This window comes from Chelativorans composti, assembly GCF_039541695.1.
Classification (GTDB): domain Bacteria; phylum Pseudomonadota; class Alphaproteobacteria; order Rhizobiales; family Rhizobiaceae; genus Chelativorans; species Chelativorans composti.
In genome coordinates, this window is sequence record NZ_BAABGS010000021.1 from 168,040 (window position 1) to 225,148 (window position 57,109).

Annotated in this window: 51 protein-coding genes (1 of these 51 cut by a window edge); 36 read left to right on the forward strand and 15 right to left on the reverse strand. The window is 63.9% G+C overall.

Annotated elements, in window-relative coordinates; all coding sequences use genetic code 11:
* From murD to ABD906_RS09330, 16 genes are all read left to right on the forward strand, one after another.
* Positions 1-586, forward strand: the final stretch of a protein-coding gene (gene murD, locus ABD906_RS09255; RefSeq protein WP_345099181.1) for a UDP-N-acetylmuramoyl-L-alanine--D-glutamate ligase. The gene continues 818 nt to the left of window position 1, outside the view; only the last 586 of its 1,404 coding nucleotides appear in the window; the start codon falls outside the window, past its left edge; the stop codon is at positions 584-586.
* Entirely contained in the window at positions 586-1,743 is a 1,158-nt protein-coding gene (gene ftsW, locus ABD906_RS09260) for a putative lipid II flippase FtsW (protein WP_165278645.1), read from the forward strand. The genes murD and ftsW overlap by 1 nt, the downstream gene beginning before the upstream one ends.
* Before the next feature lies 1 nt (position 1,744).
* The gene (gene murG, locus ABD906_RS09265) at positions 1,745-2,869 is read left to right on the forward strand and encodes an undecaprenyldiphospho-muramoylpentapeptide beta-N-acetylglucosaminyltransferase (RefSeq protein WP_345099183.1); all 1,125 of its coding nucleotides are present in this window, start codon (positions 1,745-1,747) and stop codon (positions 2,867-2,869) included.
* Positions 2,866-4,263 (forward strand): UDP-N-acetylmuramate--L-alanine ligase, encoded by a 1,398-nt coding sequence (murC, locus tag ABD906_RS09270; protein WP_345099184.1) that lies wholly within the window; start codon positions 2,866-2,868, stop codon positions 4,261-4,263. Before murG ends, murC begins: the two co-directional genes overlap by 4 nt.
* Entirely contained in the window at positions 4,260-5,231 is a 972-nt protein-coding gene (gene murB / locus ABD906_RS09275) for a UDP-N-acetylmuramate dehydrogenase (RefSeq protein WP_345099185.1), read from the forward strand. The genes murC and murB overlap by 4 nt, the downstream gene beginning before the upstream one ends.
* 392 nt (positions 5,232-5,623) lie before the next feature.
* A complete protein-coding gene (locus tag ABD906_RS09280) occupies positions 5,624-6,550 on the forward strand; it encodes a D-alanine--D-alanine ligase (RefSeq protein ID WP_345099186.1) in 927 nt (308 codons plus the stop codon).
* On the forward strand, positions 6,538-7,437 hold the full coding sequence (locus tag ABD906_RS09285) for a cell division protein FtsQ/DivIB (protein ID WP_345099187.1): 900 nt from the start codon (positions 6,538-6,540) through the stop codon (positions 7,435-7,437). The genes ABD906_RS09280 and ABD906_RS09285 overlap by 13 nt, the downstream gene beginning before the upstream one ends.
* Positions 7,434-8,747 (forward strand): cell division protein FtsA, encoded by a 1,314-nt coding sequence (gene ftsA / locus ABD906_RS09290; RefSeq protein ID WP_165278550.1) that lies wholly within the window; start codon positions 7,434-7,436, stop codon positions 8,745-8,747. Before ABD906_RS09285 ends, ftsA begins: the two co-directional genes overlap by 4 nt.
* A gap of 51 nt (positions 8,748-8,798) precedes the next feature.
* Positions 8,799-10,559 (forward strand): cell division protein FtsZ, encoded by a 1,761-nt coding sequence (ftsZ, locus tag ABD906_RS09295; RefSeq protein ID WP_165278549.1) that lies wholly within the window; start codon positions 8,799-8,801, stop codon positions 10,557-10,559.
* Between the two features lie 400 nt (positions 10,560-10,959).
* Positions 10,960-11,877: a UDP-3-O-acyl-N-acetylglucosamine deacetylase gene (gene lpxC / locus ABD906_RS09300; RefSeq protein ID WP_345099188.1), complete on the forward strand. Its 918-nt coding sequence runs from the start codon at positions 10,960-10,962 to the stop codon at positions 11,875-11,877.
* A gap of 307 nt (positions 11,878-12,184) precedes the next feature.
* On the forward strand, positions 12,185-13,051 hold the full coding sequence (locus tag ABD906_RS09305) for an outer membrane protein assembly factor BamD (protein ID WP_165278547.1): 867 nt from the start codon (positions 12,185-12,187) through the stop codon (positions 13,049-13,051).
* A 20-nt stretch (positions 13,052-13,071) separates the two neighbouring features.
* Positions 13,072-14,748, forward strand: coding sequence for a DNA repair protein RecN (recN, locus tag ABD906_RS09310; protein WP_165278546.1), 1,677 nt, complete (start codon positions 13,072-13,074; stop codon positions 14,746-14,748).
* Between the two features lie 177 nt (positions 14,749-14,925).
* A complete protein-coding gene (ligA, locus tag ABD906_RS09315; protein ID WP_345099189.1) occupies positions 14,926-17,091 on the forward strand; it encodes an NAD-dependent DNA ligase LigA in 2,166 nt (721 codons plus the stop codon).
* Positions 17,092-17,093: 2 nt separating this feature from the next.
* Positions 17,094-17,603: a GNAT family N-acetyltransferase gene (locus ABD906_RS09320; RefSeq protein WP_345099190.1), complete on the forward strand. Its 510-nt coding sequence runs from the start codon at positions 17,094-17,096 to the stop codon at positions 17,601-17,603.
* 326 nt (positions 17,604-17,929) lie between these two features.
* The gene (locus tag ABD906_RS09325) at positions 17,930-18,676 is read left to right on the forward strand and encodes an AzlC family ABC transporter permease (protein WP_165278543.1); all 747 of its coding nucleotides are present in this window, start codon (positions 17,930-17,932) and stop codon (positions 18,674-18,676) included.
* The gene (locus tag ABD906_RS09330) at positions 18,673-18,972 is read left to right on the forward strand and encodes an AzlD domain-containing protein (RefSeq protein ID WP_165278542.1); all 300 of its coding nucleotides are present in this window, start codon (positions 18,673-18,675) and stop codon (positions 18,970-18,972) included. Before ABD906_RS09325 ends, ABD906_RS09330 begins: the two co-directional genes overlap by 4 nt.
* 57 nt (positions 18,973-19,029) lie before the next feature.
* Here the strand turns inward: ABD906_RS09330 and ABD906_RS09335 are convergent, their stop codons facing one another.
* On the reverse strand, positions 19,030-20,856 hold the full coding sequence (locus tag ABD906_RS09335; protein WP_345099192.1) for an aminopeptidase P family protein: 1,827 nt from the start codon (positions 20,854-20,856) through the stop codon (positions 19,030-19,032).
* A 325-nt stretch (positions 20,857-21,181) separates the two neighbouring features.
* On the opposite strand from ABD906_RS09335, the gene ABD906_RS09340 reads away from it, so the two are divergent.
* Entirely contained in the window at positions 21,182-21,313 is a 132-nt protein-coding gene (locus ABD906_RS09340; RefSeq protein WP_345099193.1) for a hypothetical protein, read from the forward strand.
* 123 nt (positions 21,314-21,436) lie between these two features.
* Here ABD906_RS09340 and ABD906_RS09345 read toward each other — a convergent pair whose 3' ends face one another.
* From ABD906_RS09345 to ABD906_RS09355, 3 genes are all read right to left on the reverse strand, one after another.
* Complete coding sequence (locus ABD906_RS09345; protein ID WP_165278540.1) at positions 21,437-22,315, reverse strand: 50S ribosomal protein L11 methyltransferase; 879 nt, start codon at positions 22,313-22,315, stop codon at positions 21,437-21,439.
* 20 nt (positions 22,316-22,335) lie between these two features.
* A complete protein-coding gene (locus ABD906_RS09350; RefSeq protein WP_378188592.1) occupies positions 22,336-22,878 on the reverse strand; it encodes an SCO family protein in 543 nt (180 codons plus the stop codon).
* Between the two features lie 168 nt (positions 22,879-23,046).
* On the reverse strand, positions 23,047-23,205 hold the full coding sequence (locus ABD906_RS09355; protein WP_165278539.1) for a hypothetical protein: 159 nt from the start codon (positions 23,203-23,205) through the stop codon (positions 23,047-23,049).
* A 105-nt stretch (positions 23,206-23,310) separates the two neighbouring features.
* On the opposite strand from ABD906_RS09355, the gene ABD906_RS09360 reads away from it, so the two are divergent.
* Positions 23,311-23,949 carry a DapH/DapD/GlmU-related protein gene (locus ABD906_RS09360; protein WP_345099194.1) on the forward strand — a complete coding sequence of 213 codons (639 nt, stop codon included), beginning with the start codon at positions 23,311-23,313 and terminating at the stop codon, positions 23,947-23,949.
* Positions 23,950-24,523: 574 nt separating this feature from the next.
* Entirely contained in the window at positions 24,524-25,012 is a 489-nt protein-coding gene (locus ABD906_RS09365; protein WP_165278538.1) for a hypothetical protein, read from the forward strand.
* Between the two features lie 158 nt (positions 25,013-25,170).
* Here ABD906_RS09365 and ABD906_RS09370 read toward each other — a convergent pair whose 3' ends face one another.
* Positions 25,171-27,675 (reverse strand): ATP-dependent helicase, encoded by a 2,505-nt coding sequence (locus ABD906_RS09370; RefSeq protein WP_345099195.1) that lies wholly within the window; start codon positions 27,673-27,675, stop codon positions 25,171-25,173.
* 258 nt (positions 27,676-27,933) lie between these two features.
* A complete protein-coding gene (locus ABD906_RS09375) occupies positions 27,934-28,449 on the reverse strand; it encodes a hypothetical protein (protein ID WP_345099196.1) in 516 nt (171 codons plus the stop codon).
* A 77-nt stretch (positions 28,450-28,526) separates the two neighbouring features.
* Here ABD906_RS09375 and ABD906_RS09380 point away from each other — a divergent pair, with 77 nt between their 5' ends.
* Entirely contained in the window at positions 28,527-32,360 is a 3,834-nt protein-coding gene (locus ABD906_RS09380) for an AsmA family protein (protein WP_165278536.1), read from the forward strand.
* 36 nt (positions 32,361-32,396) lie between these two features.
* Here the strand turns inward: ABD906_RS09380 and ABD906_RS09385 are convergent, their stop codons facing one another.
* The 6 genes from ABD906_RS09385 to dgcA all read right to left on the reverse strand — a co-directional run bounded on the left by ABD906_RS09385 (position 32,397) and on the right by dgcA (position 38,063).
* Complete coding sequence (locus tag ABD906_RS09385) at positions 32,397-32,636, reverse strand: ribbon-helix-helix domain-containing protein (RefSeq protein ID WP_165278535.1); 240 nt, start codon at positions 32,634-32,636, stop codon at positions 32,397-32,399.
* The gene (locus tag ABD906_RS09390) at positions 32,633-32,833 is read right to left on the reverse strand and encodes a DUF4169 family protein (protein ID WP_345099197.1); all 201 of its coding nucleotides are present in this window, start codon (positions 32,831-32,833) and stop codon (positions 32,633-32,635) included. The genes ABD906_RS09385 and ABD906_RS09390 overlap by 4 nt, the downstream gene beginning before the upstream one ends.
* Before the next feature lie 3 nt (positions 32,834-32,836).
* Complete coding sequence (locus ABD906_RS09395; RefSeq protein ID WP_345099198.1) at positions 32,837-33,382, reverse strand: SspB family protein; 546 nt, start codon at positions 33,380-33,382, stop codon at positions 32,837-32,839.
* Positions 33,383-33,621: 239 nt separating this feature from the next.
* The gene (locus tag ABD906_RS09400) at positions 33,622-35,892 is read right to left on the reverse strand and encodes an NADP-dependent malic enzyme (protein WP_378188558.1); all 2,271 of its coding nucleotides are present in this window, start codon (positions 35,890-35,892) and stop codon (positions 33,622-33,624) included.
* Positions 35,893-35,969: 77 nt separating this feature from the next.
* Entirely contained in the window at positions 35,970-36,812 is an 843-nt protein-coding gene (locus ABD906_RS09405) for a fumarylacetoacetate hydrolase family protein (RefSeq protein ID WP_165278531.1), read from the reverse strand.
* 261 nt (positions 36,813-37,073) lie between these two features.
* On the reverse strand, positions 37,074-38,063 hold the full coding sequence (dgcA, locus tag ABD906_RS09410; protein ID WP_165278530.1) for an N-acetyl-D-Glu racemase DgcA: 990 nt from the start codon (positions 38,061-38,063) through the stop codon (positions 37,074-37,076).
* A gap of 115 nt (positions 38,064-38,178) precedes the next feature.
* Here dgcA and ABD906_RS09415 point away from each other — a divergent pair, with 115 nt between their 5' ends.
* The 4 genes from ABD906_RS09415 to ABD906_RS09430 all read left to right on the forward strand — a co-directional run bounded on the left by ABD906_RS09415 (position 38,179) and on the right by ABD906_RS09430 (position 42,219).
* Complete coding sequence (locus ABD906_RS09415; protein ID WP_345099200.1) at positions 38,179-39,348, forward strand: MlaE family lipid ABC transporter permease subunit; 1,170 nt, start codon at positions 38,179-38,181, stop codon at positions 39,346-39,348.
* Positions 39,349-39,365: 17 nt separating this feature from the next.
* A complete protein-coding gene (locus ABD906_RS09420; protein ID WP_165278528.1) occupies positions 39,366-40,172 on the forward strand; it encodes an ATP-binding cassette domain-containing protein in 807 nt (268 codons plus the stop codon).
* Positions 40,173-41,546, forward strand: a complete 1,374-nt coding sequence (locus ABD906_RS09425) for an MlaD family protein (protein ID WP_345099201.1) — start codon at positions 40,173-40,175, stop codon at positions 41,544-41,546.
* 73 nt (positions 41,547-41,619) lie between these two features.
* Positions 41,620-42,219 carry an ABC-type transport auxiliary lipoprotein family protein gene (locus ABD906_RS09430; RefSeq protein ID WP_165278526.1) on the forward strand — a complete coding sequence of 200 codons (600 nt, stop codon included), beginning with the start codon at positions 41,620-41,622 and terminating at the stop codon, positions 42,217-42,219.
* Between the two features lie 321 nt (positions 42,220-42,540).
* On the opposite strand, the gene glnA is transcribed toward ABD906_RS09430, so the two are convergent.
* Both glnA and ABD906_RS09440 read right to left on the reverse strand, forming a co-directional pair.
* Positions 42,541-43,950 (reverse strand): type I glutamate--ammonia ligase, encoded by a 1,410-nt coding sequence (gene glnA, locus ABD906_RS09435; RefSeq protein WP_165278525.1) that lies wholly within the window; start codon positions 43,948-43,950, stop codon positions 42,541-42,543.
* 43 nt (positions 43,951-43,993) lie between these two features.
* A complete protein-coding gene (locus ABD906_RS09440; RefSeq protein ID WP_345099202.1) occupies positions 43,994-44,332 on the reverse strand; it encodes a P-II family nitrogen regulator in 339 nt (112 codons plus the stop codon).
* A gap of 299 nt (positions 44,333-44,631) precedes the next feature.
* Between ABD906_RS09440 and ABD906_RS09445 the strand changes: the two genes are divergently transcribed.
* Positions 44,632-46,140, forward strand: coding sequence for an NAD(P)H-hydrate dehydratase (locus tag ABD906_RS09445; protein WP_165278523.1), 1,509 nt, complete (start codon positions 44,632-44,634; stop codon positions 46,138-46,140).
* A 58-nt stretch (positions 46,141-46,198) separates the two neighbouring features.
* Here the strand turns inward: ABD906_RS09445 and ABD906_RS09450 are convergent, their stop codons facing one another.
* Complete coding sequence (locus ABD906_RS09450) at positions 46,199-46,450, reverse strand: hypothetical protein (RefSeq protein WP_345099203.1); 252 nt, start codon at positions 46,448-46,450, stop codon at positions 46,199-46,201.
* Positions 46,451-46,796: 346 nt separating this feature from the next.
* Here ABD906_RS09450 and cysP point away from each other — a divergent pair, with 346 nt between their 5' ends.
* From cysP to ABD906_RS09505, 11 genes are all read left to right on the forward strand, one after another.
* Entirely contained in the window at positions 46,797-47,783 is a 987-nt protein-coding gene (gene cysP / locus ABD906_RS09455; protein WP_165278522.1) for a thiosulfate ABC transporter substrate-binding protein CysP, read from the forward strand.
* 119 nt (positions 47,784-47,902) lie between these two features.
* The gene (gene cysT / locus ABD906_RS09460; RefSeq protein ID WP_378188595.1) at positions 47,903-48,688 is read left to right on the forward strand and encodes a sulfate ABC transporter permease subunit CysT; all 786 of its coding nucleotides are present in this window, start codon (positions 47,903-47,905) and stop codon (positions 48,686-48,688) included.
* Positions 48,688-49,575, forward strand: coding sequence for a sulfate ABC transporter permease subunit CysW (gene cysW / locus ABD906_RS09465; RefSeq protein ID WP_345099204.1), 888 nt, complete (start codon positions 48,688-48,690; stop codon positions 49,573-49,575). The genes cysT and cysW overlap by 1 nt, the downstream gene beginning before the upstream one ends.
* Complete coding sequence (locus tag ABD906_RS09470; protein ID WP_345099205.1) at positions 49,572-50,597, forward strand: sulfate/molybdate ABC transporter ATP-binding protein; 1,026 nt, start codon at positions 49,572-49,574, stop codon at positions 50,595-50,597. Before cysW ends, ABD906_RS09470 begins: the two co-directional genes overlap by 4 nt.
* Before the next feature lie 270 nt (positions 50,598-50,867).
* Entirely contained in the window at positions 50,868-51,680 is an 813-nt protein-coding gene (locus tag ABD906_RS09475; RefSeq protein WP_345099206.1) for a methylamine utilization protein MauF, read from the forward strand.
* 84 nt (positions 51,681-51,764) lie between these two features.
* Positions 51,765-52,985, forward strand: a complete 1,221-nt coding sequence (gene mauB / locus ABD906_RS09480; protein ID WP_345099207.1) for a methylamine dehydrogenase (amicyanin) large subunit — start codon at positions 51,765-51,767, stop codon at positions 52,983-52,985.
* Between the two features lies 1 nt (position 52,986).
* A complete protein-coding gene (locus ABD906_RS09485) occupies positions 52,987-53,547 on the forward strand; it encodes a MauE/DoxX family redox-associated membrane protein (RefSeq protein ID WP_165278516.1) in 561 nt (186 codons plus the stop codon).
* Position 53,548: 1 nt separating this feature from the next.
* Positions 53,549-54,148: a methylamine dehydrogenase accessory protein MauD gene (mauD, locus tag ABD906_RS09490; protein WP_165278515.1), complete on the forward strand. Its 600-nt coding sequence runs from the start codon at positions 53,549-53,551 to the stop codon at positions 54,146-54,148.
* A gap of 46 nt (positions 54,149-54,194) precedes the next feature.
* Positions 54,195-54,758: a methylamine dehydrogenase (amicyanin) small subunit gene (gene mauA, locus ABD906_RS09495; RefSeq protein WP_165278514.1), complete on the forward strand. Its 564-nt coding sequence runs from the start codon at positions 54,195-54,197 to the stop codon at positions 54,756-54,758.
* A gap of 256 nt (positions 54,759-55,014) precedes the next feature.
* On the forward strand, positions 55,015-55,884 hold the full coding sequence (gene mauJ / locus ABD906_RS09500; protein WP_165278513.1) for a methylamine utilization protein MauJ: 870 nt from the start codon (positions 55,015-55,017) through the stop codon (positions 55,882-55,884).
* A 3-nt stretch (positions 55,885-55,887) separates the two neighbouring features.
* Positions 55,888-57,105 carry a cytochrome c peroxidase gene (locus tag ABD906_RS09505; protein ID WP_165278512.1) on the forward strand — a complete coding sequence of 406 codons (1,218 nt, stop codon included), beginning with the start codon at positions 55,888-55,890 and terminating at the stop codon, positions 57,103-57,105.
* Positions 57,106-57,109 lie beyond the last annotated feature (4 nt).

Consider the following 57,109-nt stretch of genomic DNA (forward strand, 5'->3'; position numbering starts at 1 on the left):
TTCCCTCGCCGGCACCGGCTCGCTGCGCGGCCGCCACAACGCCCAGAACGCGCTCGCCGCACTCGCTGCATGCCTTGCCTGCGGCCTCTCGCTTGAGGAAATCAAGGCGGGTTTCCGCTCCTTCCCGGGCCTTGCCCACCGCATGGAGCAGGTGGGCCGTCGTGGTCGCGTCCTTTTCGTCAACGACTCCAAGGCCACCAACGCAGAAGCGTCTGCACCGGCGCTCGCGAGCTTCGACCGCATCTACTGGATCGCGGGCGGCCTGCCGAAGGCAGGGGGAATCGAGAGCCTGACGGACTTCTTCCCCCACATCGTCAAGGCCTACCTGATCGGCGAGGCGGCACCCTCTTTCGCCGCGACGCTCGGTGAAAGAGTCCCTTATGAAATATCCGGTACGCTGTCCGCTGCGGTGGCACATGCCAGCCGCGATGCCGCGCAGGATGGGGAAGGCGAGCCCGTCGTTCTCCTGTCTCCCGCCTGCGCGAGCTTCGATCAGTTCAGGAATTTCGAGGTGAGGGGCGAGGCATTTCGTGAGCTGGTGCTCGCCCTTGACGGAGTGGAGCCTCTGGGAGGGACGAAGAAATGATGCTGAGCCGCACGGATCGCAGCCCCGTCGCCACCTGGTGGTGGACCGTTGACCGGTGGTTCCTGTCCGCATTCCTGATGCTGATGGGGCTCGGGGTCGTGTTGTCCTTCGCGGCCAGTCCCGCGGTGGCCGAGCGCATCGGCCTCGACAGCTACCATTTCGTGACGCGCCAGATCATGTTCATGGTTCCGGCCGTGGGCGTGATGATAGGCGTGTCCTTCCTGGATGCCCGCCAGGTGCGCCGCCTGGCGCTCATCATGCTCCTGGCTGCCCTGGTCCTGATGGTGTTGACCCTGTTCGTCGGCGTGGAGGCCAAGGGTGCCAAGCGCTGGGTTCATGTCTTCGGCATGTCCATCCAGCCGTCCGAGTACATGAAGCCCGCCTTCGTTGTTGTCTGCGCCTGGCTCTTCGCGGAGCATGGCCGCGCGCCTGAAATCCCCGGCAACCTGTTCGCGGCGATCCTTCTCTGTCTGGTGGTTGCCCTTCTGGTCGCCCAGCCGGACCTCGGCCAGACGATTCTGATCCTGGGCACCTGGGGCGCGATGTTCTTCATTGCCGGTATGCCGTGGATCTGGATTGTGCTGCTCGCGGGCGCCGCGATGGTTCTTGGCGTCGGCGCCTATTTCGTGTTCCCGCACGTGGCGGGCCGCATCGACCGCTTTCTCACCGGCGAGGGTGACACCTACCAGGTGGACATGAGTCTCGAGGCGCTCACCCGCGGCGGCTGGCTCGGCCAGGGGCCGGGTGAGGGCTCGGTAAAGCGCATCCTGCCCGACAGTCATACCGACTTCGTCTTTGCGGTGGCTGGTGAGGAGTTCGGCCTGATCCTCTGCCTGCTGATCCTGCTCATCTTCGCCTTCGTCGTTCTGCGGGGGCTGGCGCTCGCCCGCCGCGACGACCAGGATGACTTTACCCGTTATGCCCTGTCGGGACTCGTGATCCTGTTTGGCTTCCAGTCCATGATCAACATGGGCGTGAACGTGAATCTTCTGCCTGCAAAGGGAATGACGCTGCCGTTCATCTCCTACGGTGGTTCGTCGCTCATCGCGATGGCCATTTCCATGGGCTTCGTGCTGGCCCTGTCGCGCAAGCGGCCGGAGCGCTGGCGGACGGTTACGCTTTCCACGTTCCCGGACGGTGCTGCATCGGCTCGCTGACATGACCACAAAGACTGCTTTGCTCTGCGCGGGTGGCACGGGTGGCCACCTTTTTCCTGCCGAGGCTCTGGCGCATGAACTGGTGGCCCGCGACTGGTCGGTGCATCTGGCGACGGACGCTCGCGCCGAACGGTTTGCCGGGAATTTTCCCGCCGAGGCCGTCCACCGGATCGACGCCGCTACCTTTGGTTCGAAGAACCCAGTCGCGCTGCTCAAGTCCGTCCTCACCAACTGGCGAGGCGTCCGTCAGTCTTCGGCTCTCATCCGCCGCATCAATGCAAGCGCCGTGGTAGGCTTCGGCGGCTATCCGACCCTGCCGCCCGTCTTTGCCGCGACCCGGCGCAAGGTGCCCACCATGATCCACGAGCAGAACGCCGTCATGGGCCGGGCGAACAAGCTGCTTGCGGGCCGGGTGACGGCCATTGCCGGCGGCTTCCTCCCCGCCGAGGGGCCCCTTGCTGGCAAGATCATTACGACGGGCAACCCGGTCCGCCCAGCCGTGCTGCAGGCGGCCAGCATTCCCTATGTACCGGTGACCGGCAACAATCCTTTCCATCTCCTGGTTTTCGGCGGCAGCCAGGGTGCCCAGTTCTTCTCGCAGGTGGTTCCCGCCGCCGTGAAGCTGTTGCCCGAGGCGGTGCGCGCCCGCCTGCGCGTCGTCCAGCAGGCCCGACCGGAGGACGAGTCCGAGGTGAGGCGGGCCTATGCGGAAGCGGGCGTTCAGGCTGAAGTGGCCACCTTCTTCAATGACATGGCCGACCGCATCGCCCGCGCGAGCTTTGTCATCAGCCGCTCTGGCGCTTCCACGGTCTCGGAACTTGCCGTCATCGGCCGGCCGGCGCTGCTCGTGCCATACCCCCACGCCCTGGACCACGACCAGGCGGCGAATGCTGCCGCGCTCCAGAAGGCGGGCGGGGCGGAGATCATCACCCAGGATCGGCTGACGGCGGATCGCCTGCGAGGGATGCTGGAAATTGCCATGACCATGCCCGAGAAGCTCGCCGACATGGCGGCTGCGGCGAGAAGCGTCGGCCGTCCCGACGCTGCGGCATTGCTTGCGAACGTGGTGGAGGCTATCACCACTGGTGATTCTCTGTCACAGTTCAAGCGGAGCCCGAATCCATGAAGATGCCCCAGACCATAGGCGTGGTTCATTTCATCGGTATTGGCGGGATCGGCATGAGCGGCATCGCGGAAGCGCTGTACACGCTCGGCTATCGTGTCCAGGGCTCCGATCAGGCGGAAAATGCCAATGTCCAGCGCCTGCGTGGAAAGGGCATCAAGGTTTTCGTTGGCCACGACGCGGCCAATCTGGGCGACGCCGAGGTCGTGGTCATTTCATCGGCCATCCGCCGGGACAATCCGGAATACCAGGAGGCGAGGGACCGGCATCTTCCGATCGTGCGCCGTGCCGAGATGCTGGCGGAGCTGATGCGTTTCCGCCAGGCAATCGCCATCGGCGGCACCCACGGCAAGACCACCACCACGTCGCTGGTCGCGACCCTGCTCGACGCGGGCGGGCTTGATCCGACGGTCATCAACGGCGGCATCATCAACGCCTATGGCACCAACGCCCGCATGGGCAAGGGCGACTGGATGGTGGTCGAGGCGGACGAGAGCGACGGCACCTTCCTGAAGCTTCCCGCCGACATCGCTGTCGTCACCAACATCGACCCCGAGCATCTTGATCACTATGGCTCGTTCGAGAAGGTACGCGATGCCTTCAAGCAGTTTGTCGAGAACGTGCCGTTCTACGGCTTCGGCGTGATGTGCATCGATCATCCGGTGGTTCAGGCGGTGGTCGCCCAGATCGAGGACAGGCGAGTCATCACCTACGGCGCGAACCTCCAGGCGGACGTTCGCTTCTCCAATCATCGCATGGAGGGGGGCAAGTCCGTCTTTGACGTCACCATCCGCGGCCGCAAGAACGCGCCGGATGTCGTGCTGGAAGGGCTGGTGCTGCCCATGCCGGGCCGGCACAACGTGTCGAATGCCACCGCTGCGATCGCGGTGGCCTGGGAACTCGGCATCGGCGAGGGGGCCATCCGCAAGGGCCTGGCGAGCTTCGGCGGCGTCAAGCGCCGCTTCACCCACACCGGCACGGTGAACGGCGTCAGCGTCTTTGACGACTACGGCCACCACCCCGTCGAGATCGCCTCGGTGCTGAGTGCGGCCCGCTCGGCTTGCGACGGCAAGATCATCGCCATCGCCCAGCCGCACCGCTACACGCGCCTGCGCGACCTGTTCTCGGAGTTCTGCTCCTGCTTCAATGATGCCGACACGGTGCTCGTCGCGCCGGTCTATTCGGCCGGTGAGCAGCCCATCGAGGGTGTGTCGTCGGAGGCGCTGGTCACGGGACTGCGTGCGGCTGGCCATCGCGACGCGCGTTTCATCTCCGGCCCGGAGGAGATCGCTCCGCTGGTGAAGGAGCTGGCAAGGCCCGGCGACTATGTCGTTTTCCTGGGCGCAGGCAACATTACCCAGTGGGCCTATGCCCTTCCGAAGGAACTTGAGGCATGAGTTCGCAGACCAACCTCATCGAGCGCCTTGGCGAGCGGCTGGCCGGCATCCGCGGCCGCCTGACGCCCAATGTTGGCATGGACACGGTGACCTGGTTCCGGGCTGGCGGCCCGGCCGACACGCTGTTCCAGCCACAGGACGAGGAGGATCTGGCCGAGTTCCTGCGCAATGTGCCGGAGGAAATCCCGCTCACCATCGTCGGCGTCGGCTCGAATCTTCTGGTGCGCGACGGGGGCATCCGCGGTTTTGTCATCCGCCTGTCCGCGAAGGGTTTCGGCTCGGCCGAAGTGATCTCTCCGACGCGCATTCGGGCGGGTGCTGCGATCCCCGACAAGCGCCTTGCGGCTGTCGCGCTCGAGGCGGGTATTGGCGGCTTTCACTTCTATCATGGCATTCCCGGCGCCCTTGGCGGCGCGCTGCGCATGAACGCCGGCGCCAACGGCGTCGAGACGCGCGAGCGCGTGGTTGAGGTCCGTGCACTCGACCGCCAGGGCAATCTTCACGTCCTGTCGAATGCCGACATGGGCTATTCCTATCGCCACTCTTCCGCTCCCGCGGATCTCATCTTCACCTCGGCTATCCTGGAAGGCTACCAGGAGGATCCCGAGGTCATCCGTGCGAAGATGGACGAAGTGCAGCACCACCGCGAGACGGTGCAGCCGATCCGCGAGAAGACCGGCGGTTCGACCTTCAAGAATCCGCCCGGCACCTCCGCCTGGAAGGAGATCGACAAGGCCGGTTGCCGTGGTCTCGCCGTCGGCGGCGCGCAGATGTCGACCATGCACTGCAACTTCATGATCAATACCGGTACAGCCACGGGCTACGATCTGGAGTTGCTGGGCGAGACGGTGCGCGCCCGCGTGCTTGCCCATTCCGGCATCAGGCTCGAATGGGAGATCAAGCGGCTCGGCGACTTCGAGCCTGGCCGGACGATTGAGCCGTTCCTCGGAACGGCGCCGGACCTGTAGTTTTTGCCGTATACCTCTGCAGTGATTTCCTGACGGCGCTGGAGCACGCCGCCGCGCCAGGCGTTCGATATAACAGAGCGCTACAACAGCTTTCAGTCAGCGTAAGGGAAGCAGGTTGCTGACCCGGCTTGCAGTACGCTTGCGCCCCTTCGGTCGGTCCCAAATCCTGCGGTGGATAACACGAAAACCGCTATATGTGATGACTTCTTACAAATTTACCGAAAAAATGAATCAGGTTGAATCTCAAGGGCTTGCCAGAGAATCAACTCTCTGATTCTTTAGGTCGCACGTTCCCTGATTTGAGTCGGCGGCGTTTGTGCCGAAAGGGTTTCCCCTTTCAGAGTGTGTATTCAGTAAGCGTACCGCGTTGAGAAGCGGAGAGGGCTGCAATTATGGTGCAGAAGCACGTAGCTGTGTTGATGGGTGGGTTCTCATCCGAGCGGCCGGTGAGCCTCTCATCGGGCAATGCTTGTGCTGATGCGCTGGAGCAGCTTGGCTATCGCGTGACGCGCGTCGATGTCGGCAGGGACATCTGTCAGGTTCTGAGCGACCTGCGACCGGATGTGGCCTTCAATGCGCTGCATGGTCCTTTCGGGGAAGATGGTCGCATACAGGGCATCCTGGAATATCTCGAGATTCCCTATACCCATTCCGGCGTGCTGGCTTCGGCGCTGGCTATGGACAAGGCGCTTGCCAAGACGGTGGTTGCTGCGGCTGGCGTGCCGGTGGCGCCGTCGCTCGTCATGGATCGCTTTGATATTGCTGGCCAGCATCCGATGGAGCCGCCTTATGTCGTGAAGCCGGTCAATGAGGGGTCGAGCTTTGGCGTCGTGATCGTGCGTGAGGGGCAATCCCATCCGCCGCAGGTCCTGCAGTCGGCCGACTGGAAATACGGTGATCGCGTCATGGTGGAGCGTTATGTGCGTGGCCGTGAGTTTACCTGCGCGGTCATGGGTGATCGTTCGCTGGGTGTCTGCGAGATCATTCCGGTCGGATCGGAGTTCTACGATTACGAGTCCAAATACGCGCCGGGCGGTTCCCGTCACGAGTGTCCGGCAAATCTTTCACCGAATATTTACCAAAAAATAGAACGATGGGCTGTTGAGGCGCATGCGGCCCTTGGTTGTCGGGGTGTGAGCCGGTCGGACTTTCGCTTTGATGACCAGTCGCCGGAGGATGAAGGGTTGATCTGGCTTGAGATCAACACCCAGCCCGGCATGACGCCCACGTCTTTGGTTCCTGATATCGCCGCTGCTGCGGGTATCAGTTTTGGTGAATTGTTGCGTTGGATCGTGGAGGACGCGTCTTGTTCGCGTTGAGCTCGGACAGGGGATTGGCTCTGGCGGTGGGCGGTCTGCCCCCGGCGCGCTGGCTTCGGCGGCTGTGGCGGGCCGTTCGGCGGGTGCGCATTGACGACATTCGCTACCCCCGTTTCGGCGCGTCCATCTCCACGGGCGCGCTTTTGGGTTTTGTCCTGGTCTATGGCACCGTTGAGGGTGGGCATTCGGACGCGGTTGTCCAGTTTGTCACGGCGCGTACCGGCTTCGCGATCGAGGATGTGAAGATCGCCGGTAACGTCGAGACCTCCGAGATCGATGTCCTTCAGCAGATCGGTCTCGATGGCTGGACCTCCATGATCGGCTTTGATGTCGCGCAGGCACGCGCCCGCATTGCCGAGCTTCCGTGGGTTGAAAGCGTCGAGGTTCGCAAGGTTTATCCCGCCCGGCTCGAGGTTCAGATCGTCGAGCGCAAGCCCTTTGCCATCTGGCAGCATGGTCAGGCGCTGGACGTGATCGAGGGTGATGGCGACACCATCGCTCCGTTCTATGGTGGCCGTCTTGCCTCCCTTCCGCTGGTGATTGGCGCGGGCGCCGACAAGGCTGCGCCGGGCATCGTGAAGATGCTGTCGGTCTATCCATCGCTGGCCCCGCGTGTTCGCGCTTATATCCGCGTCGCTGACCGGCGCTGGGATCTGCGCATGGACAACGGTGTAACCATCCGGTTGCCCGAGCGTAACGTGGCTGCGGCGGTGAGGGAGCTGGCGCAGCTCGAAGAAGAATATGCGCTGCTGGAGCGTGATTTGACCGTTGTCGATCTGCGGCTTGAGGACCGTATCACCGTGGGACTCTCGCAGGAGGCGGCGGACGCGCACCAGGACGCCTTCAAGCAGATGATGGCGGCGCGCAAGAAGGGGGCACGGATATGAGTTGGTTGCTTGGTGGCGGCGGCTCTTCGCAGCGGCGTTCCGGTATCATTACCGTGCTGGATATTGGTTCCAGCAAGGTTTGCTGCATCATTGCCAAGCTGCTCCCCAACGAAGGCGGCGTGGCGCTGTCCCACCGCTCGCACCGCATCAAGGTCATCGGGATCGGCCACCAGAAGTCCGAGGGTGTCAAGTCGGGCGTGATCGTCAACCTCGAGAAGGCCGAGCAGGCCATCCGCCTGGCGGTGGACGCGGCTGAGCGCATGGCGGGACTGACGGTTGAATCTCTGATCGTCAATGTTTCGGCCGGCAGGCTGAAGAGCGAGCCAGCGTCGGCCACGATCAGCCTCGGCGGTCATCAGGTTTCCACGGTGGACGTCAACAAGGTCTTGCTCGCCGGCGCCCGCCAGGCACTGCGGGCCGAGCGGGAGGTTGTTCACTCGCTGGCGGTCGGTTTCGTGCTGGATTCGGAGCGCGGCATTCGCGATCCGCGCGGCATGGTCGGTGAGACGCTTGGCGTCGACATGCATGTCGTGACGGCCGATTCCGTGCCTCTGCGCAATCTGGAGCTGTGCGTGAACCGCGCGCACCTCGCCGTCGAGATGATGGTTGCGACCCCCTATGCCAGCGGACTTGCGACGCTCGTCGATGACGAGGCCGAGATGGGGGCTGCCTGTGTCGACATGGGCGGCGGCACGACGACGATCTCGGTCTTTGTCGAGGGCAAGTTCGTCCACTGTGACGTGCTGCCGGTCGGCGGCCATCACGTGACGATGGATCTGGCGCGCGGTCTGTCGACGCGGCTTGAGGATGCGGAGCGTCTCAAGGTGATGCACGGCTCCGCTCTTCCCACGAGCGCGGACGACCGCAGCCTTGTGTCGATCCAGCCGATCGGTGCGGATGAGCATGAGCAGCCCCTCCAGGTGCCGCGGTCGGTGATGTCCCGGATCATCAGGGCAAGGGTCGAGGAGACGCTTGAACTGGTGCGCGACCGGCTGAACCGCTCCGGGTACGGGCATCTGGTCGGGCGCAGGGTTGTTCTGACCGGAGGCGCGAGCCAGTTGACGGGCCTTCCCGAAGCGGCCCGGCGGTTGCTGGGACGGAACGTCCGTCTGGGGCGTCCCCTGGGCGTGATGGGTCTGCCCGAGGCGGCCAAGGGAGCGGCGTTCGCGGCGCCGGTCGGTTTGTTGATCTACCCCCAGGTCGCGGCCTTCGAGAGCCGCAATGTGCGGGGTGGTGGGTTCCTGATGCGTGCCACCGGGACGGGTGGACGCCTTCAGCGTGTAAGTCAGTGGTTGCGTGACAGTTTTTGATCCGGGGGACGGCCAGCGGGCCCGGCAGAATAGGCGGAAAGGACGAGGATTATGACGATCAACTTGCGGAAGCCGGACATAACCGAGCTCAAGCCAAGGATCACGGTTTTCGGCGTTGGTGGTGGTGGCGGCAATGCCGTCAACAACATGATCAATGCCGGCCTTCGTGGCGTTGAGTTCGTGGTTGCAAACACCGATGCGCAGGCTCTGGCCATGTCGAAGGCCGAGCGCCTGATTCAGCTGGGCGTGAACGTGACCCAGGGCCTTGGCGCTGGTTCCCAGCCGGAGGTTGGCCGTGCGGCGGCTGAGGAGTGCATCGACGAGATCCTCGACCAGCTTGGCAACACGCACATGTGCTTCGTCACCGCCGGCATGGGCGGCGGCACCGGTACGGGCGCTGCGCCCGTCGTTGCTCGCGCTGCCCGCGAGCGCGGCATCCTGACCGTCGGCGTCGTGACCAAGCCCTTCCACTTCGAGGGGCAGCGCCGCATGCGCATCGCCGAGCAGGGCATCGAGGAGCTGCAGACCTGCGTCGACACGCTGATTGTCATTCCGAACCAGAACCTGTTCCGTATCGCCAACGACAAGACCACCTTCGCCGACGCTTTCGCGATGGCGGACCAGGTTCTCTACTCGGGCGTTGCCTGCATCACTGACCTGATGGTCAAGGAAGGCCTGATCAACCTCGACTTCGCCGACGTCCGCTCGGTGATGCGCGAGATGGGCAAGGCCATGATGGGCACGGGCGAAGCCTCCGGTGCTGGCCGTGCGCTGGCCGCCGCCGAGGCGGCGATCGCCAACCCGCTGCTTGACGAGACCTCGATGAAGGGCGCCAAGGGCCTGCTGATCTCCATCACCGGCGGCCGCGACATGACGCTGTTCGAGGTCGACGAGGCCGCCACCCGCATCCGCGAGGAGGTCGATCCGGACGCCAACATCATCCTCGGCGCGACCTTCGACGAGGAGCTGGAGGGTGTCATCCGCGTGTCCGTGGTTGCCACCGGCATCGACAAGTCGGCCGCCGACATCTCCGCTTCGCCGGCCGCTGTTCGTCCGGCCGCGCGTCCGGCCACCATCCAGACGCAGCAGGTCAAGCCCGCCGTTCAGCAGGCCGCCCAGCCGCAGCCTTCCGGGGCTCAGCCCGCCGTCGCTCCGGCCGCTCCCGCGGCAACCCAGGCCGCTCCGGTCGTCCGTTCGCCGTTCCAGCCTGAGCCGAGCGTCGAATCCGTGATCGACCAGCAGCTTGAGGAAGTGACCCGCGCAGCCCAGGCCGTTGCCCAGACGGCTGCGCAGCCGCAGCCTGCCGCGCCGGTCTTCCAGCCGCAGAGCACGCTCTTCCGTCCGCTGCCGCAGGAGGCTCCCGCCCGTCCGGCTCAGCCGCAGATGCAGGCACAGCCGCAGGTCCAGCAGCCTCAGCCGCAGGTTCTGCGTCCTGCCGCCGTCGCCCCGCAGCAGCCCGCCGTTGTTCAGCAGGCTCCGGCCCAGCAGCGCATGCCGCAGGTGGCCGACTTCCCGCCGCAGGTGCAGCGCGAGGTGGAGCGTACCGTGCAGCCTGCGCAGCAGGAGCATGAGGACCGTGGTCCGCTCGGCCTTCTGCGCCGTCTGACCCAGGGGCTGTCCCGCCGCGAGGAGGACGATCATTCCGCGACGCCGCCGGAGCCGCGCCTGCGTCAGGCCGAGCCGCGCCGTCCGGAGAGCCAGTTCTACGCTCCGCGCGGTCAGCTGGACGAGCAGGGCCGTCTGCAGCGCCAGCAGCACCATGAAGAGGATCAGCTCGAAATCCCGGCCTTCCTCCGCCGTCAGGCCAACTGATTTCTTCTGCTCCCGGATCTCTTTGGAATGGGCGCTTCGGCGCCCATTCTCTTTTTGTGGGGGGCGGGATGGTACCAGGGCCCGTGCTTCGGTTCAGGGCACCCACGGGACAAGGGTTGCTCCTAGACAGAGGCAGGTTTCCTGGACCGCAGGTGCCCGACGTCTTCCGCCCGATACGGCATGGCTGCTGCGTGAAACTGCGATTGCTGCCGCCGCACTTGCGACTATATTCCGGGCACGAGTTCGCTCTGCGCCCGTCGGAACACCGGTCCCCGGCGATCCGTTGGAAGCAGGGCGGTTCCCGGCGGCAATCTCGCCGCCGATGACCGGATGAAGTGTTCTTGAGGCGTGGAACCCGCTGGGCGGGCTTCCACTCGACGGAAGGTGACAGGGGTTGACTGTGGAACGGCAAACTACACTGAAGCGGCGGGTCAGTCTGTCTGGCGTGGGTGTCCACAGCGGCAGGCCGGTGACCGTCCACTTCAATCCGGCTGAGGCTGGAACGGGAATTGTCTTCAGGCGGATCAATGAGGGTGCCGAGGGCCGTCTGATTCCGGCGCTCGCCTCAGAGGTCGTGAAGACCGACCTGTGCACCGCGGTCGGCCAGCCAGGCGGCGATCAGGTGATGACGATCGAGCATCTGATGTCGGCGGTTGCGGGCCTCGGCATTGACAATCTCCTTGTGGAGATCGATGCCGCCGAAGTTCCGATCATGGATGGCAGTGCCATTCCCTTCGTCGAGGCCTTTGAAGAGGCCGGCATCGAGACCCTCCAGAGCACCAGAAAATACGTTCGCGTCCTCAAGCCCGTGCGGGTGGAGGCGAATGGCGCCTGGGCGGAACTCGTTCCCTGGAACGGCACCCGCTTCGAAGTGGAGATCGACTTTGCCACGCCCGCGATCGGCCGCCAGTCGATTGAGCTTGATCTCGACCCGCAAACCTACGCCCGCGAGATTTCCCGCGCGCGCACCTTCGGCTTCATCAAGGATGTCGAGTGGCTTTGGGCGGCCGGTCTCGCGATTGGCTCGTCGCTGGCCAATTCCGTGGTCATCGGCGAGGACGACAGCATCGTAAATCCCGAGGGCCTGCGCTATCCGGACGAATTCGTGCGCCACAAGACGCTCGATGCGATCGGTGATCTGTCCGTGGCGGGCGGCCCCATCATTGGCTGTTTCCGCTCGTACCGCAGCGGCCACCGGCTGAACGCCATGGCGGTGAAGGAACTTCTCGCGGACCCTTCCGCCTTTGAACTTGTGCATGCGCGCAAGACGGGCACGCAGTTTGCTGATATTGTCCCGGTGAATCAGGGGCGGCTCTGACCCGCTCGTAACGGAACGCTGCAAATCGGCAGCCCGTGACGCACGTGCGGGAAGCGCGAGTCGCGGGCTGGGGAAGCGGCGTCCGCCGGGGGAGGGCAGCATTGCTGGTGAAAGAGGAGCTTACGGGCTGCAACCTCTTGGCGTATGCACGGGGAATGGATATTGTCCCCAGGCGGCTCGTCCCTGTTGTCACACGCCTTAAAAATGTGCCATTGGGTCAGCTAGCATCGCCGGGGTTCCCGGGTTATGCGTTCAAAGCATAAGTGCATGCGGAAGTTTTTGTCCAACCCCGAGAGGGCGATCGAGAATGAGTTCAAGACACGCAGCCAAGATCAATCTTCCGCTGAACCTGGCAAAGCTTGCGGCGGCGGCAGTTGCTTTTCCGCTGCTTCTTGCGGGCTGCAATGCCGAGAAGGATCTTGATCTTTCTGCCTATGTCGACACGACCGAGCCGGCCGACGCGCTCTACAATCAGGGTCTGGCCAATCTTGAGGCGGGTCGCCTGTCCGAGGCGGCCAAGAAGTTTGAGGCCGTCGACAAGCAGCATCCCTATTCCGAGTACGCTCGCAAGGCGCTCATCATGGGCACCTTCACGAATTACCGCCAGGGCAAGTACCAGGAGGCGATCAACAGCGGCAAGCGCTACGTGAACCTCTATCCGAGCGACCCGGATGCGGCTTACGCGCAATATCTCGTCGGCCTCAGCTATTTCCGCCAGATCAAGGACGTGACGCAGGACCAGGCCGACGCTCGCCGCACCATCGAGGCGATGGAGGAGGTGGTGCAGCGCTGGCCGAACTCGCCCTACGTCGAGGACGCGAAGGACAAGATCCGTTTCGCCCGCGACCAGCTTGCCGGCAAGGAGATGCAGATCGGCCGCTACTATCTGGAGCGGCATGAGTATATTGCCGCCATCCGTCGCTTCCGTGGCGTGGTGGAGAACTTCAGCAATACGCGCCACGTGGAAGAGGCGCTTGCCCGCCTGGCCGAAGCCTATCTCGCGATGGGCATCACCTCCGAGGCGCAGACGGCTGCCGCGGTGCTCGGCCACAACTATCCGGACAGCCAGTGGTACAAGGACACCTACAAGCTGCTGCAGTCGGGTGGACTTGAGCCGCGCGAAAACAGTGGTTCGTGGATTTCCAAGGCTTTCAGGACGGTCGTGGGAACCTGATCCAGGGGGCGGAGCCCTAGATGCTTTCCCATCTTTCGATCCGTGACATTGTTCTGATTGAACGGCTCGACATTGATTTTGCTTCCGGTCTCTCCGTTCTGACGGGCGAGACCGGTGCGGGAAAGTCGATTCTGCTTGATTCACTTTCGCTCGCCCTCGGCGCCCGCGGCGATGCGTCCATGGTCCGCCATGGTGCGCAGCAGGGGCAGGTTACGGCGGTTTTCGATGTTCCGATGGATCATCCTGTCCGTGCGCTGCTGCGCGAGAACGGGCTGGATGACGACGGCGACATTATCCTCCGGCGCGTCCAGACTCTCGATGGCCGCTCCCGCGTCTTCATCAACGACCAGCCGTCCAGCGTGGGCCTCTTGCGCCAGGTGGGCCATCAGCTGGTCGAGATTCACGGCCAGCACGACGATCGCGCACTCGTCGACATTGACGCCCACCGCGACCTGCTGGACGCCTTTGGCGGCCTGAAGGCACGTGTCGAGGAAGTGTCGGCGGCCTGGCGCGCGCTTCGCGCCGCGCAGCACGAGCTTTCCCGCCACCGCGCCCGCGTTGAGGCCGCTGCCCGCGAGGCTGATTATCTCCGCGCGTCGGTGGAGGAGCTGACGAAGCTCGACCCTCAACCGGGCGAGGAGGAAGAACTGGCCGAGGAGCGCGCCCGCATGATGCGCGCCGAGAAGATCGCTTCCGACATTGCGGACGCGCAGGAAGTCCTGTCCGGCAACAATGCGGTCGTGCCGGCTCTATCGAGCCTGCTGCGCCGCTTGCAGCGCAAGGCGGCCGAGGCGCCCGGCCTGCTGGATGAGATCATCCAGAGCCTCGACGAGGCGCTGATCGATCTGGACAACGCCCAGACTGCCGTCGATGCCGCTATGCGCGCGACCGAATTCGACCCGCGCCGTCTGGAAGAGACGGAGGAGCGCCTGTTCGCCCTGCGGGCGGCCGCGCGCAAGTATAACGTTCCCGTCTCGGAGCTTCCGGCGCTGCGCGACCGTATGGACGCCGACCTCGCCGACCTTGATGCGGGCGAGGAGCGGCTGATCGCGTTGGAAAAGCAGGTCGCGGACCTTCAGGTCGTGTATGACCAGGCTGCCGCCTCCCTGTCAGAGGCTCGCCGTGCCGCCGCTGACGCTCTGGTGGACGCCGTCATGGCCGAACTGCCGGCCCTGAAGCTCGAGCGCGCGCGCTTCCTCGTGAACATCGAGACAGATGCCGAGGACCGCCAGGAGAGCGGCATCGACAAGGTGGAGTTCTGGGTCCAGACGAACCCCGGCACGCGGCCCGGACCGATGATGAAGGTCGCTTCAGGCGGCGAGCTGTCGCGTTTCCTTCTTGCGCTCAAGGTCGCGCTGGCCGACCGTGGTTCCGCCCCGACACTGGTTTTCGACGAGATCGACACCGGCGTCGGCGGCGCGGTGGCCGATGCCATCGGTCAGCGTCTGGCGCGCCTTTCGGCCAATGTGCAGGTTCTGGCCGTCACCCATGCCCCGCAGGTCGCCGCGCGCGCCCGCACGCACTACCTGATTTCCAAGTCGGGCACCGACGATCTGGTGACGACGCGGGTTTCCGTCATGGACGCCGAGGCGCGCCAGGAGGAGATCGCCCGCATGCTCGCCGGCGCTACCGTGACGGACGAGGCGAGAGCGGCCGCCGAGCGTCTCCTGCGTGAAAATCTCGCCATCGCCGGCTGATCCACGCGGGCCGCCGCATCGTCTGGCTGCCTTGCTGATGCGCGCGGCGGGAGAAGGATTTTCACTGGACTGTCCGCAACGTGTTACACGGTGCAGGTCGTTTCGGTGTTCCCATCACGGGCGGAAATGATCTAGGACCCTGTCAGGGACAGGCCCGTTGAAGCATGGATTCGCCGCATGAGCACAGCAGCGCACATACCCGTCGATGAGCTGACCGAGGAGCAGGCCAGGGAGGAACTCGCCCGGCTGGCTGCGGAGATCGCCGAGCACGACCGGCGCTACTACGCCGAAGATGCCCCGGTGATTTCCGATGCCGAGTATGACGCGCTCAAGCTGCGCAACGAGGCGATCGAGGCCCGCTTTCCCCAGCTGATCCGGCCCGACAGCCCGTCGCTGCGCGTCGGTACCGCACCGCTGCCCACCTTCGCGCCGGTCACCCACGCTCGCCCGATGCTATCGCTCAACAATGCCTTCACCGACGAGGATGTGCAGGATTTCGTCGGCAGCGTCTACCGCAATCTCGGCCGCCTGCCGGACAATTCCATCGCCTTCACTGCCGAGCCGAAGATCGATGGCCTGTCCATGTCGATCCGCTACGAGAACGGCGTTCTGGTCCGCGCAGCCACCCGCGGCGACGGTACTACCGGCGAGAACGTCACGGCGAACGTCCTCACCATCGGCGAGATTCCGAAGCGTCTTCCCAAGGACGCGCCCGCTATCGTGGAGGTGCGCGGCGAAGTTTACATGGCCAAAAGCGATTTCCTGGCGCTGAACCAGGAGCTGGCCGCGCAGGGCAAGCAGACCTTCGTCAATCCGCGCAACACGGCCGCCGGGTCGCTGCGCCAGCTCGATCCGCGCGTCACCGCGAGCCGCAAGCTGCGCTTTTTCGCTTATGCCTGGGGCGAAATGTCGGAGATGCCGGCTGACACCCAGTACGGCTTAATCGAGGTGCTGAGGTCCTGGGGCTTCCCGGTCAATCCGCTCATCACCCGCGTTTTCACTGTCGAGGATCTGCTGGCGCATTACCGGAGGATCGGCCTCGAGCGCCCGAACCTCGACTACGACATCGACGGCGTCGTCTACAAGGTGGACAGCATCGAGCTGCAGGAGCGCCTGGGCTCTCGCTCCCGCAGCCCGCGCTGGGCCATCGCCCACAAGTTCCCGCCGGAACAGGCCTTCACCATCCTGCGCGGAATCGACATTCAGGTGGGCCGCACAGGCGCACTGACGCCCGTAGCGCGGCTGGAGCCGATCACCGTCGGCGGCGTGGTGGTCACCAACGCCACCCTGCACAACGAGGACTACATCAGGGGCATCGGCCAGAACGGCCAGCCGATCCGCGATGGTCGCGACATCCGCGTCGGTGACACCGTGATCGTCCAGCGCGCCGGCGACGTCATCCCGCAGATCGTCGACGTCGTGCTGGAGAAGCGCCCGCCCGACGCGAAGCCCTTCGAGTTCCCACACACCTGCCCGGTCTGCGGAAGCCATGCCGTGCGTGAGGAGGACGAGGCCGTGCGCCGCTGCACTGGCGGCCTGATCTGCTCGGCGCAGGTCGTGGAACGCATCCGCCACTTCGTCTCCCGCAACGCCTTCGACATCGAGGGCCTGGGCGAGAAGCAGGTCGAGTTCTTCTTCAACGCGGACGACCCGTCGCTGTGGATTCGCACCCCGGCTGACATCTTCACGCTGGAGCGGCGCCAGAAGACTGCGCTGCGCAAGTTGGAGCAGATCGAGGGCTTTGGCGCGACCTCCGTGCGCAAGCTCTACCAGGCCATCAACGCCCGCCGCGAGATTGCGCTGAGCCGCTTCCTCTTTGCGCTCGGCATCCGCCATGTGGGCGAGGTGAATGCCAAGCGCTTCGCCCGAGCCTTCCGCTCCTGGGTGAAGTTCGAGGAGGTCGCCAAGGCGGCGGTCCCGCCGGCTGAAGGCAACCGCTCCGACAAGGGCAACGAGGCTTGGCAGGAACTGATCGGCGTGGAGGGGATCGGCTCCATCGTGGCCGAATCCGTCGTCGAGTTCTTCAGGGAGCCCCACAATATCGAGGTGCTGGACGCCCTTCTGAAGGAAGTCACGCCGCTCGACGAGAAGGTTGAGGTGGTGGCGGACTCGCCTGTCGCCGGCAAGACCATTGTCTTTACCGGTTCATTGGAGCGCATGGACCGCAAGCAGGCCAAGGAGATGGCCGAACGCTTCGGTGCGAAAACGGCCGAATCGGTCTCGACGAAGACGGACCTCGTCGTGGCTGGTCCCGGCGCCGGCTCGAAGCTTACAAGGGCGCGCGAGCTTGGCATCGAGGTCATCGACGAGGATGCATGGTTCCGCCTGATAGGAGAGGAATGAGGATGTCGCGTCCGGGAGTCGAATGGCGGCCGATGGTGGCCGCCGACATGGATCATGTCGAGCGGATTGCGACGATCGTCCATCCCGGATTTCCCGAGGCCCGCGCGGTGCTGGAGGAAAAGTTCCGGCTGCATCCGGCGGGTTGCTTCATCCTTCAGGATGCAGGCGGCGAGGCCATCGGCTACCTCCTGAGCCATCCGTGGGAAGCGGCCAGCGCCCCCGCGCTCGACACGCTCATCGGCACGCTGCCGGAGCCGGAGGTCTACTACGTCCACGACATTGCACTGCTGCCCGCCGCCCGCGGCTTCAGGGCGGGCGAGGCCGCCATGCGGCTGGTGGAGGCTCATGCCCGCGCGCAAGGCCTTCCCGCCATCGCTCTCGTTGCCGTCAACAACTCCGGCGGCTTCTGGGAGCGGCAGGGTTTCGTGGTGTCCTCCGACCCGAAATGGGCCGCCAAGCTCGCGAGCTACGGCCCCGATGCCGTCCACATGACGAAACGTCTGGCGAGTTGAATGCGCGTCATAAAGAAAAACTGAATCTGATTTTCAGCAAAGAGCCGTGGCGCGCCGCCCTGTCTTCCGCTAGCAATGATCGGCTGGATCGTGTTCGTGCGGAGTCGGAGGCCCGGCCGGGAAGGGCTGAGCACGGTTTCCGTTCGGAACGGCGGGAGCAGGGCGCTTCGCGGAAGGGTCGAAAACCAGTTTTCCGTCTGGATCCAGAAAAAACCGATGATGAGCAGTTGGAGCCTGCGGAAGTCTGAGGTGCTCAGGCGCAATGCGGGAGGGCAGTCCGGAGACTGGGTGGGGGATCCTGTCTGCCTTGGAGGAGAGGAGGCGCGATGGCGTTGGAAGGGGAGGCAACCCCACGCAGCGAGTTTCTTGAAGGCGCGGCGCTCAGCGCCCCGATCATCATTGGCGTGGCGCCCTTCGGTGCCTTGTTCGGGATGATTGCCGTTCAGAACGGCTTCTCGGTGTGGGAGGCTGTGTTCATGAGCGCCACCATCTATGGCGGCGCAAGCCAGCTCGTGGGCGTCGACATGTTCGGGACGAACGTCGCCCCGTGGCTGATCGTTCTGTCCATCTTTGCGGTGAACTTCCGCCACGTCCTCTATTCGGCGTCGGTCGGGCGGTATTTCGCGCGCTGGCCGCTCCTGCAGCAGGCGATTGCCTATTTCCTGCTGGTCGATCCCACCTTCGCCGAGTCCGAGCGCCGCATCATCGTGGATCGCCGGCCGCCGAGCTTCGTCTGGTACATGGGAATGGCCATCCCGATCTACGTGCTGTGGTTGGTCGCCACCTGGGTTGGGGCGGTTTTCGGGCCGCTGATCCCGAACGCCCACGCAATCGGCCTGGACTTCATCCTGCCCATCTATTTCTTCTGCATGGTGCTGGAGTTTCGCGCCCGCGCCAACTGGCTGCCCATCGCCGCTGCCAGCGCACTCGGTTCCAGCATCGCCTTTCACACGATCGGATCGCCCTGGCATATCTCGATCGGAGCGATCGCGGGCGTCCTTGTGGGGGCATTCCTGCTTGGCGGCAGGGACAACGGTCCGGCAGACATCGATACCACGGGGGCAGGCCTGTGAGCACGACCTTCTGGATTATCCTCGGGGGCGCGGTGGCCACCTATCTGACCCGGATTGGTGGCTATCTGGTCATCTCTCGCTTCAAGCATCTCCATCCGCGCGTCGAGGCCGGGCTCAATGCGGTTCCGGTGGCTGTTCTCACGACGCTCTTTGCGCCCGCGGTGACGGAGGGCGGCCCGGTGGAATGGGTAGCGATGGCGGCATCCGCCGCCGTCGCCCTTCGCAGCAACAGCTTTCTCCTGATGTTCCTCGCCGGCGCCGCCGTCCTGGTTGCCCTGCGCCAGTTCGTGGGATGAGAGGACCCGGCTACTGTTTCATGTCAGGCCCGCCATGAAGGAGCGGAAGAACGGCCGTCAGATGACGGCCGTCGCCTGTTCAAGCCACTTCGCCGTTTCCTCGTCCACCAGGGGCGAGATTTCCTGGTAGACCCGGCGGTGGTAGGCGTTGAGCCACGCGCGCTCCTCCTCGGTGAGCAGCGACGGCTCGATCAGCCGGCGGTCGATCGGCGCCAGCGTCAGCGTCTCGAACGAGTGCATCGGCAGGTCGCCGCCCTCGATCGGCTCGGCGGGCGACACCACAATCAGGTTCTCGATTCGGATGCCGTAGTGCCCCGGCTTGTAGTAGCCTGGCTCGTTGGAGAGGATCATCCCTGGCATGAGCTTGGTGGCGCCGGTCTTGGCGATGCGCTGCGGACCCTCGTGGACCGAAAGATACGAACCCACGCCGTGTCCGGTTCCGTGGTTGTAGTCGAGGCCGTTACGCCACAGCGACTGCCGCGCAAAGGCGTCGATGTCCATGCCGCGCGTGCCTTCGGGGAAGCGCAGCAGCGAGATGGCGATCATGCCCTTGAGCACCAGCGTGAAGCGCTTGCGCATTTCGTCCGTGGGCTGGCCGATGGCAACCGTGCGGGTGACGTCGGTCGTTCCGTCGAAGTACTGCGCGCCCGAGTCGACCAGCAGCAGCTCGTTGACATTCACCGTGCGGTTGCTCTTCTCGTTGACGCGATAGTGCGGCAGCGCCGCGTTGGGGCCTGCGCCGCAGATCGTGCCGAAGGAAATCTCCTGCAGCGGCATCTGCATGGCTTCGCCGACCTTCGCCCGCGTGGACTCAAGTTGCTCCACGACGCTGATCTCGGTGAGCGTTCCCGGCTCCTGCCGGTCGAGCCATGCAAGGAACGTGGCGAGCGCGGCGCCGTCGCGCAGATGCGCGGCGCGTGTGCCGGCAAGTTCCGTTTCGTTCTTTATTGCGCGGGGCAGCGCCGCCGGATCGGCGAAAGCCACGACCGTGCCGCCGTTGTCCTCGATCACCTGCCGCAGACGGTCGGCGGCGAGGTTCTCGTCGAGACCGAACCTGGCGCCGGTGCGGGCGAGCTTTGCGAGTTCATCCAGCAGTGCCGCCGGGGCGTGTAGGTCCGCTAGATTGACGAGATGGGTCTTCGCCTCGGCATCGAGCTTGCGCTCGTCGAGGAAGACCTTTGGCTTGCCTTCGGCCGAGAGGAACACGAAGCCAAGCGCGAGCGGCGTGTGCGGCACGTCACTGCCGCGGATGTTGAACGTCCAGGCGAGCGAGGCTGGATCGGTCAGCACCGTGTGGTCGAGCCCTTCGGCGGCAAGCTTTCCGGAAAGCATATCGAGCTTCTGCTCCGCCGCCACGCCGGCATATTTCAGCGGGTGGACGATGACGCGGCCGGTGGGTTCGTCGGGCCGGTCTTCCCAAGCGGCATCGACCAGGTTGCGGGCAAGCGGCACCGCCGTGGCCCCGATCTTCTCGAGCGACTTTTCGAGCGCCCGCACCTCCGCCACCGTGTGCAGCCACGGATCGAAGCCGAGCCGGTCACCCTTCTTCAGATTGGTCTTCACCCACTCCCGCGGGGGATTGTCCACCAGGCTTTCGATGGTGAAGAGGGCGGGATCGGTCTGCTCATGCGCCTGTACCGTGTAGCGTCCGTCGACGAACAGCACCGCCCGGTCGGCGAGGATTACCGCCGCCCCGGCCGAACCGGTGAAGCCCGTCGCCCACGCCAGTCGCTCGCTGCAGGGCGCCACGTACTCGCCCTGATGCTGGTCAGCGCGCGGGATGAGCAGCGCGTCAAGCCCTTCCTCGGCCATGAGCTCGCGGATGCGGGCAATGCGCGGGGCAGCCTGGGCGGGATTGGAAATGGTCTTGAAGGACTGGAACATGTTTTACTCCGCAGGACGATGGAGCGCCGGCGCCCGATTGGCCGTCTGAGCCGCTCCTTCGAAGCCCTGTCTCTCGTCTGGATTGGAAATCATGTTGTGGACCGATGATCTCGCGCAACTCTAGTCCATTCACGCTCTGATGCAAATGACGCGGACGCGAACGTCACAGAGTCCTTTGCGGTTGCGTGGAGCTGCTTTGCTGCGTTGCAATAATCAATTGTGCAATGCAAAAATGCGACTCACCCATGCAGGAATTGCCATGGTTTGCGCGGGGTTCAGCACCTATCTTGAATTTGAGAAATGGTTCCAGAAGGGGATGAGTGACATGGCCAAGGGTTTCTTCCGTAGCGTAATGGACGCCATGATTGCGGCTCGCCAGCAGCAGGCTGCCCGCTACGTCAATCAGGTGCGTCGCATGCTCGAGGACGACGCAGACCGTCTTGCCAAGCGCAAGTAAGAATTTCCGGCCGGGCTTGACCCGGCCGTTCTGTTTCCGATCAGAGATTCCTGACGCGGCTGAAGTGTCCCGCATCAAGTCGAAAAGGGATCGCTCCGGGATTTCAGTTGGCGCTGAAGAACCCTAGCGCTTCATGTGGAGGGTTACCCATCCTTCGCGATGCAGGGTGGTCATGTGACGGAATCCCTGGCCGATATAGGCGGCAACCACCGCGTTGCGTTGCTTTTCCAGAATTCCCGACAGGATGATCGAACCGCCTGGCTTGATGTGCCGCGCCATGTCCGGCGCGAGCTTCATCAGCGGCCGCGCCAGGATATTGGCGACGATCAGCCCGAACGGTTTCCGCTTCGCGAAGATCGGGTTGTGGAAGCCCGCCGCCGTCACCGTCTCCACCCACTTCGATACATCGTTGATGGCGACATTGTCGCGCGCGACGCGCACCGCGACCGGATCGATGTCAGTTGCGAGCACCGGAATGCGCCGGAGCTTTGCGATGGCGATCGCCAGCACCGCGCTGCCCGTACCGAGATCGAGCGCGTTGCGCGGCCGTTCCCGCATCAGTACGCGCGTGATCATCTCCAGGCAGCCCGCCGTGGTGCCGTGGTGACCCGTGCCGAAGGCGAGGCTGGCGTCGATCAGGATCGGGATCTCGCCCGCGCGCGGCTTCGACTGTTCGTGCGAGCCATGCACGAAGAAGCGTCCGGCCCGCACCGCGTGCAGTCCCTGCAGCGAATGTGTGACCCAGTCGATGTCCGGAACCTCGACCTCCTCAAGCTCAACCTTGAACGGCAGCTCGGCGAGCAGTCCGTCCACCCGGGCACGGATCGCGCTCGGATCGTCATCCTCGGTCACATAGATCGACACTTCGTGCAGATCGGCATCCTCGTCCACTTCCCAGATGGAGATGGGTACGCCGTCGTCCTCCAGGTTGCGTTCGAGGTGCTGGAAGGCCCGGTTTGCCTCGGGGCCGTGCGCTTGGAATAGGAGTCGTGTCTGCGGCATGGGTTTCGGGTCCGGTTGAATCAGCCCTCCCTTATCAGCCTCCGCAGTTTCTCCAAAGCGATATCAGGATTTTCCTGGTAGGCAATCGTGCCGAAGAAGTCGCCCTTGCTGTCCAGCAGCATGATGGATGCCGTGTGATCCATTGTGTAATCGCCGCCCTCCAGCTCCACCTTCTTCGCGTAGATGCGGAAATCCTTGGCCATTTCCATCACCTTGTCCGGCTCGCCGGTGATGCCGGTGATGCGGGTGGTGAAATTGCTGAGGTAGGCCTTCATCACCTCCGGCGTATCCCGCTCGGGGTCGATGGAAACGAAGAAGGCCTTGAGCTTGTCGCCGTCCGGGCCGAGCTCGTCCAGCCAGCCGGCCAGCTCGTAGAGCGTGGTGGGGCACACCTCCGGGCAATGGGTGAAACCGAAGAACAGGACGGATGGATGTCCGCGCAGCGCCTGTTCGGTGATCGTGTTGCCGTCATGGTCGACCAGCTCGAACGGCGCACCGAAGGCGATGATCTGCCTGTCGTGCGTCTGGGCCCACCAGAAGTAGGTCGCCACGCCCGCAGCCATGATGAGAACCGCCGTGATGCAGAGCAGGACATATCGCATGATCATTTCACCCGAGGAGAAGGAATGTTGCAGCCGTCGTGCAGGGATGCCCGGCTGGGTCACGGCCCATGCACATGGGTTTGTTCAGGCTCAGGCGTGCATTGGTTTTCATGGAAAGCTGACCGGCTCCTAGAGGCACCAGGAAAGGCTGCTTTCGGCCAGTGCCAGGAACAGGGCGGCCCCGTTTGCCATCCAAAGGCCCGTCCCGAGCAAACCCGCGGCGAAAAGCAGCGTGGCCGCCAGTGCGAGCTTGAAGATCGTCGAATATGTGATAGGGGCAGCGCTCATGCCCTCAAGATAGCCCCTTGGGGCTATGAAGCAAAGATGCAAAGCGTCACATTGCGTTGAGGTGCCTTCCCGCGGGAAGGGGACAGCCGGACGGATGGAGAGACAGTGAGGGACGACGACGTGCAGGACCTGCGGTTTACCGACCCGCAGCCGAAGATCCACACCACGGCGGAACTGCGCGGTTGCCGCATCGGGCGCTACTGCTCGGTGGGGGAGCGCGTCAGCCTGACGGAGGTGGTGCTCGGTGATTTCAGCTACATCCAGCGTCACTCCGAGGGCATCTGCGCGACCATTGGCAAGTTCTGTTCCATCGCGTCCAATGTCCGCATCAACGCGCTCGAGCACCCGATGGAGCGCGTGACCACGCACAAGATCAGTTACCGGCCGAACGAGTATTTCCGTTACCAGAAGCTGGATTCCGGCTTTCGTGAACGGCGGCGGGCAAAGCCCGTCACCGTCGGCAACGATGTCTGGATCGGCCACGGGGCTGTGATCATGCCCGGCGTGACCGTGGGCGACGGAGCGGTGATCGGAGCCAATGCCGTGGTCACTAGGGAAGTGCCGCCGTATACCGTCGTCGGCGGTGTTCCCGCCCGGACGATCCGGCGGAGGTTCCCCGAGGATATCGCAGGCAGGCTTCAGGCGCTGGCCTGGTGGGATTGGCCCCTCGAGAAGCTGTTTGAGGCCGTGCCCGACATGCAATCCATGTCGGCGGAGAAGTTTCTTGAGAAGTGGGCAGGGTGAGACGGCGCGTTGGTTCGATGCTGTACCCTTCCGCCGGCGCACCAGCGGAAGGGAACTGGAGGTCACCGCCGAAGCGATTCGTGTCCGATACCAGGGCCACGTACCCACAGTTAAAGCGCCACATCGTTAAAACTTTGTTTCCGATGGTTGCGGATGTGTACGGATAGCGCCTCCCGACCCTGTTCCTGTACGGCCTGATTTGCGGCAAAGTTAAACAGTTAATTTAATTCGTGAATTTCCACCGCGAGGTGCATTCTGATCGCCAAGACCTGGCGAAGTTCTGTCACCCGGCAAACACATTGTTTCGCGCGGAGAGAGGATGTTTCAAAAATAATGATTAATTTCGGAACAGAATCTGCTTACATGAAATTATATACTTGTGCTATTAGTAGCGTATCAAACACAAATGCGTGGCCGTAGACGTCAAGTCACATTTCACGACTGCATTTTGACGTACTCGCTTTCGGTGATCGTTTCATCCTCCGATAGTGAGTATTGACCTGCATATGGTTATGAAGCCAAATGTGCAGGATTACGGCCTTTCAGGCGTGTATCTAGGTTGGGGCGCACAGACATGAACAAGAGCTTTGCTGAGCTTAAGCAGCAGCTGAATGAGCTTTCGGAGACGATAAACAAATTCGAATCCGAGGCCGTGCAGCTGCGCATTGTGGAACTGCTTTTCAATCAATCCGGCCTGAGGGGTCTGGCCGAAGAGCATGCAACCTTTGAAGGGGCGCCGAAGCGTGAGGCCAAGTCGCAGCAGGTTGCTGCTGCTCCCGCAGGCGCTTTGGGTGGTCGTTCGCAGTCCAGGGCATCCGGCCGCCGGTCTTCCGACACGACCGCTCCCAGCGCCAGTGGTGCTGTGGCGGCGCTTGCCCGCCTGGTTGAAAGCGACTTCTTCAAGGAGAAGCGCACGATCGGCGACGTTGTCAGGAAATGCGAGGAGGACTTTGGCGTCCGCTACAAGTCCAACGCGTTCTCCGGCCCCCTGTCGCGCTATGCGGCGAGCGGCGTTTTGAAGCGCGAGAAGAACGAGGAAGGCAAGTTTGCCTACTACAAGTAGGCCCTTGTTCCGAACGCTTTTTCTGCCTTTTCTCAGGTCTGAGCCGCGCCGCAACAGCGCGGCTCTTTCAATTTAAGGCGGAAAGGGGAGGGCCAGGCATTTCCGCAACATCCGGGGCTCGTGCTTTCACAAGGCCCCTGCCGGCTCTTCCCGAAACCTTACGCAGGCTGCACGAAGCCGTCGAGCACCCGTTTCTGGCCGGCCTTGTCGAAGTCGATCGTGAGCTTGTTGCCATCGACGGCAGCGACGTTTCCGTTGCCGAACTTCAGGTGGAACACGCGGTCACCGACCTTGAAGCGGGAAGGCTCGGTCGCCACGGACTTGGCGACCAGTTCGCCCTCGATGACCTTGCCCTTGAATGAGCCCCGTCCGGCACCGTATCCGGAGTCGGGTTCACCGTAACCGATACGCTCGACCTGATGTCCGGAGCGGTTGCCCCAGTTGCGCTGGGTTGCCTCGTTACGGTTCCTCTGTGCCCGTTGCCATCCGGGAGTGCTGTAGGAGTTCGAGAACACCGGCGTGTCGTCGAACCGCGACGCCCCGTAAGGATTGGGCCTGCCGGGGTAACCGGAGCCGTAACCGCCGTAGGAACTTCCCGACTCCACGACTTCCACATGCTCTTCGGGCAGCTCGTCGATGAAGCGCGACGGGATGGTGGACTGCCACAGGCCATGAATGCGGCGGTTCGAGGTAAACCAGATGTGCAGGTTCTTCTTGGCGCGCGTCACGCCCACATAGGCGAGCCGGCGTTCTTCCTCGAGGCCGGCGCGGCCGCCCTCGTCGAGCGCCCGCTGGTGCGGGAACAGGCCTTCCTCCCAGCCGGGCAGGAACACCGTGTCGAACTCGAGACCCTTGGCCGAGTGCAGCGTCATCAGGCTGACCGCATCCTGGTCATCATTCTGCTCGGCGTCCATCACCAGCGAGACATGCTCCAGGAAGGCCCGCATGCTCTCATAGCCCTCCATGTTGGAGATGAGCTCCTTGAGGTTTTCGAGCCTGCCGGGCGCCTCGGGCGAACGGTCGTTCTTCCACATGTCCACATAGCCGGACTCCTCGAGGATAAGCTCGGCCAGTTCGGTATGCGGCGTGCGGTCTAGCATGCCCTGCCACCGTTCGATGGATTCCACCAGCGCCCGCAGCGCGGCCCGCGGCTTGGGCTTCATCTCCTCGGTGCCGATGAGATCGCGCGCTGCCTGCAGCAGCGACGTGTTGCGCGCCCGCGCCGTGTCGTGCATCAGGCGCAGCGCAGCTTCGCCCAGGCCGCGCTTCGGCACGTTGATGATCCGCTCGAGCGCGAGATCGTCCGATCCTTGCGAGACGATGCGGAAATAGGCGAGGGCGTCGCGGATCTCCTGCCGCTCGTAGAAGCGCGGGCCGCCGATCACCCGATAGTTTAGGCCGAGCGTGATGAACCGCTCTTCAAAGGCACGCATCTGGAAGGACGCGCGCACCAGGATCGCCATGTCGTTGAGGGCGTGGCCCTTGCTCTGCAGCGCTTCGATCTCCTCGCCGATGGCGCGCGCCTCCTCGTCGGAATCCCAGGCGGCATGCACCTTCACTCGCGCGTCGTCGGGGTCGCCGCGGTCGGTGAACAGCGTCTTGCCGAGACGGCCCTCATTGTGGGCGATGAGATGGGAGGCGGCGCCCAGGATATGCGCCGTCGAGCGGTAGTTGCGTTCCAGCCTGATTACCTTGGCGCCCGGAAAATCCTTCTCGAAGCGCAGGATGTTGTCCACCTCGGCGCCACGCCAGCCGTAGATCGACTGGTCGTCGTCGCCCACGCAGCAGATGTTGACCGCGGGACGGCTGCCGTCGGGCAGCGCTGGCCGCTGCGCGAGAAGCCGTAGCCACATGTACTGCGCGGTGTTGGTGTCCTGGTACTCGTCCACCAGGATGTAGCGGAACTTGCTATGATACTCCCGGAGCACGTCCGCATGTTCGCGGAAGATGCGGATCGGCAGCATCAGCAGGTCGCCGAAGTCCACCGCGTTGAGCGTCTTCAGCCGGTCCTGGTAGGCTTGGTAGAGCTGGCGGCCCTTGCCGTTGCCGAAGGAACGGGCATCGCCTTCGGGGATCTCGGCGGGCGAAAGCCCCTTGTTCTTCCATGCGTCGATCATGCCGGCGAGCTGCCGCGCCGGCCACCGCTTGTCATCGAGCCCTTCCGCCTGGATGAGCTGCTTCAGGAGCCGGATCTGGTCGTCCGTGTCGAGAATCGTGAAGTTGGAATTGAGGCCGACCAGCTCCGCGTGTCGCCGGAGCATCTTCACGCCGATCGAGTGGAACGTGCCGAGCCACGGCATGCCCTCGATGGCCTCGCCCACAAGAATACCGATGCGCGCCTTCATCTCGCGCGCCGCCTTGTTGGTGAAGGTCACGGCCAGGATCTGCGACGGATAGGCGAGGCCGCTGGCCAGGATGTGCGCGATGCGCGTCGTCAGCACGCGTGTCTTGCCCGTTCCCGCGCCGGCAAGCACCAGGACGGGGCCCTCCGTCGTCTCGACGGCCAGCCGCTGCTCGGGGTTAAGCCCCTCCAGATAGCGCGGAGCGCCACGCGCGGCCTGGGCCCGCGCGGCTATGCCTCCGGGTCGGGGGGCAGGTGCTGGCGCTGGTACGAAGTCGTCATCGTCGCCGAAGAACGGCAGATCGTCCGGGTAACCTGTCATCTAAATCCGCATCTAGGTTCGACCGTGAAGGCGAAACGTTTTCCTTTTGTACCGGTTTGCTGTGGCGGGGCCAAGGCTTGATGAAATAATCCACGGCGCCTTTTCCATGCGCCCGGAGCGGCATACGCGCCGGAATGCTCCCTGACAAGGTAGGTGCTGGATGCTGCCGTTCAATGATGCGGATGGCTTGCGTGCCGGCGGCGGGACACGTGCCGCGCTGACCTGGCAGGCGATGCCCGGCCCGGAGCGCGAGAAAGCCTAACGCTGTTCGCGATTGGCATCCTGGCGCAATTCGCGCGCCCGTCTCAGGATGGCGCGCGCGAAGATGATTTCCATGGGAATGGCACTGCGGCTGCTCTCGATGGCCTTGAGTTCGTCGTCCAGCCGCTGGAAGGCCCGCGCCAGCTTGAAATTGCTGATGCGGTGGTCCTCGGCTAGACTTCTGGACATCTTGTTGACGTCGATCTTCAACCTTGCCTCCGGTCGGCTCGTGAGGGCCATGCGTGGGCTGATCCGGGTTTCCGGCCCAGAATGTGTTTCAGACCCGCGCATTGAAACGACCGGGTGGGCCTCCGCAAAGAGCTTTATGGTTAAAGGACCGATAATGTAGCGGTAATTTGTGCCGGCAAGTCGTGACGAACGTGGCGATTTGTGGTGTCCGGTATCTGTTGTTGCGGCCGCGCCGGAGGAAACGGATGGGGGATAATCCTGCGGCAGGCGCCGTGCGTCGGCCGCAATGATGGTATGAAAGGATGGCACCTGCAGGGGGCGCATGTTCCATCTCGTTGCGGATGAGGATACGCGGTAACCTCTGCGGCTGATCTGCGTGCCGGGAGGAAGCATCGTAGGAGTTGAAACTGGCTAGGCTGTTCGTCTTCATCGGTGGTTTGCTGGTGCTGCTTCTGACAGCGGCGCTGGTGGCCCCTTATTTCATCGACTGGACCAACTACCGGTCGGATTTTGAACGCCAGGCGGGCATCATCCTTGGCCGCGAGGTGCGGGTTGAGGGCGCGGCCCGCGCCAGGCTTCTGCCATTTCCCTCCGTGACCTTCACCGATGTCGTCGTGGCGGGCGCATCGCCTGACGAGCCGTCGATGACGGTTGAGGAGTTCTCCATGGATGCCGAGCTAGCCCCGTTCCTGCGGGGCGAGCTGCTGATCTTCGACATGCGGCTGGTGCGCCCGCAGGTACACATCTTCGTGGACGGGGACGGGCGCGTCGACTGGACGATGAGACCGTCGACGCCCTTCGAACTGCGGCAGATCAGTCTCGAGCGGGTGGCGATCACGGACGGCACTGTGACCATCCACCGGGCGGGAGGGCTGCGCAGCATCGTCGTAAACGACATCAACAGCGAGGTCTCGGCACGCAGTCTGGCGGGCCCCTGGCGGATGCAGGGCAGCCTCAGCGTCGATGGGATCCCGATGTCGGTTTCCGGTTCGACCGGCACGATGGCTCAAGACGGCATCCGCGTCCGTCTGGCACTGCAGCCGCAGAGCCTGCCGTTCACGGTCGATCTGGACGGCCACGTGCAAGGCGAGGGAGGCGTCCTCACCTATGCGGGCAGCTTCGACCTGAGAACGCCCGCCGCGGGGCAGGGGGACACCCAGCCATCCACGGTCCCGAGCAACAGGGTCACGGGACGCTTCCATCTGGATCATCAGCGGCTGATGGTGGAGGAGTTCCGGCTGATTGCCGGATCGCCCGAGGATCCCTACACGACCGAGGGCCGCGCCGAGATCTCCTTCGGAGCCGATCCCTCCTTTTCCATCGTGGCGGATGGCGCGCAGCTTCGCTGGGACGGAGCGGCGGACGAGCATGGCGGCTCCGGCATGAGCGCCGCCGAGCGCATCGAAGCGGTGGTCCGTTTTGTCTCCGGCCTGCCGCGGCCCACCATTCCGGGCATCGTCTCCGTCAACATTCCTGCCATCGTTGCGGGTGATACGACCATTCGCGACGTCCGCATCGAGGCCCGGCCGGTTGCAGAAGGCTGGAACCTGGGTTCGGTGGCGGCCACCTTGCCAGGCCGCACCCGCCTGGAAGGCAGCGGTGTGCTGGCGCTGGGCGATCAGGCGGCCTTCTCCGGCCACTTTCTGCTCGCGATCGCTCAGCCCTCCGGCTTTGCCGCCTGGGTCGCGCGCGACATAGACGATGCGATCCGCCGTCTCCCGGCGGCTGGTTTCAGTGCTGATGTTCACCTGAGCGGTACTCGACAGGTCTTTGAAAACCTTGAGCTTGTGCTCGGCGACGCGACGTTCGCGGGCAGGGTCGAGCGGCAGAGCCCTGCCGATCGCCGCGCCTCCGTCCTCGTGTCCCTCGAAGGAGGACGTCTGGACCTTGACGGTCTACGGGCCTTCGCCTCGCTGTTCGTCGATGACCAGGGTGAGAACCGCCTGAGCAACCACGACGTGGACGTTGAGCTTGCCGCGGGTCCCGTTGTCTGGCGAGGCGTGGAGACGGAACGTTTCGAGACCAAGGTGAGGCTGCGCGACCAGGCGCTGGAAATCGACCGCTTCTCAGCCATGGGACTCGCCGACGCCAACATCAGCGCGACAGGGCGCCTGGAGAACCTCGCTGCCGATCCTGCAGGCAGCATTGACGCGACGATTGTTGCCGTGGATCTTGCACCGCTTGTCGAGACGTTGGCCGCTGTCCTTCCGGATGTCCAGCCGCTGCGGGCTCTTGCCCGCAATGCGTCCGCCTATCCCGGTCTGCTGGAGGACGCGAAGGTTGATGTTCTGGCAAGCCGGGCCGTGAACGGCTCTACCGAATTCACGCTGCGCGGCATGGCCGGTGGAACCGATTTTTCGATCACCGGCAGCGCCGCGAGCCTCATCACCGCCCCAGACACGCCGGTTGAACTGCGGCTCACCGCCCGTAACGACGATGCCGCGGTGCTTTATGCGCTGGCGGGCCTGCCGGCGCTGCCGCTGGGTCTCGCGGGCGAGGCTTCGATTGAAGCAAGCGTGTCGGGGCCCTTGGGCGATGGCGCTGCCGCGGAACTCGCCATCAAGGGAACGGGACTGTCCGCCACCTTCGACGGAACGCTGACGCGGTCGGAGAGTGGTTTCAACTCGCGTGGCCAGTTTGCGATCAAGACGGAGGATCTGGAACCCTGGCTGTCCGTGGCTGGTATTCTGCTTCCCGGTTTCGGGTACGGCCTTCCCGTGGACGTGAGCGCTTCGATCGACGTGGGCGACAAGCTCGCGGTCATCAGCGATCTCGCCGGCACTGTCGCCGATGCGGACATATATGGCGATCTCAACGCGGAGATGCGCAACGGAATCCCGCACATAATCGGCTCTGTTCACTTGAGCAGGTTCGATCTGGGTCTTCCGGTGGAAATGGTCACCGGCAGCGCCGCGCTGCAGCCGGCGGAGGAGGGCCGCTGGCCAGAAGCCTCCCTGCAGCGGGAGATATCCACGCCATTCAGCGCGGACGTCGAGCTGGCGGCGGAAGAGCTGTGGTTCGGTGGCTGGGCATCAGCACGCGCGGCGAGCATGCAGCTTCGGCTCGATCGTGAGAAGCTGTCCGTCGCCAGTCTTTCCGCCGAGATGCTGGGGGGCGTCGTGAAGGGCAGTGCGGAGCTTCGCAACGACGCCGGCACGGGACTGCTGTCCAGCCAGTTTTCTCTTGCCGACGTATCGCTGGAGAAGCTTCTGCCAGAAAGCGGTCTTGCGGGCTCGGCGGACCTGAGCGCGAGCCTCACCGCTTCCGGCAAGTCAGTCAACGCTCTGGTGGCGGCTCTGTCCGGTTCCGGTTCCGCGGATGTTCGCAACCTGGCAGTTTCCGGCCTCAACCCGTCAGCCTTCCCGGATCTCCTGGCTCGGGCAGATGAGCTTGGCGCGCAGGTCGATGCCGGGCAGGTGGCGGCCTTCGCCCCCGACATCGTGCGAAACGGCGTATTCCGGACTGGGTCGGTGGCCATTGCCTTTACCGTTGCCAACGGCGTGGCGCGCTTCCCCCAGCTTCACTTGGAAGGCGAGGGCGCCCGTGTAAGCGTCGACGGTGCCGCCGATCTGAGGCAGCGGACCGTGGCCGCCTCGGGCAGCATCACGTATCATCCCGGTCTGGAGGGGGTTTCTGGGGCCGAGCCGGCAGTCCGCTTCAGCGTCGAAGGACCCCTCGGGGAGGTTCAGGTGTCGCTCGACACCGAGCCGCTGGCGCAGTTCCTGACCCAGCGCGCGTTGGAGCGCGAGCAGGAGCGCGTGGAGCACATGCAGGCGGTTCTTCTCGAGACCCAGCGCCTGCGCCGCGAGGTCCGCTACTATGAGCAGCAGGCGGCCAACCGCGCTGCCGAGGAGGCCGAACGCATCCGGGCGGAGCGCGAGGCCGAGCGCAGCCGCAAGGCGGCGGAGGAAGCACGCCGGCAGCGTGAGGAGGCTGAACGCCGCGCCGCCGAGGAACGCCGCCGCCAGGAGATGGAACGCCGTCTTCAGGAGGACCGGCAGCGCCGCGAGGACGCGCGTCAGCCGCAACCCCAATCGCAGCAGCCGCAACCGCAGCGCCCGCAGCCTCAGCCTCCACAGCAGCAGCAACAGCGTCCCGCTTCGTCTGGCGCGCGGCCGTCGGGGACGCCGATGCAGCAGCTTCCAGGTGTCAACGTGAATCCGGCTACCGGCCAGCGCAGTCTTACATCGGAAGAGAACGAGCGACGGCTCCGCGATCTATTTAACCGCCGATGACGCGTGGCCTGAACGGGGCGGAATGGCTGCCGCCGTTCAAGTCGAATCGCTTGTCCGCGCTGCCGCTGCTTTCAGATCCTCCAGCACGAAAAGCCGGAGGGCGGAGGAGAGATTGCTGTCGCGCGGGCGCGCTTCGTCAATCTCGGCGATCAGCGCCGCGACGGCAAGCCCCCGCTCGCGCGCGATCCGTTCGATTTCCTGGACGAAGGCGTCCTCCAGCGAGAAGCTGGTGCGGTGACCGTGGATGGTGACGGAGCGTTTGCGCGGGGCGCTCATGCTTCCGGTCCGTCCTCCTCGTCGCGGGAGAGGCGGTGGGCTTCCAGCCTCTTCTGTTCCAGATCGCTCAACCTCCGCTCGCGTTCCTTCTCGGACTTCGGCCGGCCGAACCGGACGCGGTTTTCCTCCGCGATCCGTTCCTTTTCGGCCCGCGCCTTGGCCTTGCGCCGCAGCCGGAGGTTGACGATCTCGCCCATGGCCTACTTCTTGCGGAACGCGTCTAGGGAGACGACCTCCGCGCCTTTGCCGGCAGCAGGCGCGTCACCCTCGGGCTTGGCCGGCTCTTCCCTTTTCCTGGCGGGCTTCTCCGCCTTCGCAGGCTTGGCGGGCTTGTCGGCCTCGGGCTCGCGCGGGAACTCCTGCACCTGGGCCTCGTTGGCGCTTGCCGGCCTCACGTCGTCGAATTCCATCTCGAAATTCGCGTGCGGGTCATAGAAGCCGCGAATGGCGGTGTAGGGGATTTCGAGCTTCTCCAGCACGTCGGAGAAGGAGAGCACCACCTCGAAACCCTTCTCGTGGGCCTTGAGATCCCAGTACTGATGCTGGATGACAATCGTCATCTGTTCCGGGTAGCGCTCGCGCAGCGCGCTCGAGATGCGCACGCCCGGCGCGTTCGTCACGAAGGTGATGAAGAAATGATGGTCGCCGGGCAGACCGGCCTGGGCTGTCTCCTGCAACACCTTGCGAATGACGCCGCGCGCGGCTTCCTGCACAAGAATGTCATAACGGATGCGATCGTCAGCCATGGGATACGCAGTCTCTTTGGTTGTCTTTCCGGTTAGCTCTAAAGAAGCTTGCCGTGCACGTAAACCAGTTAATTGAGCAGAAGCACAACCGGCAACACAAGTTTGTGCAGGTTGCACTGACGCCTCGCGCGGCTGGGAATGCCGCAACTGCCTCGGACACGCGCACAATCTACCGGTTAGGTAGCCGTAACCCTTTCCCCGTTTCGGGACCGGCTGAGCGCCGGTCCCCTTGCCTGAGGTCAGGCCGATCCGTTCTTCTGGTTCCAGGCTTCCACGGCGGCAAAGGCGGTCATGTTGACCACGCCGCGCGAGGTGACCGAGGGCGTCAGGATATGCGCCGGGCGCGCCACGCCGAGCAGGATCGGGCCGACATGCAGGGCGTCGGTCAGCGCCTTGACCGTGGTGAGTGTGATGTTGGCCGCGTCGAGACCCGGGAAGACCAGCAGGTTCGCCTCGCCCTTCAGGAGGCCGTGCGGATAGATGCGCTGGCGCAGGACTTCGGACAGGGCCGCATCGCCGGTCATCTCGCCATCGACCAGCAGGTCCGGCGCGACCTGGTGCAGCGTGTTGACCGCCCTGCGCATCTTGAGCGCGCTTTCGCTGTCGCGCGAGCCGAAGCTGGAGTGCGACAGCAGTGCCGCCTTCGGCTCGATGCCGAAGCGGCGGATTTCCTTGACGGCGAGCAGCGTCGACTCGACGATTTCCTCGGCGCTCGGATTATGGTTCACGAACGTGTCGGCGAAGAACGTCACGCCCCGCTGCATGATCAGCATGGAAAGCGCCGAGAGTTCCTTCACGCCTTCGGCGCGGCCGATGATCATGTCCACATAGCGCAGGTGGCGCTCGAACCGGCCCTCGAGGCCGCACAGCATGGCGTCCGCCTCGTCGCGCATCACCGCGAGTGCCGCGATGACCGTGTTGTTGGTGCGCACCAGCAGCCTGGCGGCCTCCGTGTTGACGCCGCGCCGACCGGCCAGCCGGATGAGCAGGTCCACATAGTCGCGGTAACGCGGATCGTCCTCCGGATTGATGACGTCGAAGTCCTTGCCCGGGCGGATCCTGAGGCCGTAGCGCTTTAGGCGCATTTCAATGACGTGTGGACGGCCGATCAGCACCGGATGGGCGATGCCTTCCTCCAGCGCAACCTGGGCGGCGCGCAGTACGCGCTCATCCTCGCCGTCGGCATAGATGACGCGCTGGCGCGGCGCCTGTTTCGCCGCCGAGAACACCGGCTTCATGACAAGGCCCGACCGGAAGACGAAGCGGTTCAGCCGGTCGAGATAGGCGTCCATGTCCTCGATCGGCCGCGTGGCAACGCCGGTCTCCATCGCGGCCTTTGCCACGGCCGGGGCGATGCGCAGGATCAGGCGCGGATCGAAGGGCGATGGGATCAGGAAGTTCGGCCCGAACACCGGCGTCTCGCCCGAATAGGCCCGCGCCGCCACGTCCGATGGTTCCTCCTGCGCGAGCTGCGCGATTGCGCGCACGGCGGCGAGCTTCATTTCCTCGTTGATCGCCGTGGCGCCGACATCGAGCGCGCCGCGGAAGATGTAGGGGAAGCAGATGACGTTGTTGACCTGGTTCGGATAGTCGGAGCGGCCTGTGCAGATCATGGCGTCAGGCCGTGCCTCCCTCGCCAGCTCGGGCATGATCTCCGGCGTCGGGTTGGCGAGCGCCATGACGAGCGGCTTCTCGGCCATCTGGGAGAGCAGCTCCGGCTTGAGCACGCCGCCTGCCGAAAGGCCAAGGAATACGTCAGCCCCGCCGATCACGTCGGCGAGCGTCCGCGCTTCGGTGTCCTTGACGTAGGGCTCCTTCCACCGGTCCATTTCCTCGACGCGGCCCTTGTAGACCACGCCGTGGCGGTCGGTGACCCAGATATTTTCCGTCTTTGCGCCGAGCGACACCAGCAGGTTGAGGCAGGCGAGCGCCGCGGCACCCGCGCCCGAGGTCACGATCTTGGCCTTGGCTATGTCCTTGCCCGCAAGCTGCAGGCCGTTCAGCACCGCTGCGGCCACGATGATCGCCGTGCCGTGCTGGTCGTCGTGGAAGACCGGAATGGACATCCGCTCCTTGAGCCGTTCCTCGACCTCGAAGCACTCCGGCGCCTTGATGTCCTCCAGGTTGATGCCGCCGAAGGTAGGCTCCAGCGCGGAGATGGTCTCGACCATGCGGTCGATGTCGGGTGCGTCGATCTCGATGTCGAACACGTCGATGCCGGCAAACTTCTTGAACAGGACGGCCTTGCCTTCCATCACCGGCTTCGAGGCGAGGGGACCGATGTTGCCGAGCCCCAGCACGGCCGTGCCATTCGAGATGACCGCGACGAGATTGGCGCGCGAGGTGTATTCTGCGGCGAGCGCCGGGTTCTCGTGAATGGCGATGCACGGTGCGGCCACGCCGGGCGAATAGGCGAGCGCCAGGTCGCGCTGGTTGCCGAGCGGCTTCGTGGGCTGGATTTCGAGCTTTCCGGGAACGGGATAGCGGTGAAAGAACAGCGCTGCTTCCATGAGTTCTGAATTATCCGCGGCCGGGCGCTTGTCTTCCGCCATCTCGTTCCCTTTCCTTCCCAAGAATCGCTTATTAATTAACGCGTTATAACCTTTTGTTTCTGTTCACCCAATCCGGCAATTCCAAGGCGAATCTCATCGCCGGGCTTGAGGAATACTTGCGGATTTCTTCCCATGCCGACGCCGGGCGGCGTTCCGGTGGTGATGATGTCTCCGGGCTCAAGCACCATGAACTGCGACAGATAGGAGATGAGATGGGCGACGGAGAAGATCATGGTTTTCGTGTTGCCCGTCTGCATGCGCTCGCCATTGACGTCCAGGAACATGTCGAGGTCCTGCACGTCCCTGATCTCGTCCGGGGTTACGATCCACGGTCCGAGCGGGCCGAAGGTGGGGGCGCTCTTGCCCTTGATCCACTGTCCGCTGCGCTTCATCTGCCAGTCGCGCTCCGACACGTCGTTGCAGACGGTGTAGCCGAACACCTTGGACAGCGCCTTGTCTTCCGGAACGCAATCGCAGCGTTCGCCGATGACAACCGCCAGCTCCACCTCCCAGTCGGTCTTCTCGGACCCTTTCGGCAGCATCACATCGTCATTCGGACCCGAAAGGCAGCTCGGCGCTTTGGAGAAGACGATGGGCTCGGAAGGGATCGGCGAGCCCGTTTCGGCCGCGTGATCGGCATAGTTCAGGCCGATCGCGATGAAATGGCCGGTCCGCGCTACCGGCGCGCCGATGCGAACGCCCTCCGGCACCACCGGCAGCGCGGAGAGATCCGTGTCGCGCAGCAGCTTGAGCAGCGTGGGCGAAATGGTTTCCGGCGTGTAGTCGCGGATGACGGACGAGACATCGCGGATGGTGCCATCGTCATGCAGAACCGCAGGCTTCTCTGAACCGACGCTGCCGAACCTTAACAGTTTCAAGGTTTTCCCCCTTTCTTCTAAGGATATGATTCAAGGTGTCCGGACGATGGCGCGATTGGGCACATCCTTCCTGATGATGAAGCAGATGCCGGCAGACCAGCGCATTGACCGATCTGTTTAGAGCATCTGTCCGCGAAGTGGAATCGCGGTTGGTGCAAAAACACTTTGTAAAAATACGGGATTGGGCAGTCGCGATCGCCTCCGCTCTGCCCTGGCTGGGGGCGCGCACGGAAATCGTCGCTCCGGTTCACCGGCATGGCGTCAGCCCCAGAGCTTCGGCGCGGGCGGGTAGACCTTCGCCCCTTCGTAGACGAGGCCGGGCTCCCGGTCGCGGGCAAGAAGAAGCGGACCGTCGAGGTCGACGAACTGCGCGCCCTGGGCGGCCAGGATCGCCGGCGCCATGGCAAGCGAGGTGCCGACCATGCAGCCGACCATGATGGAGAATCCCATCCGCTCCGCTTCCGCCTTGAGCAGCAGCGCCTCGGTGAGCCCGCCCGTCTTGTCCAGCTTTATGTTGACCGCATCGTAGAGGCCGGCGAGCTTCGGCAGATCCTCCCGCGTGTGGAGGCTCTCGTCCGCGCAAAGCGGGATCGTGCGGGCCACTTCGCGCAGGATGGCATCCTTTCCGGCCGGCAGCGGCTGCTCGATCAGCGCCACGCCGAACTTCTCCGCAATCCTCAGATTGTCCTCGATATTGTCTTCCGTCCAGCCCTCGTTGGCGTCGAGGATGAGCTGGCTGTTCGGTGCGCCGCGGCGCACCGCCTCGATCCGTTCCGCGTCGCCATCCGGCATGCCCACCTTGAACTTGAGCACCGGGCGGGAGGAATGCAGCCGCGCCTGCTGCTCCATCTCCTCCGGTGTTGCGAGCGAGATGGTCTGGGTGGTGACGAGCGGTTGCGGCGCGGCAAGTCCGGCAAGCTCGTGGACGCGGCGGCCGGCCTTTTTCGCTTCCAGATCCCAGAGGGCGCAGTCCACGGCGTTTCTGGCGGCGCCCGCCGGAAACGTCTCGAGCAGCTCTTCGCGTGTCATACCCCCGGCGATCCCGTCGGAAAGGGACTCGATCTGCGCGATGACGCTTTCCACCGTCTCGCCGTAGCGCGGGTAGGGGACGCATTCGCCTTTTCCGGAGAAGGGGCCTTCGCTGACCGTGCAGACCACGACGGCGGCTTCCGTCCTTGCCCCTCGGGCGATTCTGAATGTCCCGGCGATGGGGAAGCGTTCCAGCCCTGCCGTCAATGTCCGCCGCGTCATGTGAGTACCCCGCACGTCCCTTCATGGTTCTGATAAACCCGTTGGGCCAACTGCGAAAGCTGTTTCCATGACAGTCTGACATCTTTAAGAATGGGCAGCGGGACAAGGGATTCTGATGCTTAGGGACGTCGACAAGGGCAAGAACGGCAATGCCGGCACGGCCGGGTTCCAGCTGTCGGAAGAGGCTGGTGCAACCGTATGCCGCCTGTCGGGAGACTGGACCACGCACACCGTCGGTGCCGTTGATGCTGCGTTGCGGGCGCTGGAGGAGCGCGATATTGCCTCCCTGCGCCTCGATCTGTCCGGCATCCGTTTCATTGACACCGCCGGCGCCTGGCTGATCGCCCGGCTCATCCACCGGCAGGAGAAGCGCGGCGCCGCGGTCGAAGTGACGGGCCCGTCGGCGGCCGCGCAGACGCTGCTCGACGCCGTTGCCGAGACGGCGGATCACCCCGAGGTTCCATCGGACGGCAAGAGGCGCTTCGATCCGCTCGCAGTCTTCGAGCGCATCGGGCGCGGCGCCTTCCTCTTGGGCAAGGATGTTCTCTACAGCATGCACATCCTCGGCGCCACGGTCGGTGGAGCCCAGATGAAGATCGGCGGCCGGCAGTCGATCAACCCCAACGCTATCGTCGCCCAGATCGACCGAATGGGCGTGCAGGCTATCCCGATCGTCGTGCTGATGTCGGCCATCGTCGGCGCGATCATTGCCCAGCAGGGCGCTTTCCAACTGCGGTACTTCGGCGCCGAAATCTTCGTCGTCGACATGGTCGGCATCCTCGTCCTGCGTGAGCTGGGTGTGCTGCTGACCGCCATCATGATCGCGGGCCGTTCGGGCAGCGCCATCACCGCCGAGATCGGCACCATGAAGATGCGCGAGGAGGTGGACGCCCTCACGGTGATCGGACTCAATCCGCTGGGTGTCCTGGTCTTTCCGCGATTGGTGGCGCTCGTCATCGCGTTGCCATGCCTTACCATCATCGCCAATTTCGCGGCGTTGGGCGGTGCCATTCTCACGGCATGGGTCTATTCCGACATCACGCCGCCGGCCTTCATCGACCGCATGCGCACGGCGATCGACCTGTCGAGCATCTTCGCGGGCCTTATCAAGGCACCGTTCATGGCCATGGTCATCGGCATCATCGCCTCCGTGGAGGGCATGAAGGTGGGGGGCAGCGCGGAGTCCCTCGGCCAGCGGGTGACCTCTTCGGTGGTCAAGGCGATCTTCGTCGTCATCGTCATGGACGGTTTCTTCGCCATGTTTTACGCGGCGATCGATTTCTGATGGAGGCGTGCGGGCACATGGCGCAGGAGCAGGCGGTGGCCGACACGCACGAGACCATCCTGGAGGTGAGGGACATCACCGTCCGCTTCGGCACGACGACGGTGCTCGACGGATTGAACCTCTCCGTGCACCGTGGCGAGATCCTGGGTTTCGTCGGGGCCTCGGGCTCGGGCAAGTCCGTGCTGCTGCGCGCCATCCTGGGACTGGTTCCGCGGGTGAGCGGCACCATCATCATGTTCGGCAAGGATATCGACAGGGTGAGCGACGCCGAGCGGGTGAAGATCGACATGCGTCAGGGCGTTCTCTTCCAGCATGGCGCGCTTTTCTCCGGCCTGACGGTTCTCGAGAACATTCAGGTACCCATGCGCGAATATGTGCGCCTGCCGAAGCGCCTGATGGACGAGCTGGCGCTCTTGAAGCTCGAACTGGTTGGTCTCCCGCGCAACGCGGCCCACAAGTACCCTTCGGAACTGTCGGGGGGCATGATCAAGCGCGCGGCGCTTGCCCGCGCCCTGTCGCTCGACCCGGACATCGTGTTTCTGGACGAGCCGACCTCCGGTCTCGATCCGATCGGCGCGGCCGAGTTTGACGAACTGGTAGCGCAAATGCGCGACACGATGGGCCTGACCGTGTATATGGTGACCCATGACCTTGATAGTTTGTTGAGTGTCTGTGACCGGATTGCAGTTCTGGGCAACAAGAAGATTTTGGTGGAAGGAACCGTCGACGACATGATGGCGAGCGAGGAGCCCTGGGTGAAGGCCTACTTCCGGGGCAAGCGCGCGAGGGCTGTCGTGCGGCGCGTTCCCGAACGGACGAGCTAGATGGAAACCAGAGCCAATTACATCGTGGTCGGGATATTCACGGTTCTGTCGATCCTGGCTGCTTTCGGCTTTGTCTACTGGACGGCCGGTTATGGTGACCGTGGCGAGACCGCCCCCTTGCGCTTCCGCATTCCCGGATCGGCCACCGGCCTGGGCCGCGGCAGCGCCGTGCTCTTCAACGGCGTGAAGGTGGGCGACGTCCAGCGGGTCTACCTCGATCCCCAGAATCCGCGTGTGGCGATCGCCGACACCATTGTGGTTCGTTGGACTCCGGTTACCGAGTCCACCAAGGCGGACGTCGGTCTCGCTGGCCTGACCGGCCAGGCCAGCATCGAGATGACCGGCGGCGATCCGAATGAGCCGAACCTTCTCGACATTGCGGAGGAGAAGGGCGAGATCGCCGTCATGGAAGCCACGCCGTCGGCGCTTGCCAACCTTTTGCAGGCCACCCAGAACCTGATGTCCCGTGCGGATGCCGCGGTCCAGCAGCTGGAGGGCCTGGTGTCGGATGCCCGCGGCCCGCTGGCCGAGACGTTGGAGAACGTGCGCAAGTTCACGAAGACCCTTGGCGACAACGCGGACAACATCGACAATTTCCTCAACAGCATGGGTGAGCTTTCGCAAACCGTCTCGAACGTGTCGGAGCGCCTGGACGCCACCCTTGAGGCCGCGGAAAGCCTCTTCAATGCGGTCGACCGCGACAAGGTGTCGGCCATTGTCAACGATGTGTCCGAATTCACCAGGCAGCTGTCGTCCGTGGGCGACCGGCTGGATGGCATTGCCCAGGGCGTTGACAGCGCGGTCGCCTCCATCGGCGAGTTTTCTGCCGGAGCCAACGAAACCCTCGGCAAGATCGACAAGATCGTCGGCGCCATTGACCCGGACAAGGTGGGCGAGATCGTCGGCAACTTCTCCGAGGCGAGCACCAAGATTGACCAGGCCTCGGAGCAGATCGCCCGCATCAGCGAGACCGTCGGCAACCGTCAGGAGGACATCGACCAGTTCATCACTGATGCCAAGGCCATCGCGGAGCGCCTCAACCAGGCCTCGACGCGCGTCGACGGTATTTTGGCGAAGGTCGACAGTCTTCTGGGTTCCGACGATGCCAACGGCCTGATGGCCGATGCCCGCGAGACGCTGAACTCGTTCCGCGAGGTCGCCAACACGCTGAACGCGCGTCTGGGCTCCATCATGGACAACCTGGCCCGCTTCTCGGGCCCTGGCCTGCGCGACGTGGAGGCGCTGGTCTCCGACGCCCGCCGCTCGATCAACCGTATCGAGCAGGCGGTGACGGCGCTCGAGCAGAACCCGCAGCGCATCATTACCGGTGGAGACGGCACCATCCGCCGCTACGACGGGCGGGCGCGGCATTGACAATCATCGGTGAGGCCAGCAAGAAAAACTGTCCTCTTCGATTGGAAGATGGGAATCAGTCTGGAGCCAGCCTTTGCGTCTGACGAAGCTTCTAGTGCCGGGGACACTTGCTGCATCCCTTCTTCAGGGCTGCGCCGTCATTGGCCTCGGACCGGCTCCAGTCGATGCCTTCGACATCACCGCTCCGCGCGAGGTCACCGCGGTCCGGCGGTATCCCCGCACGCAGATCCTGGTGCCGCAGCCAACCGCCATCCAGATCCTTGATGGCCAGGACATTGCGGTCCGCGTCGGCAGCTCGCTTCAGCTGCTGAAGGGCGCGCGCTGGGCCGACAGGCTTCCGGTTCTCGTTCAGTCGCGTGTGATCGAGGCATTCCAGCGTTCCGGCTCCTTCGGCGGCGTCGGCCGTCCGGGCGAGGGGCTGGCAATTGACTATCAGGTGAGCATCGACATCCGCTCGTTCGAGATCTCCGTGGAAGGGGGCAGGCAGGTTGCGCGCGTCGACCTTTTCGTCCGCATCCTGAACGACCGCAACGGCGTCGTTCGCGCCTCTCGCGACTTCCGCGCCGTCGCGCCGGTCGGTGGCGAGGGCTCCGCCGGGCTGGTCGAGGCCCTTAACCGCGCCTTCCAACAGACCGCCGCCGAGATTGTCACCTGGACAACCTCCTCGATCTGATGAGCATTCCCTCCGCGTGACGGAGCGGGAAGGGCGCTCGTGTGGCGCCGTGCCCACTCCGGCGTCATGGGTTTCATGGGCTCCAAATGAAGAAGCGTCCCCGATAGCAGGTAGACAAATCTTCCCGGCGACTTCGCTCCGGTCCGCCCGCCCTGTGCAAACACTCTCTTGCTTTTCCGTTAGCGTCGCGGGTGCTTCAGCTGTTGAGCGTCGCGGGATTGCGATTGACGGAACCTGAGGTCGTCCTTGCGGCGCATCCGCATGCCCCAAAACAAAAACCCCGGCCGAAGCCGGGGTTTCTGCAATCCCAATCCTTGAGGATCAGACCGAGTAGTACATGTCGAACTCGACCGGATGCGGCGTCATCTCAAAGCGCAGCACTTCGGCCATCTTCAGCTCGATGAATGCGTCGATCATGTCGTCGTCGAACACGCCGCCGGCCTTCAGGAACGCGCGGTCCTGGTCGAGGCTCTGGAGCGCTTCGCGCAGGCTGCCGCACACCGTCGGGATCTCCTTGAGCTCCTTCGCCGGGAGGTCATAGAGGTCCTTGTCCATGGCCTGGCCGGGATGGATCTTGTTCTTGATGCCGTCGAGGCCGGCCATCAGCATGGCGGCGTAGGCCAGGTACGGGTTGGCGGACGGATCCGGGAAACGGACTTCCACGCGCTTGGACTTGGGCGACGAGCCGAACGGGATGCGGCAGGAGGCCGAACGGTTACGCGCGGAGTAGGCCAGCAGGACCGGAGCCTCGAAGCCCGGCACCAGACGCTTGTAGGAGTTGGTGATCGGGTTGGTGAAGGCGTTCAGGGCCTTGGCGTGCTTGATGATGCCGCCGATGTAGTACAGGCAGGTCTCGGAGAGGCCAGCGTACTCGTTGCCGGCGAACAGCGGCTTGCCGTCCTTCCAGATCGACTGATGGACGTGCATGCCCGAACCGTTGTCGCCATAGATCGGCTTCGGCATGAAGGTGGCCGTCTTGCCGTAGGCGTTGGCGACCTGATGCACGACGTACTTATAGATCTGCATCTGGTCTGCCGACGACAGCAGCGGGGCGAACTTGATGCCAAGCTCGTGCTGGGCGGAAGCCACCTCGTGGTGATGCTTCTCGACGGCGACGCCCATCTCCTTCAGCACGGTAAGCATCTCGGAACGCATGTCCTGCTGCGAGTCGATCGGCGGAACCGGGAAGTAGCCGCCCTTGACGCGCGGACGGTGACCCAGGTTGCCCGTCTCGTAGTCGCGGTCGTCGTTCGACGGCAGCTCGCTCGAGTCGAGCTTGAAGCCGGTGTTGTACGGATCGGCCTTGTACTTCACGTCGTCGAAGACGAAGAACTCGGCTTCCGGACCGAAGTAGGCGACGTCACCGATACCCTCGGCGCGCAGGTAGGCCTCGGCGCGCTTGGCAATGCCGCGCGGGTCGCGGTTGTAGCCTTCGCCGGAGACCGGGTCGAGGACGTCACAGAACAGAACCAGCGTCGACTGCGCGAAGAACGGATCGATGTGGGCCGACTCCGGGTCGGGCATCAGGCACATGTCGGACTCGTTGATGGCCTTCCAGCCGGCGATGGAGGACCCGTCGAACATCACGCCGTCGGCGAACATATCCTCATCGACCAGTCCGACATCCATGGTGACGTGCTGGAGCTTGCCCCTGAAATCGGTGAAACGCAGGTCAACGAACTTGATGTCCTCGTCCTTGATGCGCTTCAGAATATCCTGTGCTGTCGTCATTTTAGGTTTCACCCCTTGGTACTAAATCTTTTTGTTCTTGGTGTCAGACTGCGTCTGCGCCGGTCTCGCCGGTACGGATGCGGACGACTTCCTCGACATTGGTGACGAAAATCTTGCCGTCACCAATCCGGCCGGTTTGAGCTGCCTTGCGGATAGCCTCGATTGCTGCATCAACCATTTCGTCGACCAGAACAACTTCGATTTTCACCTTGGGGAGAAAATCGACGACATATTCCGCGCCGCGATACAGCTCGGTGTGGCCCTTCTGGCGGCCAAACCCCTTGGCTTCCGTTACGGTGATGCCCTGAAGGCCGATTTCCTGCAGAGCTTCCTTCACTTCGTCGAGCTTGAAAGGCTTGATGATTGCCTCGATCTTTTTCATGGTTCGGCGGACTCCGATTGATGCAGAAAGCGGGTATCTCCCACTCGTGTCTCCTAAGAAGCATGAAGCGTGCCAACTCGAAATTGTGACGGCGATCAGGCTGCCCGGCCCCAATCTCCGCCCAATTCACCCGGAAACGCGGAAGTTTTCCGCTCCGGATCAAGGTCTCTGCCGCAAATCCGCCCCATGCTTGAAAGGCACTGCTCAATAATTGTGCAAACTGGTAAAGAACTGGGCAAATCTGGCCGATTTACGCACTGCTGAGATTGCCGCATGATCAGCCGGAAGAGGTCAGTGCCATGAATGAACTCCTTACTCCCGAAGAAATGGCAGAAGCCGACCGCCTTGCCGCGCTCTCGCTGGGAGAAAGTTATAGGCTGATGCTGAACGCGGGCCAGACGCTGGCTCATCACATTTTGTCTCGCTACGCGGACGCTGCCGGGTTCGACATTCTTTGCGGCCCGGGCAACAACGGCGGCGATGGTTATGTTCTGGCGAGCCTGCTGCATGAGCATGGCTGTCGGGTCAGGGTCTGGCGGCAGGTGCGTCCCGCGCCGGGCACTGACGCTGTGCGCGCCGCCGCGGAGTGCCCGGTGGAAAAGCACGATCTCGCCGCCTTCGAGCCGGCGCCCGGTTTCATTGTCGTCGATGCGCTGTTCGGCGCTGGATTGGGGCGGGCCCTGGAGGGCGCCTACGCGGAGGCCGTCCGCAGGTGCGCGCTGGCGAAGGCCCGTGTGGTGGCGGTCGATCTGCCCTCGGGCGTTTCCGGGCGTACAGGCGAGGTGCTCGGCGGCATTGCCGCGCCGGCCGAGCTGACCGTCACCTTCTTTCGCAAGAAGCCCGGACATCTCCTGTTTCCCGGTCGCCACTACTGTGGCGAGGTGGTTGTCACCGACATCGGCATCCGCGACGAGGTGCTGGGCTCGATTGGGGTCCGCTGCCGCGAGAACCATCCGGCCCAGTGGTCGCATCTCCTGCCTCGCCCGTCCTTTGACAGTCACAAGTACCGGCGCGGTCATGTTGGTGTCCTCTCGGGAGGCATGTCCTCTACTGGCGCGGCCCGCCTGTCGGCCATGGCTGCCGCGCGCATCGGGGCAGGGGCGGTCACGGTCCTTTCCCCGGCCGACGCCCTGCCGGTCAACGCGGCGCATCTCACGTCCATCATGGTCCGCCGCGTCGAGACCCGCGGCGATCTGATGGCTTTCCTTGAACAGCGCGGAGCCAATGCCTTCGTTCTCGGACCCGGTTTCGGTGTCGGCCGACGCGTGAAGGAGGTTGCCGAGACCCTTCTGCAATACGAGGACGGCTCCGGCCATCGGCCGAAGGTGGTGCTCGACGCCGACGCGATCACGGCCTTTGCCGCCGAGCCCGACCGGCTGTTCGCCGCAACCGCCCGCAGTCCGGGTCAGGCCGTACTGACGCCGCATGAGGGAGAGTTTGCCCGTCTCTTTCCGGATCTCGCCCGGGACGGAAGCCTGTCGAAGGTGGAGCGAGCCCGACTCGCGGCCGCCCGCGGCAATGCAGTGGTGGTGCTGAAGGGGGCGGATACGGTCGTGGCGGACATGGGCGGTGCGACCGTCATCAACAGCAATGCCACGCCCTATCTGGCCACCGCCGGTTCGGGCGATGTGCTGGCCGGCATCATCGCCGGGCTGATGGCGCAGGGCATGGAACCCTTCGCTGCGGGCTGCGCTGGCGTCCACATGCACGCCGAAGCGGGAGCTTCATTCGGGCCTGGCCTGATCGCGGAGGACCTTCCCTCGCGGCTGCCCGCTGTTCTGGCCCGCTATGTTGGCGGAAAGAACTGAGATGTGACTTGCTTGCGGCGGTTCCGGCCGAACGGGTTCGCCGGTTCCTGGAACCGCTCTAGAAACCGAGCACGATGGCCGAGGCCGCGGACATGACGATGGCAACGCCGACCAGGCCCATGAAGGTTCGCGGACGGTCGAGGAACACGGCATAACCGGCAAGCCACGCCGCGGTGGCCGAGCCGAGTGCGAAGAAGAAGGCATCGCGTTCGCCGAACCCTATGGCCGCCGCCATCAAGCCCCCGATGATGAGTGAGCCAAATGCGATAATGATGGCTACCGCATAAGTGTCGTAGTTCGGATTCATCATCAGCCTCTTTGTTCAAAGCGGGGTCGAAGAGCGAACAGAACTCTTCATAGAGCATCCTCTATAGCGGATGCAGGCTCCATAATGCACATTACCCAAAGATTTTTAAGAGCTTGCGGCTGGAAGCCGCGCTTCTGTTGCCCGTCTGCCGCACCCCGACGGGCAGGAGGGATCTTTTTCCACTTGATTAGGATTAGTGCGTTGCAGGGAAGGAATGCTTTCCTGAAAAAGAGGAAATTTCGGAATTTCATTCCGCAATGGGCCTGTCGGGCGAGTGGGCGGTCCCTCGGCTGCGACCTGCTTGGCCGCTACATTCCCTCCACAAACTCTTGAAGGGAAGGGGATACCGATGAAGGCCTTGCTGTTCGCCACCGCCATTCTGGGTGCGACGCTGGTGACGCCGCTCCACGCTCAGGAGCCGGACAAGATTCTCAATGCGTCCTACGATATTTCCCGCGAGCTCTTCGCGAAGATCAACGAGGCCTACACGGCCCTGCACCCCGGCAAGTCCATTGACCAGTCGCACGGCGGCTCCTCGCGCCAGGCTCGCGCTATTCTCGAGGGCCTTGAGGCCGATGTGGTCACCTTCAACCAGGTGACGGATATTGATGCACTGGTGAAGGGCGGCTTTGTCTCCGCCGACTGGCAGGAACAGTTCCCCAACAGGGCGTCTCCCTACTACTCCTTCCCGGCCTTCCTCGTCCGCGAAGGCAATCCGAAGGGCATCAGCAACTGGGATGACCTCGTCCGCGACGATGTGAAGGTGATCTTCCCGAACCCGAAGACTTCCGGCAACGCCCGCTACACCTATCTGGCCGCCACGGCTTTCGCGAAGGAAGCCTTCGGTGGCGACCAGGAGAAGGTGGCAGCCTTCGTGACCAAGCTCTTCGACAACGTGCCGGTGTTCGACACCGGCGGTCGCGCCGCTACCACCACCTTTGTGGAGCGCGAGATCGGCGACGTGCTGGTGACCTTCGAGGCGGAGACCCGCGGTATCGCGAAGGAGTTTGGTGAGGACAAGTTCGACATCGTCGTTCCGCAAGTGAGCGTCCTTGCCGAGTTCCCGGTCGCCATCGTCGACAAGGTGGTGGACGCCCGCGGCTCGCGCGAGTTTGCAAAGAGCTATCTCGAATTCCTGTATTCGCCCGAAGGCCAGCGCATCCTTGCCGAGCACGGCAACCGTGTCCATGACGAGACCGTCAAGGCCGAGTTCAAGGACCAGTTCCCCGAGGTGCGTCTGGTGACGGTCGAGGACGTTTTCGGCGGCTGGGAGAAGATCCAGGAGGAGCACTTCGCCTCCGGTGCGCTGCTCGATCAGCTCTACGGCAACCGTTAGCGCTTGCCGAAATGACCCTGGCGGCTGGTGACCTGTCACCGGCCGTCTTTGTGCGTTTGACAGGAAAGAGAGGGAGGAACGTGCGCCACCGCCGCATTCTGCCGGGCTTCGGCCTCTCGATGGGAATCACGCTCTGCTACGTCGCGGTCGTCGTGGCGCTTCCCATTGCTGCGCTTGTCGTCAAGGCGGCGAGCCTTGGACTTGCCGACTACTGGAGCATCGTGAGTTCCCCGCGCGCGGTGGCGAGCTACCGGGTGACCGTGCTTGCGGCCGCTGCTGCGACCGCCTTCAACCTTGTCTTCGGCTTGGCGCTCGCTTGGGTGCTCGTCCGCTACGACTTTCCCGGCCGCCGTCTCGTCGATGCAATGGTGGACCTGCCGTTCGCGCTGCCGACGGCGGTGGCCGGCATTGCGCTCACGGCCGTCTTCGCCACCAACGGCTGGTTCGGCAGGCTGCTGGCGGAGTTCGGCATCAAGGTCGTCTACACGCCCATCGGCATCATGGTGGCGATGGCCTTCACGAGCCTTCCCTTCATCGTCCGCACCGTGCAGCCGGTGCTGGAGGACCTGGATCCCTCGCTTGAAGAGGCGGCGCAATCCCTGGGATCGTCGGATTTGCGCATCTTCCGCAGTGTGATCCTCCCGCTGCTCACCCCCGCGCTGCTCGCTGGCACTTCGCTCGCCTTCGCCCGCAGCCTGGGTGAGTTTGGTGCGGTGATCTTCATCGCCGGCAACCAGCCCTTCGAGACGGAGATCACGGCCCTGCTCGCCTTTATCCGGCTCGAGGAATACGACTACGCGGCCGCCGCGGCGATCGCCTCCGTCATGCTCCTCGCTGCGTTCGTCATGCTGGCCATCACCAATTACCTGCAGGCCCGCGCCCTGCGTTACACGGCGAGGTCGTGATGACGAAGCGCCACAAGCCGCCGCGGGTCGGCGACAGCCCCGTCGTCCGCCGCAGTCTGATTGCTTTCGTTCTCCTCGTCGGTGCGCTCATCATCGGAGCGCCGCTGCTTGTTATCTTTATCCAGGCCTTCTCGCAGGGCTGGAACACCTACGCCGCGACCTTGGGCCATCCGGACACGCGCCACGCCATCTTCCTGACGGTCGTCACCTCGCTCATCGCCGTGCCGGTGAACACGTTGTTCGGCATCGCGGCCGCCTGGGCCATCACCAAGTTCGACTTCCGTGGCAAGCGGCTGCTCATCGTCATCATCGAGCTGCCGTTTTCCATCTCGCCCATCGTGGCGGGCGTCTCGCTCCTCTTTGTCTACGGCCTGCAGGGTCTTTTCGGTCCGGTGCTGCAAGAAGCGGGAATCAAGGTGCTGTTCGCCTTGCCGGGCATCGTGCTCGCCTCGCTGTTCGTGACGGCACCCTTCGTCGCCCGCGAGCTGATCCCTCTCATGCAGGCGCAGGGCAGGGATCTCGAGGAAGCGGCTACCTCGCTCGGCGCCTCCGGCTGGCACACGTTCTTCTCCGTGACGCTCCCCAACATCCGCTGGGCGATGCTCTACGGCGTGGTGCTCTGCAACGCCCGCGTGATGGGCGAATTCGGCGCGGTCTCGGTGGTCTCCGGCAACATCCGCGGCCAGACCAACACGCTGCCGCTCCACATCGAACTCCTTTACCATGACTACCAGACGGTCGGCGCCTTTGCCGCCGCCTCCATCCTCACGTTTCTGGCGCTGGTGACCATCGTCGCCAAGGTCCTGCTTGAACGCCGCGGCGCCGGCCGCCGCCATGGCTCGGCCCTCGCCGGACCGGCCGTCTTTTCCCGGGAAGCAAGCCAATGAAGATCACCCTCGACAAGGTCGTGAAGACGTTCGACACCTTCCGCGCCGTCCATGGTGTCTCGCTCGAAATCGAGAGCGGCGAGCTGTTGGCGCTGCTCGGCCCCTCCGGTTCCGGCAAGACCACGATTCTCCGCATGGTGGCCGGTCTCGAATTTGCCGACAGCGGCCGCATCCTGTTCGGCGACGTGGACGCGACTCACATTCCAGTGCGCGACCGCGGCGTGGGTTTCGTCTTCCAGCACTACGCGCTTTTTCCCCACATGACCGTGGCCGAGAACATCGCCTTCGGCATGAAGGTCTCCAGGCAGCGCCGCAGTCGCGAGGAGATCGCCGCCCGCGTGCAGGAGCTTCTCACCCTCGTGAAGCTTCCCGGTCTGGGAAACCGTTATCCCTCGCAGATCTCCGGCGGCCAGCGCCAGCGCGTGGCGCTCGCCCGGGCGCTCGCCGTGGACCCCAAGGTGCTGCTCCTGGACGAGCCCTTCGGGGCGCTCGACGCCAACGTGCGCCGCGACCTGCGCCGCTGGCTGCGCGAGATCCATCAGGAGCTCGGCATTACCACCATCTTCGTGACCCACGACCAGGAGGAGGCCCTCGATCTCGCCGACCGCGTCGTCATCCTCGACCAGGGCCGGATCGCCCAGATGGGCACCCCGCGCGAGGTCTGCCGCAATCCGAACTCCGCCTTCGTCACCCGTTTCCTTGGCGACGCCAACCGCCTGGAGGGCGTGGCCGCTCGCGGCGCAATCCGTATAGGCAATACCGAGGTTATCCGCACAGCAGTTGCGGACGGTCCCGTCGAGATCTACGTGCGGCCGGGCGATCTTGTCTGGTCGGCGGAAGGGCAGGGACTGCCGGTCACCGTCACCCGGGTGATCGACCGCGCCAGCGGCCGCCGCGTTCTCGCATCCACCGAATCGGGCTTTCCCCTTGAACTCGATGTGGACGTGGGTGTGGATGTTGAGGTTGGCGCGCGCGGTGGCGTCCTGGTCCGGCGCGCGAGCGCGTATCCGTTGCGTGGTTAGATTTTTCTCCCGCCGGCACTTCACATGTTTCCCGGTAAACGGGGAAAATATCCCGCGCACGTCTGCAATAAATTTCTCTGCCAAAATTTTGAGCACCTGTGCGCAGGCAATGTGCAGTAATCCTTTGTGAATGGCATATTGACGTGCGACAAATTAGCGCTAATGATTAGTTTATGGGCACCTAGGAAATTAACAGGCGAACTTTCAGGTTGAGACGGTTACGTTTGTATCCGCTCGACACGATGGGGACGTGAGCGAGAGGAGGGCTCGATGTCTTCGCATACGGAAACAGTCGGGGTTCCCGATTGTCTTGTATTTCCCGATAAGTTTTCTCTTAGTGCCCGTTTGGGAATGCTCGCGTTGGGCGCAGTGGCCGGCATTGCCGGTGGACTTGCGCTAGCGCGGTCCGGGACGGACGCGCTCTGGATAGCGGGAGCGTTTGTCGCATTCGCAGGCGGTTTGCTGTCCACCTGGTCGCCGTGCGGCTATTCGTGCGTGTCGCTGCTGCGTCAGACTGGCCGGGGCGCGCGCGGGTGGATCGAGTATCTGCCGACCTTCGCGATGCACGGCATTGGTTATGCCATGGGTGCAGTGATCCTCGGCAGTCTGCTCGGCGGCATTGGCATGCTGCTTGGCTTCTCCGGTTTCACCACCACCGCAGGGCTGGGCATTCTGGCTGTCATCGGCCTCGTTTATGGCCTGCACCAGCTTGATTTCCTGAAAGTTCCTTATCCGCAGCGCAAGGCCCAGGTGCCGCACGATGCGCGCCAGCGCTTCCCCGTGTGGTTCGTTGGCTGGTTATACGGCTTCGCCCTTGGGCTCGACTACCTCACCTACGTGCAGACCCCGCTGCTCTACCTGATGACAGCGGCGGCGATCCTCACCGGGAATATTCCGGAGGCGATCGCGATCATTGCGGTGTTCAACCTGGGTCGTTTCCTCCCCATGATCGTTAACCTGTTCCCCGTGAAGGATTACGAGGTTCAGGCCTGGCTGGGACGCAATCAGGAGCGCGCGGCGATGGCCGACGGCGTGATCCTGGTGGCCACGGGTGCGGCGCTGGCGACGTTACTCGCCGTCTAACACCGTTCACCAGACATTCTACAGTGTCACCTTCCGGGAAGAGGAGGCCCGGAAGGACGGGACTTGTCACCCTAGGAGGAGATAATGGTATTTCCATCTTTTCACCGGAAGGGACTTCCTATCCTGGGCTTCTGCGCCATGGCTGCCTTGCTTGCGCTACAGCCTGCCAGCGCGCAGCAGACCGAGGGCCAGCGTGAGGCTGCCGAGGCAGCGGCGCGGCTGGCCGCGGGAACCGAGGATGAGCCCATCATTGAGACCGCTCCGAAACCGGACAATCGGCGCGTTTACGTTCTGGATCCCGCGCACTTCGCGGTCGTCACGCAGCAGTTTGTCCTCAACGGTGACACGGGCGAAGTGCTTGGTATGACGGATGGCGGCTTCCTGACCCATCCGCTCGTGGCCGATGACGGTTCATTCTTCGCGCACGTGAGCACCGTTTATTCCCGCGTTGCGCGCGGCAAGCGCACCGATTACGTCGAGGTGTTCGATCCGGAAACCTTCCAGCCGGTCAAGGACATCGAGCTGCCCCAGGATGCGCGTTTCCTGATCGGTACGTACCAGTGGATGAACGCGCTCACGCCGGACAACTCGCGGCTTTTGTTCTACCAGTTCTCGCCTTCGCCGAGCGTGGGCATCGTCGATCTGGAGCAGGGCAAGTTCGACCGCTGGGCGGAAGTGCATGACTGCTACCACATCTTCCCGGTTTCGCGCGACGTCTTCTACCAGCATTGCCGCGATGGCAGCCTTGCCCGTGTCGACATTTCCGGCGAGCAGCCCCAGATCACGAACTCGGAAGTCTTCCACACCGAGGAAGAGTTCGTGATCAACCATCCGGCGTATTCGATGAAGACGGGCCGGCTGGTATGGCCCACCTACACCGGCAAGATCTACCAGGCGGATCTGACGGAAGCCGAGGCCAAGTTCCGCGAGCCGATCGAGGCCCTGACGGATCAGGAGAAGGCCGACGGATGGCGCCCGGGCGGCTGGCAGCAGGTGGCCTATCACCGCAAGTCGGACCGCATCTTCCTCCTGGTCGATCAGCGTGACCAGTGGAAGCACAAGACGCCGAACCGCTACATGCTGGTGATCAACGCGGCGACGGGTGAGCGCGTCGCAAAGTTCGAGCTGGGTCACGAGATCGACAGCATCAACGTGAGCCAGGACGATGACCCGCTGCTTTATGCGCTGTCGACCGGCACCTCGACGCTGCACATCTACAACGCGTCGACGGGCGAGGAACTGCGCAGTGTGGACCAGCTTGGTCGCGGTCCGCAGATCATCCTCACGCATGACATGGAGGGCTGATATGCCAGCCTTCCTCCACGACCCGATGATCGTCTGGACGGCGCGCGCCTTTCTGGCCCTGCTGTTCGCGGTCGCGGCAGTGGGCAAGCTGACGGCGCGTGAGGAGTTCTACGGCGTGGTGAGGAACTTTCGCCTGCTGCCGGACGGGTTGTCCCGTCTGGTGGCGGCGGTCCTGCCGGTCGTGGAGCTTCTGGTTGCCGTGGCGCTGCTGGTCGATCCGGTGGCGCAGGCGGCCGCGCTCGCCGCTGCGGCCCTGCTGGCCGTATTCGGGGTGGCCATTGCAATCAATGTGATCCGCGGACGGACCTGGATTGATTGCGGCTGCTTCCGCAACGGAATGAAGCAGCGGATCAGCTGGCTCATGGTTCTACGCAATCTCGTGCTCACGCTGCTGGCCCTTGGTACGGCAGTCATGATCCCTCAGGCACCCGAGGCTGGCGTCCTTCATATCGGGACCGGTCTTCTGGCTGCTGCGGTCCTCATGCTGCTCTACTTCAGCGCCTCCATCATCGACGGCCTGTTCAGCCGGCAGCATTCAACCCACATGGTGAAAGGCCGTTGATATGACTTTTCTGATTGCATCCAACATCGTGCTCTGGATCGCCTTTCTGGGGATGACGATGGTCGTCCTCGGACTGGCGCGCCAGATCGGCCTTCTGCATGAGCGCTCGTCTCCGATGGGGGCCATGATCCTGGATCATGGGCCGGACATTGGCGACAAGGCTCCGGAGTTCGCCCTGACCGATTACTTCGGCAAGCCCATCCATATCGGTGGCGCATCGAAGGCGGGCCGCCGGACCCTTCTGATGTTCACGGCGCCGACCTGTCCGGTCTGCGACAAGCTCTTCCCGATCATCAAGTCGATCGCCCGGGCGGAGCATATCGACGTGGTCATGATCAGCGACGGCGCGCCGGAGGAACATGCACAGTTCCTGAAGACGCACCTGCTGGACGAGATCCGCTATGTCGTCTCCGCGGAGGTGGGCATGGCCTACCAGGTCGGCAAGATCCCCTATGGCGTGCTGCTTGATGCCAACGGCGTCATCAAGTCGAAGGGCCTGACCAACACGCGTGAACATTTGGAGAGCCTGATGGAGGCGGAGAGGTCCGGCTACGCTTCGCTGCAGGAGTACATCTCCAACCGGAAGAAGAACGCGGCCTGAGCGGCCACCTGGCATGCGACTCCGCAAGTGAGGAGGAGGATTACCAATGCTCGGAAATTCCAAGTTTGATGACATGTTCGAGAAACTGTCGCGGCGCGTTGCGAGCCGCACGAGCCGCCGCGGCGCCATCGGCAGGATCGGCGCGGTGCTGGCGGGCGTGGCCATCACACCGCTTCTGCCCGTCGACCGGCGTGGCCGCGTGAGCCGCGCGAACGCCGCGGAGTCGTCGGGCGGTGACCCGCGCGCCAAGTGGGTGCCGCAGGACCATGACGTTCAGTCCTGCGACTACTGGCGTCACTGCTCGATCGACGGCAACATCTGCGACTGCTCCGGCGGTACGCTGACGACCTGTCCGCCCGGAACGAAGCTGGCGACCACTTCCTGGGTGGCGAGCTGCTACAATCCAACGGACGGCCAGAGCTACCTGATCGCCTACCGCGACTGCTGCGGCGCCAACGTCTCGGGCCGCTGCCCGTGCTTGAACACGGAAGGCGAGCTGCCGGTCTACCGCCCAGAGTTCGCGAACGACATCATCTGGTGCTTCGGCGCCGAGGATGATGCCATGACCTATCACTGCACGATCTCGCCGATCATCGGCAAGGCAAGCTGAGTGAGGAGGAGGGCGGCCGGCTGCGTTCGCGGCCGGCCGCATTCGCTGTCCGGCATTTCCCACATTGGGAAGAGCCGGCCTCCGGTGGACAGGTCAGGCCGACCGCGTGTCAGCCCGTTACGCCGGTTCCGGCAGGGATCCGGACGCAGCCTGCCGGAGTTTCCATGGATACGCTGCCGTCCCGCGGGCAGGCAGCGGCACGCGCCGGATGCGATGCGCATCGTCAGCTCAGGCTGAGGGAGAGGGAGGCGAGCAGATGTGGATCCCCTATGATGTACGGGCCTCGCTCAAGGCGGAAAGCGACCGTGAGATTGTTGGCCTGTCGCGTGCCGACCGCTCGAAACGGCCGTTTCTCGTGGGCTTCTACGTCCGCAATCCCGTGACTCAGCAATGGGAGCTGGACCTGCTTCCGCCGGATCAGCCCGTGACCCGGCGGGGATTGCAGGACATCGAGATTTCCCTGCACGCCAATGACGCCGGCAAGGTGTCGGAAATCCTGTGCCGCCTGGACGCCTGCTCGGCCGAGGAAGCGGTGGACCTGGCCTATGATGCCGTGAGCCGTCTGCTGCTGCGCTACATTGCCGAGACGGGCCGGGGCATGGCGATCGCCGGCTGGCGCGTGGCCGACATGGTTCACAACGCACGCTGGCGCTGCACGCCGTTCCGGCCGAGCGCGCTCAGGATCGACCATACGCTGCCGCCGGTCGACGATGACCTTGCGCCCTTCGCGCGGCTCATGCAGCGCGCGCGCAACGCGCCGGATCCCGAAACCCGCTTGATGGCGGCCTATGCGCTGTTGCGCGCGGCTTTGCGCGGCAATCCGGCCCTGCGTCGCTGCGGGGCGGATGAGTTTCGCGTCTCGCAGGAAATGCTGGTGCACGCGGGAGCGCTCGACGCGTGCGGCAACCTTGCCGGTTCCGATCTGCGGCAACTCCTGGAGGCGCTGCGGCCCCATCATGACCGCCTGCTGGAGGATGGCGCCCTGGCCGCGGTCCCGGACCGGCTTTCCGAGCAGCAGCAGCTTTTGCGGCTGGCAAATCTCGCCGATCTCGCTGCGCATCGGCTGCTGCATGCGGAAATCCGGGCGCGGATGAATGAAACGATGAGACAGCCTGTCGAGGTTTAGGAAATGCTTCAAGCCAATCCCGCGCTGTTCGCGGCGCGGTTTGTGACACTTCTTCCAGTCGGCGCGCTGGCGGCGCTCGCGCTTTTCGCCGGCCTCGGCAACCATGCCCCGGCACGGGAGAGCGATGCCTCAGATCTTGCCGGTCTCGGCAAACAGCTGTTCTTTGACACTGAACTGTCGTTCAATCGCACCCAGTCCTGCGCCACCTGCCACGATCCGGACCATGCCTTTGCCGATCCGCGCGAGGGCGCGGCGGGCCGGGCCGTTTCCCAGGGCGACGACGGCAAGTCCTACACTGACCGTAATGCTCCCACGCTTACCTACGCGGCGCTGACACCGGCCTTCCATGTTGACAGCAAGGGGCGCTACAAGGGCGGGCAGTTCTGGGATGGGCGCGCCAATGATCTCGTTGATCTTATGGCGCAACCGATCCTCAATCCGGCTGAAATGGCAATGCCCGACCGCGAAACGGTCATCGAACGTCTTCGCTCCAATCCGGGCTACGTCCGGCAGTTCACGGAGCTGTTCGGGGAGGGGGCTCTCGACGACGTGGACCGGGGCTTCCACAACATGTCCCGCGCGCTGGCCGCCTACCTCGAAACGCCCGAATTTATGCCCTTCGATTCAAAGTACGACCGCTGGAAGCGGGGCGAGGAGAAACTCACGCCGCAGGAGGAGTTCGGCTACGTCGTCTTCATCACCTGGAACTGCCACCTCTGCCACATGGTGCAGAAGCAGGGCGTCACCGAGCGCGAGACCTTCACCAGCTACGAGTACCACAACATTGGCATTCCCCTGAATCCGGCGGCGCGCGCGGCAAGCGGCAAGGGAGAGGGCTATGTCGACGTTGGCCTGGCCGCGCGGCCGGGCGTCAACGATCCGAAGCAGGCGGGCAAGTTCCGGGTTCCGACATTGCGCAATGTAGCCGTCACGGGACCCTACATGCACAATGGCATCTTTGAGGACCTGCGCACGGCCGTACTTTTCTATAATGTCTATACGAGCCGGTTGCCCCAATCCAGGATCAACCCTGAGACCGGCGAGGAGTGGGGCAATCCCGAAGTGCCCGTCAACCTTTCGCTTGCGGAACTCCGCCAGGGGTTGATGCTTAACGATGAACGGGTGGATGCGCTCGTTGCCTTCATGGAGACGCTGACGGACCGCCGTTACGAGCCGCTGCTCGAGCGGCAGAAGCGGGAGCGAAAAGCAAGGGCACTCTGACGGC

Bases quoted from the DNA above. Each gene is read 5' to 3' on its own strand.
- recN (WP_165278546.1), top strand. From the start codon at position 13,072: ATGCTTTCCCATCTTTCGATCCGTGACATTGTTCTGATTGAACGGCTC.
- ABD906_RS09335 (WP_345099192.1), bottom strand. From the start codon at position 20,856: ATGTTCCAGTCCTTCAAGACCATTTCCAATCCCGCCCAGGCTGCCCCG.
- cysT (WP_378188595.1), top strand. From the start codon at position 47,903: ATGGGAATCACGCTCTGCTACGTCGCGGTCGTCGTGGCGCTTCCCATT.
- ftsW (WP_165278645.1), top strand. From the start codon at position 586: ATGCTGAGCCGCACGGATCGCAGCCCCGTCGCCACCTGGTGGTGGACC.
- ABD906_RS09325 (WP_165278543.1), top strand. From the start codon at position 17,930: ATGGCGTTGGAAGGGGAGGCAACCCCACGCAGCGAGTTTCTTGAAGGC.
- ABD906_RS09420 (WP_165278528.1), top strand. From the start codon at position 39,366: ATGGCGCAGGAGCAGGCGGTGGCCGACACGCACGAGACCATCCTGGAG.
- ftsA (WP_165278550.1), top strand. From the start codon at position 7,434: ATGAGTTGGTTGCTTGGTGGCGGCGGCTCTTCGCAGCGGCGTTCCGGT.
- glnA (WP_165278525.1), bottom strand. From the start codon at position 43,950: ATGACGACAGCACAGGATATTCTGAAGCGCATCAAGGACGAGGACATC.
- cysP (WP_165278522.1), top strand. From the start codon at position 46,797: ATGAAGGCCTTGCTGTTCGCCACCGCCATTCTGGGTGCGACGCTGGTG.
- ABD906_RS09445 (WP_165278523.1), top strand. From the start codon at position 44,632: ATGAATGAACTCCTTACTCCCGAAGAAATGGCAGAAGCCGACCGCCTT.
- ABD906_RS09340 (WP_345099193.1), top strand. From the start codon at position 21,182: ATGGCCAAGGGTTTCTTCCGTAGCGTAATGGACGCCATGATTGCGGCT.
- ABD906_RS09440 (WP_345099202.1), bottom strand. From the start codon at position 44,332: ATGAAAAAGATCGAGGCAATCATCAAGCCTTTCAAGCTCGACGAAGTG.
- murB (WP_345099185.1), top strand. From the start codon at position 4,260: ATGAGTTCGCAGACCAACCTCATCGAGCGCCTTGGCGAGCGGCTGGCC.
- ABD906_RS09375 (WP_345099196.1), bottom strand. From the start codon at position 28,449: ATGCGCCCCCTGCAGGTGCCATCCTTTCATACCATCATTGCGGCCGAC.
- dgcA (WP_165278530.1), bottom strand. From the start codon at position 38,063: ATGACGCGGCGGACATTGACGGCAGGGCTGGAACGCTTCCCCATCGCC.
- ABD906_RS09355 (WP_165278539.1), bottom strand. From the start codon at position 23,205: ATGAGCGCTGCCCCTATCACATATTCGACGATCTTCAAGCTCGCACTG.
- ABD906_RS09370 (WP_345099195.1), bottom strand. From the start codon at position 27,675: ATGACAGGTTACCCGGACGATCTGCCGTTCTTCGGCGACGATGACGAC.
- ABD906_RS09365 (WP_165278538.1), top strand. From the start codon at position 24,524: ATGAACAAGAGCTTTGCTGAGCTTAAGCAGCAGCTGAATGAGCTTTCG.
- ABD906_RS09485 (WP_165278516.1), top strand. From the start codon at position 52,987: ATGCCAGCCTTCCTCCACGACCCGATGATCGTCTGGACGGCGCGCGCC.
- ligA (WP_345099189.1), top strand. From the start codon at position 14,926: ATGAGCACAGCAGCGCACATACCCGTCGATGAGCTGACCGAGGAGCAG.
- ABD906_RS09450 (WP_345099203.1), bottom strand. From the start codon at position 46,450: ATGATGAATCCGAACTACGACACTTATGCGGTAGCCATCATTATCGCA.
- ABD906_RS09395 (WP_345099198.1), bottom strand. From the start codon at position 33,382: ATGGCTGACGATCGCATCCGTTATGACATTCTTGTGCAGGAAGCCGCG.
- ABD906_RS09320 (WP_345099190.1), top strand. From the start codon at position 17,094: ATGTCGCGTCCGGGAGTCGAATGGCGGCCGATGGTGGCCGCCGACATG.
- murG (WP_345099183.1), top strand. From the start codon at position 1,745: ATGACCACAAAGACTGCTTTGCTCTGCGCGGGTGGCACGGGTGGCCAC.
- ABD906_RS09475 (WP_345099206.1), top strand. From the start codon at position 50,868: ATGTCTTCGCATACGGAAACAGTCGGGGTTCCCGATTGTCTTGTATTT.
- ABD906_RS09305 (WP_165278547.1), top strand. From the start codon at position 12,185: ATGAGTTCAAGACACGCAGCCAAGATCAATCTTCCGCTGAACCTGGCA.
- ABD906_RS09425 (WP_345099201.1), top strand. From the start codon at position 40,173: ATGGAAACCAGAGCCAATTACATCGTGGTCGGGATATTCACGGTTCTG.
- mauD (WP_165278515.1), top strand. From the start codon at position 53,549: ATGACTTTTCTGATTGCATCCAACATCGTGCTCTGGATCGCCTTTCTG.
- murC (WP_345099184.1), top strand. From the start codon at position 2,866: ATGAAGATGCCCCAGACCATAGGCGTGGTTCATTTCATCGGTATTGGC.
- ABD906_RS09280 (WP_345099186.1), top strand. From the start codon at position 5,624: ATGGTGCAGAAGCACGTAGCTGTGTTGATGGGTGGGTTCTCATCCGAG.
- ABD906_RS09390 (WP_345099197.1), bottom strand. From the start codon at position 32,833: ATGGGCGAGATCGTCAACCTCCGGCTGCGGCGCAAGGCCAAGGCGCGG.
- ABD906_RS09385 (WP_165278535.1), bottom strand. From the start codon at position 32,636: ATGAGCGCCCCGCGCAAACGCTCCGTCACCATCCACGGTCACCGCACC.
- ABD906_RS09505 (WP_165278512.1), top strand. From the start codon at position 55,888: ATGCTTCAAGCCAATCCCGCGCTGTTCGCGGCGCGGTTTGTGACACTT.
- ABD906_RS09345 (WP_165278540.1), bottom strand. From the start codon at position 22,315: ATGCCGCAGACACGACTCCTATTCCAAGCGCACGGCCCCGAGGCAAAC.
- cysW (WP_345099204.1), top strand. From the start codon at position 48,688: ATGACGAAGCGCCACAAGCCGCCGCGGGTCGGCGACAGCCCCGTCGTC.
- mauB (WP_345099207.1), top strand. From the start codon at position 51,765: ATGGTATTTCCATCTTTTCACCGGAAGGGACTTCCTATCCTGGGCTTC.
- ABD906_RS09350 (WP_378188592.1), bottom strand. From the start codon at position 22,878: ATGGCTGCGGGCGTGGCGACCTACTTCTGGTGGGCCCAGACGCACGAC.
- ABD906_RS09415 (WP_345099200.1), top strand. From the start codon at position 38,179: ATGCTTAGGGACGTCGACAAGGGCAAGAACGGCAATGCCGGCACGGCC.
- mauJ (WP_165278513.1), top strand. From the start codon at position 55,015: ATGTGGATCCCCTATGATGTACGGGCCTCGCTCAAGGCGGAAAGCGAC.
- mauA (WP_165278514.1), top strand. From the start codon at position 54,195: ATGCTCGGAAATTCCAAGTTTGATGACATGTTCGAGAAACTGTCGCGG.
- ABD906_RS09400 (WP_378188558.1), bottom strand. From the start codon at position 35,892: ATGGAAGCAGCGCTGTTCTTTCACCGCTATCCCGTTCCCGGAAAGCTC.
- ABD906_RS09470 (WP_345099205.1), top strand. From the start codon at position 49,572: ATGAAGATCACCCTCGACAAGGTCGTGAAGACGTTCGACACCTTCCGC.
- ftsZ (WP_165278549.1), top strand. From the start codon at position 8,799: ATGACGATCAACTTGCGGAAGCCGGACATAACCGAGCTCAAGCCAAGG.